The sequence below is a fragment of the Amycolatopsis sp. NPDC003676 genome (assembly GCF_053587275.1).
The window spans coordinates 1-57117 of sequence record NZ_JBSFNS010000028.1; the positions used below are offsets into that span (position 1 = coordinate 1).

The 57117-nt window shown below is 69.4% G+C and carries 52 protein-coding genes (1 of these 52 only partly in view); 30 read left to right on the forward strand and 22 right to left on the reverse strand.

Annotated features, from left to right (window positions below):
• Positions 1-607: 607 nt before the first annotated feature.
• Complete coding sequence (locus tag ACWDNU_RS18645; protein WP_449669767.1) at positions 608-1666, reverse strand: NAD(P)H-dependent flavin oxidoreductase; 1059 nt, start codon at positions 1664-1666, stop codon at positions 608-610.
• Positions 1667-1679: 13 nt separating this feature from the next.
• Entirely contained in the window at positions 1680-2438 is a 759-nt protein-coding gene (locus ACWDNU_RS18650) for an enoyl-CoA hydratase family protein (protein ID WP_449669768.1), read from the reverse strand.
• A 91-nt stretch (positions 2439-2529) separates the two neighbouring features.
• Here ACWDNU_RS18650 and ACWDNU_RS18655 point away from each other — a divergent pair, with 91 nt between their 5' ends.
• From ACWDNU_RS18655 to ACWDNU_RS18665, 3 genes are read left to right on the forward strand one after another with little or no spacing between them, the layout of a single operon-like run.
• Positions 2530-3438: an SDR family oxidoreductase gene (locus tag ACWDNU_RS18655; RefSeq protein ID WP_370936067.1), complete on the forward strand. Its 909-nt coding sequence runs from the start codon at positions 2530-2532 to the stop codon at positions 3436-3438.
• Entirely contained in the window at positions 3435-4220 is a 786-nt protein-coding gene (locus ACWDNU_RS18660; protein WP_449669769.1) for a MaoC/PaaZ C-terminal domain-containing protein, read from the forward strand. Before ACWDNU_RS18655 ends, ACWDNU_RS18660 begins: the two co-directional genes overlap by 4 nt.
• Positions 4221-4231: 11 nt before the next feature.
• Positions 4232-5134 (forward strand): NAD-dependent epimerase/dehydratase family protein, encoded by a 903-nt coding sequence (locus ACWDNU_RS18665; RefSeq protein ID WP_449669770.1) that lies wholly within the window; start codon positions 4232-4234, stop codon positions 5132-5134.
• Positions 5135-5173: 39 nt separating this feature from the next.
• On the opposite strand, the gene ACWDNU_RS18670 is transcribed toward ACWDNU_RS18665, so the two are convergent.
• On the reverse strand, positions 5174-6094 hold the full coding sequence (locus ACWDNU_RS18670) for a 3-oxoacyl-ACP reductase (RefSeq protein ID WP_449669771.1): 921 nt from the start codon (positions 6092-6094) through the stop codon (positions 5174-5176).
• A 284-nt stretch (positions 6095-6378) separates the two neighbouring features.
• Between ACWDNU_RS18670 and ACWDNU_RS18675 the strand changes: the two genes are divergently transcribed.
• From ACWDNU_RS18675 to ACWDNU_RS18735, 13 genes are all read left to right on the forward strand, one after another.
• Positions 6379-7515 (forward strand): steroid 3-ketoacyl-CoA thiolase, encoded by a 1137-nt coding sequence (locus tag ACWDNU_RS18675; RefSeq protein ID WP_449669772.1) that lies wholly within the window; start codon positions 6379-6381, stop codon positions 7513-7515.
• A 3-nt stretch (positions 7516-7518) separates the two neighbouring features.
• Positions 7519-9603, forward strand: a complete 2085-nt coding sequence (locus ACWDNU_RS18680) for an acyl-CoA dehydrogenase family protein (protein ID WP_449669773.1) — start codon at positions 7519-7521, stop codon at positions 9601-9603.
• A gap of 22 nt (positions 9604-9625) precedes the next feature.
• Positions 9626-10825 (forward strand): acyl-CoA dehydrogenase family protein, encoded by a 1200-nt coding sequence (locus tag ACWDNU_RS18685; RefSeq protein ID WP_449669774.1) that lies wholly within the window; start codon positions 9626-9628, stop codon positions 10823-10825.
• A gap of 1 nt (position 10826) precedes the next feature.
• Positions 10827-11930, forward strand: a complete 1104-nt coding sequence (locus ACWDNU_RS18690) for an acyl-CoA dehydrogenase family protein (protein ID WP_449669775.1) — start codon at positions 10827-10829, stop codon at positions 11928-11930.
• A gap of 9 nt (positions 11931-11939) precedes the next feature.
• The gene (locus ACWDNU_RS18695) at positions 11940-12803 is read left to right on the forward strand and encodes a MaoC/PaaZ C-terminal domain-containing protein (RefSeq protein ID WP_449669776.1); all 864 of its coding nucleotides are present in this window, start codon (positions 11940-11942) and stop codon (positions 12801-12803) included.
• Positions 12803-13924, forward strand: a complete 1122-nt coding sequence (locus tag ACWDNU_RS18700) for a steroid 3-ketoacyl-CoA thiolase (RefSeq protein ID WP_449669777.1) — start codon at positions 12803-12805, stop codon at positions 13922-13924. The genes ACWDNU_RS18695 and ACWDNU_RS18700 overlap by 1 nt, the downstream gene beginning before the upstream one ends.
• Before the next feature lies 1 nt (position 13925).
• On the forward strand, positions 13926-14747 hold the full coding sequence (locus ACWDNU_RS18705) for an SDR family NAD(P)-dependent oxidoreductase (RefSeq protein WP_449669778.1): 822 nt from the start codon (positions 13926-13928) through the stop codon (positions 14745-14747).
• Positions 14748-14766: 19 nt separating this feature from the next.
• Positions 14767-16383 (forward strand): class I adenylate-forming enzyme family protein, encoded by a 1617-nt coding sequence (locus ACWDNU_RS18710; RefSeq protein ID WP_449669779.1) that lies wholly within the window; start codon positions 14767-14769, stop codon positions 16381-16383.
• 131 nt (positions 16384-16514) lie between these two features.
• Entirely contained in the window at positions 16515-17063 is a 549-nt protein-coding gene (locus ACWDNU_RS18715) for an FAS1-like dehydratase domain-containing protein (RefSeq protein ID WP_449669780.1), read from the forward strand.
• Positions 17063-17488 carry a Zn-ribbon domain-containing OB-fold protein gene (locus tag ACWDNU_RS18720; RefSeq protein WP_449669781.1) on the forward strand — a complete coding sequence of 142 codons (426 nt, stop codon included), beginning with the start codon at positions 17063-17065 and terminating at the stop codon, positions 17486-17488. The genes ACWDNU_RS18715 and ACWDNU_RS18720 overlap by 1 nt, the downstream gene beginning before the upstream one ends.
• Positions 17485-17868, forward strand: a complete 384-nt coding sequence (locus ACWDNU_RS18725; protein ID WP_449669782.1) for an acyl dehydratase — start codon at positions 17485-17487, stop codon at positions 17866-17868. Before ACWDNU_RS18720 ends, ACWDNU_RS18725 begins: the two co-directional genes overlap by 4 nt.
• Positions 17865-19040: a lipid-transfer protein gene (locus tag ACWDNU_RS18730; RefSeq protein WP_449669783.1), complete on the forward strand. Its 1176-nt coding sequence runs from the start codon at positions 17865-17867 to the stop codon at positions 19038-19040. The genes ACWDNU_RS18725 and ACWDNU_RS18730 overlap by 4 nt, the downstream gene beginning before the upstream one ends.
• On the forward strand, positions 19040-20710 hold the full coding sequence (locus tag ACWDNU_RS18735) for an AMP-binding protein (protein ID WP_449669784.1): 1671 nt from the start codon (positions 19040-19042) through the stop codon (positions 20708-20710). The genes ACWDNU_RS18730 and ACWDNU_RS18735 overlap by 1 nt, the downstream gene beginning before the upstream one ends.
• On the opposite strand, the gene ACWDNU_RS18740 is transcribed toward ACWDNU_RS18735, so the two are convergent.
• Entirely contained in the window at positions 20711-21316 is a 606-nt protein-coding gene (locus ACWDNU_RS18740) for a TetR/AcrR family transcriptional regulator (protein WP_449669785.1), read from the reverse strand. It lies immediately after the preceding gene.
• A gap of 52 nt (positions 21317-21368) precedes the next feature.
• Positions 21369-21965 carry a TetR/AcrR family transcriptional regulator gene (locus tag ACWDNU_RS18745; protein WP_370936085.1) on the reverse strand — a complete coding sequence of 199 codons (597 nt, stop codon included), beginning with the start codon at positions 21963-21965 and terminating at the stop codon, positions 21369-21371.
• Between the two features lie 61 nt (positions 21966-22026).
• Between ACWDNU_RS18745 and ACWDNU_RS18750 the strand changes: the two genes are divergently transcribed.
• On the forward strand, positions 22027-22902 hold the full coding sequence (locus tag ACWDNU_RS18750) for an oxidoreductase (RefSeq protein WP_449669786.1): 876 nt from the start codon (positions 22027-22029) through the stop codon (positions 22900-22902).
• Between the two features lie 28 nt (positions 22903-22930).
• On the opposite strand, the gene ACWDNU_RS18755 is transcribed toward ACWDNU_RS18750, so the two are convergent.
• Positions 22931-23797, reverse strand: coding sequence for an alpha/beta fold hydrolase (locus tag ACWDNU_RS18755; RefSeq protein WP_449669787.1), 867 nt, complete (start codon positions 23795-23797; stop codon positions 22931-22933).
• 257 nt (positions 23798-24054) lie between these two features.
• The gene (locus tag ACWDNU_RS18760; RefSeq protein WP_370936088.1) at positions 24055-24387 is read right to left on the reverse strand and encodes a VOC family protein; all 333 of its coding nucleotides are present in this window, start codon (positions 24385-24387) and stop codon (positions 24055-24057) included.
• A 323-nt stretch (positions 24388-24710) separates the two neighbouring features.
• Between ACWDNU_RS18760 and ACWDNU_RS18765 the strand changes: the two genes are divergently transcribed.
• The 4 genes from ACWDNU_RS18765 (at position 24711) to pntB (ending at position 31125) form a co-directional block, all read left to right on the forward strand.
• Positions 24711-26294, forward strand: a complete 1584-nt coding sequence (locus ACWDNU_RS18765) for an alkaline phosphatase family protein (protein ID WP_449669837.1) — start codon at positions 24711-24713, stop codon at positions 26292-26294.
• An 806-nt stretch (positions 26295-27100) separates the two neighbouring features.
• Complete coding sequence (locus ACWDNU_RS18770) at positions 27101-27733, forward strand: TetR/AcrR family transcriptional regulator (protein WP_449669788.1); 633 nt, start codon at positions 27101-27103, stop codon at positions 27731-27733.
• A gap of 427 nt (positions 27734-28160) precedes the next feature.
• Positions 28161-29687 (forward strand): Re/Si-specific NAD(P)(+) transhydrogenase subunit alpha, encoded by a 1527-nt coding sequence (locus ACWDNU_RS18775; RefSeq protein WP_449669789.1) that lies wholly within the window; start codon positions 28161-28163, stop codon positions 29685-29687.
• A gap of 19 nt (positions 29688-29706) precedes the next feature.
• Positions 29707-31125, forward strand: coding sequence for a Re/Si-specific NAD(P)(+) transhydrogenase subunit beta (gene pntB, locus ACWDNU_RS18780; RefSeq protein ID WP_449669790.1), 1419 nt, complete (start codon positions 29707-29709; stop codon positions 31123-31125).
• 51 nt (positions 31126-31176) lie between these two features.
• On the opposite strand, the gene ACWDNU_RS18785 is transcribed toward pntB, so the two are convergent.
• The 7 genes from ACWDNU_RS18785 to ACWDNU_RS18815 all read right to left on the reverse strand — a co-directional run bounded on the left by ACWDNU_RS18785 (position 31177) and on the right by ACWDNU_RS18815 (position 39031).
• On the reverse strand, positions 31177-32232 hold the full coding sequence (locus tag ACWDNU_RS18785) for an ABC transporter substrate-binding protein (protein ID WP_449669791.1): 1056 nt from the start codon (positions 32230-32232) through the stop codon (positions 31177-31179).
• 95 nt (positions 32233-32327) lie between these two features.
• The gene (locus ACWDNU_RS18790; RefSeq protein ID WP_449669792.1) at positions 32328-33485 is read right to left on the reverse strand and encodes an NAD(P)/FAD-dependent oxidoreductase; all 1158 of its coding nucleotides are present in this window, start codon (positions 33483-33485) and stop codon (positions 32328-32330) included.
• Positions 33486-33489: 4 nt separating this feature from the next.
• Entirely contained in the window at positions 33490-33684 is a 195-nt protein-coding gene (locus ACWDNU_RS18795) for a ferredoxin (RefSeq protein WP_370936094.1), read from the reverse strand.
• A 34-nt stretch (positions 33685-33718) separates the two neighbouring features.
• Positions 33719-33940, reverse strand: coding sequence for a biotin/lipoyl-binding carrier protein (locus ACWDNU_RS18800; protein WP_370936095.1), 222 nt, complete (start codon positions 33938-33940; stop codon positions 33719-33721).
• Positions 33941-33944: 4 nt separating this feature from the next.
• Positions 33945-35318, reverse strand: coding sequence for an acetyl-CoA carboxylase biotin carboxylase subunit (locus tag ACWDNU_RS18805; RefSeq protein ID WP_449669793.1), 1374 nt, complete (start codon positions 35316-35318; stop codon positions 33945-33947).
• Between the two features lie 9 nt (positions 35319-35327).
• Positions 35328-36857 (reverse strand): acyl-CoA carboxylase subunit beta, encoded by a 1530-nt coding sequence (locus tag ACWDNU_RS18810; protein ID WP_449669794.1) that lies wholly within the window; start codon positions 36855-36857, stop codon positions 35328-35330.
• Entirely contained in the window at positions 36854-39031 is a 2178-nt protein-coding gene (locus tag ACWDNU_RS18815; protein ID WP_449669795.1) for an acetate--CoA ligase family protein, read from the reverse strand. The genes ACWDNU_RS18810 and ACWDNU_RS18815 overlap by 4 nt, the downstream gene beginning before the upstream one ends.
• Before the next feature lie 251 nt (positions 39032-39282).
• Here ACWDNU_RS18815 and ACWDNU_RS18820 point away from each other — a divergent pair, with 251 nt between their 5' ends.
• Complete coding sequence (locus ACWDNU_RS18820) at positions 39283-40527, forward strand: cytochrome P450 (protein ID WP_449669796.1); 1245 nt, start codon at positions 39283-39285, stop codon at positions 40525-40527.
• 56 nt (positions 40528-40583) lie between these two features.
• On the opposite strand, the gene ACWDNU_RS18825 is transcribed toward ACWDNU_RS18820, so the two are convergent.
• From ACWDNU_RS18825 to ACWDNU_RS18835, 3 genes are read right to left on the reverse strand one after another with little or no spacing between them, the layout of a single operon-like run.
• Positions 40584-41258, reverse strand: a complete 675-nt coding sequence (locus tag ACWDNU_RS18825; protein WP_449669797.1) for an SDR family NAD(P)-dependent oxidoreductase — start codon at positions 41256-41258, stop codon at positions 40584-40586.
• Complete coding sequence (locus ACWDNU_RS18830) at positions 41255-42082, reverse strand: ABC transporter permease (protein ID WP_370936101.1); 828 nt, start codon at positions 42080-42082, stop codon at positions 41255-41257. Before ACWDNU_RS18830 ends, ACWDNU_RS18825 begins: the two co-directional genes overlap by 4 nt.
• The gene (locus ACWDNU_RS18835) at positions 42079-42921 is read right to left on the reverse strand and encodes an SDR family NAD(P)-dependent oxidoreductase (RefSeq protein ID WP_449669798.1); all 843 of its coding nucleotides are present in this window, start codon (positions 42919-42921) and stop codon (positions 42079-42081) included. The genes ACWDNU_RS18830 and ACWDNU_RS18835 overlap by 4 nt, the downstream gene beginning before the upstream one ends.
• A 166-nt stretch (positions 42922-43087) precedes the next feature.
• On the opposite strand from ACWDNU_RS18835, the gene ACWDNU_RS18840 reads away from it, so the two are divergent.
• The 7 genes from ACWDNU_RS18840 (at position 43088) to ACWDNU_RS18870 (ending at position 50308) form a co-directional block, all read left to right on the forward strand.
• Positions 43088-43960: an ABC transporter ATP-binding protein gene (locus ACWDNU_RS18840; protein ID WP_370936103.1), complete on the forward strand. Its 873-nt coding sequence runs from the start codon at positions 43088-43090 to the stop codon at positions 43958-43960.
• Complete coding sequence (locus ACWDNU_RS18845) at positions 43957-44727, forward strand: alpha/beta fold hydrolase (RefSeq protein ID WP_449669799.1); 771 nt, start codon at positions 43957-43959, stop codon at positions 44725-44727. The genes ACWDNU_RS18840 and ACWDNU_RS18845 overlap by 4 nt, the downstream gene beginning before the upstream one ends.
• Positions 44720-46618 (forward strand): NAD(P)-binding protein, encoded by a 1899-nt coding sequence (locus tag ACWDNU_RS18850; protein ID WP_449669800.1) that lies wholly within the window; start codon positions 44720-44722, stop codon positions 46616-46618. The genes ACWDNU_RS18845 and ACWDNU_RS18850 overlap by 8 nt, the downstream gene beginning before the upstream one ends.
• A 34-nt stretch (positions 46619-46652) precedes the next feature.
• The gene (locus tag ACWDNU_RS18855) at positions 46653-47480 is read left to right on the forward strand and encodes an alpha/beta fold hydrolase (protein ID WP_449669801.1); all 828 of its coding nucleotides are present in this window, start codon (positions 46653-46655) and stop codon (positions 47478-47480) included.
• A gap of 4 nt (positions 47481-47484) precedes the next feature.
• On the forward strand, positions 47485-48297 hold the full coding sequence (locus ACWDNU_RS18860) for an SDR family NAD(P)-dependent oxidoreductase (protein WP_370936107.1): 813 nt from the start codon (positions 47485-47487) through the stop codon (positions 48295-48297).
• 82 nt (positions 48298-48379) lie between these two features.
• Positions 48380-49285 carry a LysR family transcriptional regulator gene (locus ACWDNU_RS18865; protein WP_449669802.1) on the forward strand — a complete coding sequence of 302 codons (906 nt, stop codon included), beginning with the start codon at positions 48380-48382 and terminating at the stop codon, positions 49283-49285.
• Between the two features lie 48 nt (positions 49286-49333).
• Positions 49334-50308: an NADPH:quinone oxidoreductase family protein gene (locus ACWDNU_RS18870; protein WP_449669803.1), complete on the forward strand. Its 975-nt coding sequence runs from the start codon at positions 49334-49336 to the stop codon at positions 50306-50308.
• A 54-nt stretch (positions 50309-50362) separates the two neighbouring features.
• Here ACWDNU_RS18870 and ACWDNU_RS18875 read toward each other — a convergent pair whose 3' ends face one another.
• Positions 50363-50920, reverse strand: a complete 558-nt coding sequence (locus ACWDNU_RS18875) for a GNAT family N-acetyltransferase (protein WP_449669838.1) — start codon at positions 50918-50920, stop codon at positions 50363-50365.
• Positions 50921-50925: 5 nt separating this feature from the next.
• Positions 50926-53931 carry a BTAD domain-containing putative transcriptional regulator gene (locus ACWDNU_RS18880; RefSeq protein ID WP_449669804.1) on the reverse strand — a complete coding sequence of 1002 codons (3006 nt, stop codon included), beginning with the start codon at positions 53929-53931 and terminating at the stop codon, positions 50926-50928.
• Between the two features lie 80 nt (positions 53932-54011).
• Between ACWDNU_RS18880 and ACWDNU_RS18885 the strand changes: the two genes are divergently transcribed.
• Positions 54012-55229 carry an MFS transporter gene (locus ACWDNU_RS18885; protein WP_449669805.1) on the forward strand — a complete coding sequence of 406 codons (1218 nt, stop codon included), beginning with the start codon at positions 54012-54014 and terminating at the stop codon, positions 55227-55229.
• Positions 55230-55404: 175 nt separating this feature from the next.
• Here ACWDNU_RS18885 and ACWDNU_RS18890 read toward each other — a convergent pair whose 3' ends face one another.
• The 3 genes in view from ACWDNU_RS18890 to ACWDNU_RS18900 are tightly spaced (each overlapping or abutting the next) and all read right to left on the reverse strand, a layout consistent with a single transcriptional unit that may run on beyond the window.
• Entirely contained in the window at positions 55405-55902 is a 498-nt protein-coding gene (locus tag ACWDNU_RS18890) for a GNAT family N-acetyltransferase (RefSeq protein WP_449669806.1), read from the reverse strand.
• A complete protein-coding gene (locus ACWDNU_RS18895) occupies positions 55899-57092 on the reverse strand; it encodes a M20 metallopeptidase family protein (protein WP_449669807.1) in 1194 nt (397 codons plus the stop codon). The genes ACWDNU_RS18890 and ACWDNU_RS18895 overlap by 4 nt, the downstream gene beginning before the upstream one ends.
• Positions 57089-57117 carry the end of an LLM class flavin-dependent oxidoreductase gene (locus ACWDNU_RS18900; RefSeq protein ID WP_344286327.1) on the reverse strand. It continues 1039 nt past the right edge of the window, so the window shows 29 of its 1068 coding nt (coding positions 1040-1068); the start codon falls outside the window, past its right edge; it ends in the stop codon at positions 57089-57091. Before ACWDNU_RS18900 ends, ACWDNU_RS18895 begins: the two co-directional genes overlap by 4 nt.

The window sequence follows — 57117 nt, forward strand, 5'->3', positions numbered from 1 at the left end:
CCAGCTCGGCTTCCTGGCGCTCCGGGTCGGTCACGAAGTAACCGGACACGTAGCCCTTGTCCAAGCACCCCCGCGCCGTGTTTTTGGCTTCGTATCGGGGTGCGGGGGGTGTGGGTGCCTTAGTCGGGTGCATCGGCTGCGGTTCGTTAGGGGCGGGGGCTAGCGCCCCAATGTGGCGTTGGGTGCATGTTTCGCTACGAATGCCACATTGGGTGCGTGGGATGCACCGAATGCCACATTGGGACGCGCATCGCGGCGGCGAGCGGGAGGGCTGTGAAGGGCTCCTTGAGGGAATCAGATTCCCTCAAGGAGTCCCTCACAGACTTGAAGAAACGATCATCCTGGCATTAATCGGGCATTTCACCGAACCGAGTGTCCTTTATGGATGGTCGGCAGGCTGAGGCCGCCCGGCTTAAGTCCCTGGCATTGGAATCTAAGTCCGTGAAGGGGCCCCTCACGACCAACGGCTGTCCGTGCGGGGAGCCAAGGGCCAGCGGGCCACTCGGCTGTCCGTGCGGGGGTGAGCGGCCTGCGCGGCGCGCGGCGGGTCGTGAGGGGAACCCTGAGGGAATCAGAGTTCCTCAGGGTTCCCCTCACGTACTTCGGCTCAGTCCGCCAGCGCGGCGGTGGCCTTCAGTCGTTCCTGTGCGCTCTCCACAATCCGAGTCACCAGTTCCGCGCAACTCGGCAGGTCCTCGATCACCCCGACCACCTGCCCGGCCGCCAGCATCCCGGCGCGCGTGTCGCCTTCCACCAGACCGGCCTTGAGCAGCATGGGGGTGTTCGCGGCCAGCATCGTCTGCGTCCACGAACGGTCGCTGCCGCGTTTCATGCGCAGGCCATCGGCGACCAAGCTCGGCCAGGATTGCCCGCTCAACCGCTTGAAATCCTTGGTCCGGCGCAGGGTTCGGGCCATTCGCTGGACGAAGCCTTCCTTCGTGAGGCCCTCGATGAACGGCGTGCGCAGCAGGCGGTGCGGCATGCCGTCGGCCTTGGTGGTGACGACGGTGCCGTCCAGGCCGAAGCCCAGGTACGTGCGCTTGATTTCGTCCGGAACCGCGCTGTCGCTGGTGAGCAGGAAGCGCGTGCCCATGCCGATGCCAGCCGCACCATAGGACAGCGCGGCGGCTAGGCCGCGGCCGTCGAAGAAGCCTCCGGCGGCGACTACTGGGATGTCAACTGCGTCCAGTACGGATGGCAGCAGCAGGGTGGTGGCAGTCGGGCCGGTGTGGCCGCCGCCTTCGCCGCCTTGCATCATTACCAGGTCTGCGCCCCACGAGGCGACCTTTTCGGCGTGGCGGGCGGCGCCGACGGTGGGCATGACGACCAGGCCGTGGTCCTTCAACCGGGCGATCAGGTCTTTTTTCGGGGCCAGGGCGAAAGATGCCACTTTGACGCCGTGCTGTATCAGCAGTTCCGCGCGTTCGGTGGCATCGCCCGCGTCGGCGCGCAGGTTGACGCCGAAGGGTTTGTCCGTGCGCTGTTTGACTTCTTTGATGGCGTGGTCGAGCTCGTCGTAGGTCATCGTCGCGGAGGCGAGGATGCCCAGGGCACCGGCGTTGGCGGTCGCGGACACCAGCCGTGGGCCGGCGACCCAGCCCATGCCGGTTTGCACGATCGGGTGGGTTACGCCGGTCAGCTCGGTGAGCGGGGTGCGGAGAGGCACGGGTCTCCTCGAGTCAGTCGTTCGTCGGGCGGCCGGTGGCGACGAAGGCGTCGCGGTGTTCGTCGGCGGCTCCGATGAGGTTGAGTTCGAAGGTGTAGCCCTGTTCGTAACGGTAGCTGCGGTTGACGTCGATCGGGTCGATGCCGTTCAGTGCGGCTTTCGCGGCCCGGATGACGCGCGGGTCCTTCTCGGCCACCTCGGCGGCCAGGGCGAGTGCGGCGTCGTGCAGGTCGGCGGCTGGCACGGTTTCCAGTACCGAACCGTGCTGTACCAGGTCTTTCGCCGCGATAGTGCGGCTGGTGAAGTACAGCGTGCGCATCAGGTGCTGCGGGACCAGGCGGGCGAGGTGGGTCGCCGCGCCGAGGGCACCGCGGTCTACCTCGGGGACGCCGAAGTACGCGTCGTCGGCGGCGATGATCGTGTCGCAGTTGCCGACCAGCCCGACGCCGCCGCCGAGGCAGAAGCCGTTCACCGCGGCGATCACCGGCACGGCGCATTCGTAGATCGCCTTGAATGCCAGGTAACAGCCGCGGTTCGCGCCGACCAGGGCGTCGAAACCGGTGGTGCGCTGCATTTCCTTGATGTCGACGCCGGCGTTGAAGCCGCGGCCCTCGGCGCGGAGCAGGACGACGTGCACCGCCGGGTCCTCGCCCGCCTCCCGCACGGTTTCGGCGAGGCGGAACCATCCGGCGACCGGCAGGGCGTTCACCGGCGGGTAGTCCATGGTGACCACGAAGGTGCCGTTGTCGTGGAGCTGCGTGGAAATCGTCACGTGCGTTCCTAACCTAGCGATTGCTTGGTAGCCTAACACTTGCTTGGTTTACGGGGAACCGCCTCGCCTGCCGAAGACGAACGGAGATGATGTGAGCGGGATCTTGGAGGGCCGGGTCGCGATCGTGACCGGGGCCGGCCGCGGACTCGGCCGCGAGCACGCACTGGAACTCGCCCGCCAGGGCGCGCGCGTCGTGGTGAACGACCTCGGCACGTCGGGTGCGGGCGAGGGGGCGTCCGACGGTCCGGCCGGTGAGGTGGTCGAGGCGATCCGTGCGCTGGGCGGCGAAGCGGTGGCCAACGGTGCCGACGTCGCGAACTTCGCGGCGACGGAAGCGTTGGTGCGGCAGGCGGTCGATACGTTCGGCGGGCTGGACATCGTCGTCAACAACGCCGGCTTCGTGCGCGACCGGATGATCGTGACCACCAGCGAACAGGAGTGGGACGCGGTCGTCGCGGTCCACCTGAAGGGGCATTTCGCGCTGATGCACCACGCCGCGGGCTACTGGCGCGCGGAGGCGAAAGCCGGGCGTACGCGGGCGGCGCGGATCATCAACACCACCTCCGGTGCGGGGCTGCAGGGCAGCATCGGCCAGGGCAGCTACAGCGCCGCCAAGGCCGGGATCGCCGCGTTGACCCTGGTCGGAGCCGCGGAACTCGGCCGGTACGGCATCACCGTGAACGCGCTGGCCCCGGCCGCGCGCACCCGGATGACCGAGGGTCCGTTCGCCGCCCAGATGGCCGCGCCGGACGACGGGTTCGACGCGATGCACCCGGGCAACGTGTCGCCGATCGTCGCTTGGCTCGCCAGCGAGGACGCCGCGGACGTCACCGGCCGCGTGATCGAGGTCGAAGGCGGCCGGATCTGCCTGGAGAACGGCTGGAGCCACGGCCCGTCCCGCGAACTGGATCGGCGCTGGACCGCCGCTGAAGCTGGTCCGGCCGTGCGCGAACTGCTGAAGGAAGCGCCCGCGCCCGAACCGGTTTACGGGGCACAGTGAGCAGCCCCGCGGACTGGAAAGGCCGGGTCCTCGGCGAGCGCGCCGTCGCCTACACCGACCGCGACCCGATCCTCTACGCGCTCGCCATCGGCGCCCGGCCGGACGAACTCGACTTGGTCTTCGAGGACCGGCTTCGGGTGCTGCCGCCTTTCGCGCTGACACTAGCCCAATGGGCTCCGGACGTCCTCGGCTCGGCCGGAGCGTTCGAGGTCGGCAACGCGGTGCATGGTTCGCAACGGCTGGAAGTCTTGAAGCCGCTGCCGCACGCGGGGGAGATTTCCATGCAGGCCCGCGTTCCGGAGGTATGGGACAAAGGCAGTGCGGCGGTTTATGACGTTGCCGTCGAATCGGACTACTTCGTCGCGACCTGGTCGTTGTTCTGTCCCGGCATCGGCGGTTTCGGCGGCGAACGCGGCCCCGGCCGTCCGCCTGCTTTGGACAGTCCGGATTGGACTGCGCCACTGTCCACTACGGACAATCAGGCCTTGCTCTACCGGCTGCTGGGGGACCGGCACCACATCCACGTCGACCCCGCGGCAGCAGCGGGAATCGGCCAGCCGCGCCCGATCCTGCACGGTTTGGCGACCCTCGGCGCGGGCGCTTTGGTCGCGGCCCGCCAGGTCGGCGCACACCCAGCGGACCTGACGTCCCTGGAAGGCCGCTTCGCCGCACCGGTGTTCCCTGGCGAGCAACTGCAGGTAGAAGGCTGGTCCGACGGCGGCCTGCGGATCACATCGGAACGCGGCCCGGTCGTCGACGGCGGACGCGTCCACTTCGGATAGAGGAATTGCGCATGAAGGTCTTGGTCATCGGCGGCACCGGCATGATCGGCTCGAACACCGCCGCACATTTGAGCGGTGCCGGTCATTCCGTGACGGTCGCCGGACGACACGAACCCGACGCCGATTCCCTGGTCGCGGGCCTGCCGGTGCTGCTGGGCGACTACGCCCACGACGGTTTCGACGAGGCCGCACTGGCCCCGTTCGATGCTGTCGTTTTCGCCGCCGGACAAGACATCCGGCATGTATCCGGCTGGGGCGACGAGGAATTCTGGCGGACGTACCAAATCGACGGCGTGACCGCGATCGCCGCACGCGCGAAACGGGCGGGCGTCGGCCGATTCGTCCAGATCGGCAGCTATTACCACCAGATCCGGCCGGATCTCGCGGAAACGAACCCGTACGTCGACGCCCGCCGCCTGGCCGACGAAGGAGCGCGCGCCCTCGCCGGGGACGGCTTCGCGGTGTGCACGCTGAACCCGCCGTCGATCGTCGGAATGGCCCCCGGCCGGTCGACGCGGCAGTTCGCGAAAATGCTGGCCTGGGCTGATGGGGAGTTAGTCGGGAAGGTGCCGGACTTCGCGCCGGTCGGCGGCACGAACTACCTGTCCGTGCGGAGCCTGGCCGAGGCCGTCGAGGGTGCGCTGCTGCGCGGCGAATCCGGCGCGGCGTACCTGGTCGGGGACGAAAACCTCAGCTTCCGGGACTACTTCCAGCTGGTTTTCGACGTCTCCGGCTCCGGCCGGACGCTGGAAGAACGCGACGAGGAGCACCCGTTTTTGCCGGCCCGGGTGCTGGTTCCCGGTCGCGGCGCGACGATCTCGTACGAACCGGACGCCCGTGAGACGGAGCTGCTGGGGTATCGCCGTCGGGATGTGCGGCCGATGCTGGAGGAGATGGCTGCGGCGGTGCGGTGAGTCGTGAGTGGCGATCACGGTTCTAACCGGGATCGCCACTCACGAGGTTGTCTCGGTGTCGTCGAGTCGCACGATGTCGCTGGCCGCAAACGTTTTCTGCGGGTCGCGCCCAGCGAAGTAAGGCGTGACAGTTCGCTCCAGCTCAGCCGGGTCGAACGCGCCCTGCTCGGAGACGAACCGATGCTCGACCGTCGGCGGGGCGAGCAGCGCGACCATGTCTCCGTACACCACGAACACCTGTCCGTTCACCGCGTCCGCCGCCGGGGAGCCGAGGTACGCGACGAATGCCGCGACCCGTTCCGGCGCGAGGATGTCTAATCCGCCCGCGCTGCGTCCCGCGGCGAAGATTCCGTCGGTCATCGCCGTCCGGGCGCGCGGGCAGATCGCGTTCGCGCGGACGCCGTAGCGGCTCAAGCCTCGCGCGCAGGACAACGTCAGCGCGGCGATCCCCGCCTTCGCCGCCGCGTAGTTCGGCTGTCCCGCGCCGCCGAGGAGGAATGCTTCCGACGACGTGTTGATCAGGCGTCCATAGGTGGGCTCACCAGTGCTTTTGCTGAGCTGCCGCCAGTGCCGCGCCGCCGCGCGGGACAGTGCCGCGTGGCCCTTGAGGTGGACGCGGATGACGTCGTCCCAGGCCTTCTCGTCGAGGTTGAAGAGCATCGCGTCGCGGGTGATGCCGGCGTTGTTGACGACGATGTCGAGTGACCCGAAGTGATCAGTCGCGGCGGTGACGAGGTCTTCGGCGTACTGCCAGTCGCCGATGTCGCCCGGAACGGCCAGCGCCCGGCCGCCGCTCGCTTCGATTTCGGCGACGACCTTGTCCCCGGCGTCGCTCACATCGTTGACGACGACGTTCGCCCCCTCCGCGGCGAGCGCGAGCGCTTCGGCCCGGCCGAGTCCGGCGCCGGCCCCGGTGACGATGGCGGTGCGGCCGGACAGGGCGGTGCTGGGGTGGGACACGGGGCCTCCAATGCCGGGAAGGGATGCCGTCATGGTGCCGATCGCGGGCCGGTGACGTGCGGCTGCTCCCGGTGAGTGGCATCGGCGGCTCGCGGCGGGGGAGAAGTGCCGCAGGCTGACCGGGCGACTCTTCGACGTCGCACGCGGGCTGGCCACTCCCGCTCACCAGTACGCGCGCTTGTCCCGCCCACCGGGCCGAAGCTAACCTCCAACCAAACGCTTGCTCGATTACCTCGACGACCAAGGGGCCGGTCCGGCCTTCCCCGCGAGAAGGAGATCCGGGCTTGAAAGACACGACGCCAGTCCTCGTTGACGCGGTCCGCACGCCGTTCGGCAAACGCGACGGCTGGGTTTCCGCCCTGCACGCCGTCCAGTTGCTCAGCCGCGTCCAGCAGGGCGTCCTCGGCCGCACCGGTCTCGACCCGCACGCGGTCGACCAGGTGATCGGCGGCTGCGTCACGCCGCTGGGCGAGCAGTACGGCCACGTCGTCCGCACCGCCTGGCTCTACGGCGGCCTCCCGACCGCGACCGGTGCCACCACCATCGACGCCCAGTGCAGTACGTCGATGCAGGCGTCCTTCCTGCTCGCCGGGCAGATCGCGAACGGGACCGTCGACGCGGGAGTCGCGTGCGGCGTCGAGCTGATGTCGCGCGTGCCGCTCACCCCGAAGCAGGGGACCGGCGCTGGTACGCCGAGGCCCGCCGACTGGCATCTCAACACCCCCGACCAGTACACCGCGGCGGATCGCATCGCCCGGAAGCGCGGACTGACTCGGACGGACCTCGACGCGTTCGGACTCCGGTCCCAGCACAACGCGCGAAAGGCTTGGGACGCCGGGCTTTTCGACCGCCAAGTCCTCCCGCTGGAACTGCCGGACGGTCAACCGATCACCCGCGACCAGGGGCTCCGCGAAACCTCGACGGAAGCGCTCGCCGGACTCCGCACCACCGTCCCGGACGGCCTGCACACCGCGGGCACCTCGTCCCAGGTCTCCGACGGTGCGAGCGCCGCGCTGTTCCTGTCCCGAAGCCGCGCCGACGAACTCGGTCTCCGCCCACGAGCGCGGCTACTCGCACAGTGCGTCATCGGCGGCGACCTCGAGTACCTCCTCGACGGGCCGGTCGCCGCGGCGCGAAAACTTCTCGATCGCACCGGCCTGACGATCGGCGACATCGATCTTTTCGAGGTCAACGAGGCCTTCGCCGCCGTCCCGCTGTCTTTTGCGCAAGCGCACGGCGTCCCGGAGGACAAGCTCAACGTCCTCGGCGGCGCGATCGCGCTCGGCCACCCGGCGGGCGCGACCGGAATCCGCCTCCTCGCGACGGCTGTCGAGGAACTCGAACGCCGCGACGCCAGCCTCGCGATGATCGCGATCTGCGCCGCGGCCGCCACCAGCTGCGTGCTCGTCGAACGGATCTGAACCATGCCGATTGCCCTGTCCGAGGAACACCGCGACCTGGCCGCCTCCGCCGCCGGGTGGGCCGCCCGGCACGCGCCGATCGCCGAGACCCGCGCCGAACCCGGGCGGCCGGGCCTCTGGAAGGTAGTGACCGAACAAGGCTGGCACTCCCCGCACCTGCCGGAATCCGTGGGCGGCCAAGGCGCTGGCCTGCTCGAACTCGCCGTGGTGGCTGAACAATTCGGCCGTCACCTGGTGCCTGGTCCGTTCCTGCCGACCGTCACCGCCAGTGCTGTCCTCGCCGCGGCCGAGCCGACGGAAGAGCTTGCCGCGTTCGCCGGAGGCGCGACCGGCGCTGTTGTGCTCGACGGCCTCAGCGCTGCGAGCACCGCCGACGGCTGGCGGATCAACGGCACCAGCAGCCCGGCGCTCGGGCTCGCGGACGCGGAGATCGCCGTGGTCCGCGCTGAACGGATCTGGTTCGTGTTCCGGCCGGAGCCCGGCCAGCTGATCCCCGTCGAAGCCGTTGATCTGACCAGATCCGCAGCCCGGCTCAAGCTGGAGAACTTCCTGGTATCTCACGACAACCTCATTGAGATCCAGCCGGAACGCGCCGAGCTGGCCCTCGCGGTCCCAGCGGCGGCGGAGGCAGCAGGACTGTGCAGCTGGGCCCTGGACTGCGCCGTCGACCACGTCCGTACCCGCGTCCAGTTCGGCCGTCCGATCGGCTCGTTCCAAGCGGTCCAACATCAAGCCGCAGGCATCCTTCTGCAACGGGAGATCGCGACGGCCGCCGCCTGGGACGCGGCTCGCGCCGAGCAGCATTCCCTCGCGCAGCAAGCACTTTCGGCCGCGCAGGCCAGACACGCCGCGCTCCCTGCCGCAGTGGATGCGTCTGTCAGCTGCGTCCGTCTCCTCGGCGCGATCGGCTTCACCTGGGAACACGACGCGCACCTGTACTGGCGACGTGCCGTCGCGCTGTCCGGCTCCCTCGGCCGCTCAGCCGCCCGCACCCTCGGCGAGCGCGCCCAGACCACGACTCGCGACCTGACCCTCGCCACCCCACAAGACTGCCCCGAACTGCGCAGCCAGGTCGCGTCCGTCCTCGACCAAGCCGAGCCGTCCGTCCGGTTGCTCGCCGACGCAGGTCTCGCCGCACCGCACTACCCGAAGCCGTACGGACTGGACGCCGGACCGCTCGAACAAGCCGTCATCGCCGAGGAGTTCGACCGTCGCGGAATTCCCCAGCCCACCACGGTGATCGGCGAATGGGTGTTGCCGACCCTGCTCGTGCACGGCACTCCGGAACAGCGCGACCGGTTCGTCCTGCCGACTCTGCGCGGTGAGATCCGCTGGTGCCAGCTGTTCAGCGAACCGGGCGCGGGTTCCGACCTCGCCTCGCTCAGCACCCGCGCGACCAAAGTGGACGGTGGCTGGCGGATCTCCGGCCAGAAGGTCTGGACGTCGCTGGCCCACGAAGCGCACTGGGGCGTCTGCCTCGCCCGGACCGACCCGGACGCACCACGGCACCGGGGCATCTCGTACTTCCTCGTCGACCTGGCTGCGGAAGGCGTCACTATTCGGCCGATCAGGCAGGCCACCGGACGCGCGGAGTTCAACGAGGTCTTTCTGGACGACGTCTTCGTCCCGGACCGCGATCTCGTCGGCGAACCGAACAGCGGCTGGCGGCTCGCCACCACCACGCTCGCCAACGAACGGCACAACATGGGCGCGACGCTCGCGCACGGTTCGTCGGACCGGATCCGCCAGTTGCTCCGCGACAATCCGGATGATTCCGACGCATTGGCAGCGTTCGGCCGCTGCGTGTCGCGGGAACTGACGCTCGCCACGCTCGGCCTCCGCAGCGTGCTGGCGCGACTCGCGGGGATGGATCTCGGGGCCGAGGTCAGCGTGCAGAAGGTGTTCAGCGCGCTCGCCCAGCAGGAGGGTTCGCGCGAGGTGATCGCCCTGCTCGGCCCCGCTTCGTCGAGCGCGGAGGACGGGCACGTCATCGACCATCTCGGCTTGCCCGCTGTGTTGTTCGGCGGCGGCACGGTCGAAATCCAGCTCAATGTCATTGCTCAACGCGTCCTCGGCTTGCCCCGCTGACCCGACTAATAGGAGAAAACGCATGCATCCGGAGCTGTCGGAGCGCTCGCGAAGGCTCCGCGCGCAGTTGCGCGAGTACTTCGCCCGCATCATCGACGAGGACGACCGCCGCGCGCTGGTCGAGCAGACCGAGGGCGGCCCGGTGTTCGACCGGATCCTGCGCCGGATGGGCGCGGACGGCTGGCTCGGCCTCGGCTGGCCGGAGGAATACGGCGGCCGCGGCGAGGACCCGGAAGCGCTTTTCGTGTTCTACGACGAGGTCTTGCGCGCCGGGGCTCCGCTGTCGCTGGTCACGTTGAACACCGTCGCGCCGGCATTGATGCATCACGGCACCGAAGAACAGAAGAAGTTCTTCCTCCCGCCGATCCTGCGCGGCGAGCTGATGTTCGCCATCGGCTACACCGAACCCGGCGCGGGCACCGACCTGGCGTCGCTGCAGACGCGGGCGAAGATCGACGGCGACGAGCTCGTCATCAACGGCAGCAAGATCTTCACCAGCGCCGGCATCTTCGCCGACTGGATCTGGCTGGCAGTCCGGACCGATCCGGAAGCGCCCCCGCATCGCGGCATCTCCGTCGTGCTCGTACCGACCGACACCCCGGGCTTCTCCGCCACCGAAATCCATACGGTGGGCGGGATCAGTACCTCGGCGACGTACTATGAAGACGTCCGGATTCCACTGTCCAATGTGGTCGGCGAACTCAACAACGGCTGGCGGCTCATCACCAGCCAGCTCAACCACGAGCGCGTCGCCCTCGCCGCGCGCGGCGGCATCGCGAACCAGATGTACGACGCGGTACTCAAGTGGGCACAGGAGGAACCGTTCGGTCCGGGAACGGTGTACGACCTGCCGTGGGTCCGGCACACGCTGGCCGAGGTGTACGCGCTGCTCAGCGCCACTGACCTGATCAACCTGCGGCTGGTCGCGGACGTCGCCGCGGGCACCCTCGGCGGCGGGGATTCCGCTGCCGCCAAGGTGTTCGGCACCGAAGCGGTGGTGACCGTGTACAGCAGGCTCCAGGAAGTGCTCGGCGCTCGCGGCCTGCTGCGGCCCGACTCGCCCGGCGCGGCGGTCAACGGACGCGTCGAGACGCTCGCCCGGCGTGCGCAGAACAACACGTTCGGCGGCGGTACCAACGAGGTGCTGCGCGAGATCGTCGCCGCGAAAACCCTCGGCATGACGCTGTCCGCACGCCGTCGTCCGGAAAAGGCCAGGAGCTGACATGGATTTCGACCTCAACGACGATCTGGGCGCGGTCCGCGAGCTGGCCGCCAAGATCTTCGCCGACCGCGCGAGCATCGACCGGGTGGTGGCCGTCGAGAAGCAGGGCGGCTTCGACGCCGACCTCTGGCGAGTGCTCGCCGAAGCGGACCTCCTCGGGATCTGTCTCTCCGAAAGGGACGGTGGGGCCGGGCTGGGGATGTCCGGCTTGGCGGTGCTGCTCGAAGAAGCGGGCAGGCACGTCGCGCCGGTTCCTTTGTGGAACGTGATCGCGGGCGGTGTGCTGCCGGTTGCCCAGTTCGGCTCCGAGGATCAGCGGAACCGGATCCTGCCGCGCGTGCTGGACGGTTCGACGCTGCTGGTCGGTGCGTTCGACGACACAGTTTCGGTCACCGCGACCCGGCGCGGCGACGAACTCGAACTCACCGGCGAAGTCGCGTCGGTTCCCGCCGGTGCGCAGGCCGACCTGGTCTTGGTGCCGGTCAAGGAAGAGGATCAAGTCCACTTAGTACTCGTCTCGACGGTAAACCTCAGTGTTACTCCGGTCGAAGTCACCAGCCGGGAAAGCCACGCGTCAATCGTCTTCAGCAAAGCAAGGGTCACTGCACAGGACATCCTGGTCTCCGGCGAAGACGCTCTGCAGTGGACGCTTCGCCGACTCCGGGTCGCGCTGGCGGCGGTCAGCGTCGGCGTGTGTGCCCAGGCGTTGGCGACCACCGCGAAGTACACCTCGGAGCGAGTCCAATTCGGACGTCCACTGTCGACAAATCAAGCTGTCGCCGTGCGGGCAGCTGATGCCTATCTCGACACCGAGGCGATCCGCGTCTGCACTCAACGCGCTGCCTGGCTGCTGGACGAAGGCCGCGAGGACGAAGCGGAAATCGCCGCGCTGGTCGCTAAGTGGTGGGCGTCGCGCGGGGGACTGCGGGTAGTGCACGCGACCCAGCACCTGCACGGCGGCATCGGCGCGGACGTCGACTATCCGATCCACCGCTACTTCCTCTGGGGCCGCCAGGTCGCCTTCACCCTCGGCACCGCCGACGCGCTCGCCGCCGAACTCGGGGACCGGCTCCCGTCCGCACCCCCGATCGGCGCCCCGGCCTAGGAGACTCACGTGCCCATCGATCTCGACAAGGCGCTCAACGCCCCGCCGCGCACCCAGCAGCTCACCTGGACCACCAGGGACGTGCTGCTGTACCACCTTTCCCTTGGCTCCGGCACCACGCTCCGGTACGGCTACGAACGCGACCTGGAAGTCCTCCCGACCTTCGCTCTCGTTGCCGGACAAGGCATTTCTTCCGGAGACAGTCCTGCGGAAGGCTTGGCGCTGCCCGGCGTGGACGTCGATCTCAAGAGGCTGCTGCACGCCGGACAGGTCGTCACGCTCCACCGCGACCGGTTGCCGACGTCCGGCTCGGCGGAACGAACCACGCGGATCGCGGAAATCCAGGACAAGGGCCGGGCCGCGGTCATCGTGCTGGCCCACGAGGTCGCGGACGCCGATGGTCCACTGTGGACCTCGAAAATGTCCATCTGGGCTCGCGGCGAGGGCGGTTTCGGCGGCGACCAAGGCACCGCTCCTGGGCCGAAGAAGCCGGAAGGCGATCCGGCACACGTGCTGGACGTCGCCACTACCGCCGACCAGGCCCTGCTCTACCGGTTGAACGGCGACCTCAACCCGCTCCACGCAGACCCGGAGTTCGCCGCGGCAGCGGGCTTCAAAGCGCCGATCCTGCACGGACTAGCGTCCTACGGCCTGGTCGCCAAAGCCGTCGTCGACCACTTCCTCGACGGCCATCCGTCGAGGCTCCGTGAACTCGGAGCACGCTTCGCAGGGCCGGTAATCCCCGGCGAGACGCTGAGGATTTCGGTGTGGCAACAAGAAAATGAGCTGGCCTTACGCGTGACCTGCCCCGAACGCGACGACGCGGCAGTCCTCACCGACGCCTGGGCCCGCACGACTTCAGGAGGTGCGTGATGGGCACTCCGGTCATCGTGGACGCGATCCGGACCCCGTTCGGAAAGCGCCGCGGCGCACTGTCCGGGATCCACGCGGTCGAACTCCTCGGCCACGTGCAGCGCGGAATCCTCGAACGCACTGGCATCGACCCCGCGCTGGTCACCGATGTCGTCGCCGGATGCGTCACGCAGGCCGGGGAGCAGTCGAACAACGTCGGCCGCTTCGCCTGGCTGCACGCCGGGCTCCCGGACGAGACCGCGACCACCACCATCGACGCGCAATGCGGCTCCGCGCAACAGGCCGTGCACCTCATCGCCGCGCAGATCGCGGCCGGGCTGGTGGACGTCGGCATGGCGTGCGGGGTCGAGTCGATGAGCCGGGTGCCGCTGCTGAGCAACCTCGGCGACGCGGGCCGTCCGCGGCCGGAGTCCTGGAAGGTCGACCTCCCTGCCCAGTACGAGGCCGCTGACCGGATCGCTGCCCGGCGCGGGCTCACCCGCGCGGACCTGGACGCGTTCGGCCTCCGCTCCCAGCAACGTGCCCGCCGCGCCTGGGACGAGGGCCGATTCGGCCGGTCGATCCTGCCGGTCCCGCTCGACGACGGCGTGTTCGACCGCGACCAAGGCCTGCGCGACACCAGTACCGAAGCACTAGCCGGGCTGGCCCCGATCAAGGAAGAAGGCCTGCACACCGCAGGCACGGCGTCTCAGATCTCAGACGGCGCTTCTGCCGCATTGCTGGTCGACGCCGACCAGACCTTCGGACTGCGCCCGCGCGCGCGGCTGGTCGCGCAGACGATCGTCGGCGCCGAGCCGAAGTACCTGCTGGACGGACCGATCCGTGCCGCCGAACGCGTCCTGGGCCGGGCCGGAATGACCGTGGCGGACATCGATCTGTTCGAGGTCAACGAGGCATTCGCGTCGGTGCCGCTGTCGTTCGCCCGGACGCTCGGCGTCGACGAGGACCGGCTGAACGTCAACGGCGGCGCCATCGCGATCGGTCATCCGGTCGGCGCGACCGGGATCCGGCTGCTGGCGGAGATCGTGGACGAGCTGGAACGCCGGGACCAAACGCTTGGCCTGGTGGCGATCTGCGCTGGCGGAGCACAGGCGACGGCAGCGATTGTGGAGCGGCTCTGAGATGTATCCGCTGAGCGGTTTCGACGGCAAGGTCGCGGCGGTGACCGGGGCGGGCCGGATGCGGTCGATCGGCCGGTCCATCGCGGTCGAGCTGGCACGGGCCGGGTGCGCGGTCGTGGTGACTGGCAGCGGCCGCGCGCCCGACCGATTCCCGCCCGAAGAGCAGGCGGCGGGCTGGCAGGACATCCAGTCCGTGGCCGACGAGATCCGTCAGCTCGGCGGCCAGGCGTTGCCGGTGGTGAGCGACGTAGCCGACCCAACGCAGGTTGACCGTCTGCTAGCCACCGTCCTCGACGCGTTCGGCCGCGTGGACATCGTCGTCAACAACGCCGCGGCCGCGCGCGGACCGGATCGCGTTCCGGTGCTGGACCTCGACGTCGAGACCTGGGACCGGGTCATCGAGGTCAACCTGCGCGGGCCGTTCCTGATGACCCGCGCGTTCGGCCGGCACCTGGTCGAGCAAGGCGACGGCGGGGTGTTCGTGAACATCTCGTCGATCGGCGGGAAGCTGTCCGGGGCCGGATCGGCGGCCTATTCCGCGTCGAAGGCCGCGTTGCAGTCGCTGACTGCTTCGACCGCCAAAGAGCTGGGCCAGCACGGGATCCGGGTGAACGCGCTGTGCCCCGGCGTCGTCGGCACGAGCAGACTGGATGACGTGGACCCGGATTCGTGGGCCGAGTACGTTCGCGCGCAGGTGCCGTTGCGCCGGGCAGGCGAGCCGGCCGACATCGCGGCGGCCGCGGTGTTCCTGGCCAGTGCCGAGGCGGGCTGGGTGACCGGGCAGTGCTGGAACGTCGACGGCGGGCAGTTGACGATCCGATGATCACTACGGGAGGCGACCGATGACTGATCGGGACGACATCGTCGCGCGGCTGACCGCGCCGGGCGCGGAGTTCGAGATCCGGCCGGAACCGGTGGCGGGCCGTCCGGCGCGGGTGTTCGCGCGGCGGCATCGGAGCCTGACCGAATTGCTGGAGGCTTCGCGCGAGTTCGGCGACCGCGAGTATCTGGTCACGGTGGACAGTCGGCTCACCTTTTCCCAGCACTATGAACAGGTTTCCGCGCTGGCCGCGGTGCTGCGGACCGAATTCGGCGTTGGCCGCGGGGACCGGGTCGCGTTGTGCGCGGCGAACTGTCCGGAGTGGATAGTCGGATTCTGGGCGGCGGTGTCGCTCGGTGCGATCGCGGTCGGGATGAACTCGATGTGGGCCGCGCCGGAGGTCGCGCACGGCCTCGACCTGACCACGCCGAAGGTCGTGCTGACCGACGCGGCCCGGAAACCGCTGGTCGCGGACGGATATCCGGTGCTGGAACTCGGCAGCCCGCAGTACCGGGAACTCCTCGGCCGCCACGAAGGCGCCGCGCTGAAACCGGAGCCGGTCGAAGAGGACGACCCGGCCGTCATCCTCTTCACCAGCGGCACTTCCGGGCATCCGAAGGGCGCGACGCATTCGCACCGCAACGTCCTCGCCGCGGTCTGGTTCCACCTGTTCAACGACGCGCTCGCGGCGGAATTCGGCCGTCCGGCGCGGGACCGCCGGTTTCTGCTGGCCACGCCGCTGTTCCACATCGCCGCCCTGCACAACCTCGCCGTCGTACGGCTCGCCGTGGGCGACACTGCCGTGCTGTACCAAGGGAAATTCGACATTCACCGGGTGCTGGACCTCGTGCAGACCGAACGGATCACCAACTGGGGTGCCGTCCCGACGATGCTCTCGCGCCTGGTCGAAGCCGATCTGTCCGGCTACGACCTAAGCACGCTCAAGACAGTCTCGGTCAGCAGCGCGCCGTCGACCGCCGAGCTGAAAGACCAGCTACGGGACGCGCTGCCCGGCGCGGCCTCTTCGCTGAGCACCAACTACGGCCTCACCGAATCGTCCACCGCGGCCACCCTCGCGACTCCCGCCGAACTTCTCGCCGACCCGGACACGGCGGGCCGTCCCGTGCCGAACATGGAAGTGCAGATCCGCGACACCGAAGGCCGCCCGGTCCCGGACGGCACTGACGGTGAGATCCACCTTCGCGGCCCGCAGGTGATGCTCGGCTATTTCAACGACCCGGCAGCGACGGCAGCAGCGTTCACCGAGGACGGCTGGTTCCGCACCGGTGATCTCGGCCAGCTGCGCAACGGTGCGCTGACTGTGCTGAGCAGACGCAGCGACCTGATCCTGCGCGGGGCGGAGAACATCTACCCGGCGGAGGTGGAAGAACAGCTCGCCGGGCATCCCGGTGTCGCCGAGTGCATTGTCGCGGGTCTGCCGGATCCGGATTACGGTCAGATCGTCGCGGCGAAGGTCGTGCTTCGCGCTGAGTCCGAAGTGGACGCTGACGGCCTGCGCGGCTATCTCGCTGACCGGTTGGCCCGGTACAAGGTCCCGACGGCCTGGTTCTTGACCCGGGATCCGTTGCCGCGCAACGCGACCGGGAAGGTGGTCCGGCGGCTGGTGCGGTGGGAGTAGGGCCTCGTGAGTGGCTATGCCGGTTAGAACCGGCATCGCCACTCACGACCCGTCCGCCCACCGGGACTCTCGCTTGCCCGCCCTCCCGCGCGCTCCTAACGTCCTGCCAAACGCTTGCTCAAGGAGGGGTGATGACCGGTCTCCGGACGGACTTCGCCGAGTTCACCGGCCAGCAGGCCGAGCCGCCGCGGGTGGCCCGGTACGCGGTGAACGAGGCGATGATCCGCAACTGGGTCGAGGCGGTCGACGACCGCAACCCGGTGTACGTCGACGACGCCGCGGCGAAGGCGACCGGCCGCCCCGGCGTGATCGCGCCGCCCGCGATGTGCTCGACCTGGGTCATGGCCGGCTACCGGCGCTACCGCGAGATCCAGGAGCTGCGCCGCGAGGGCGCGGTGGAGGATTTCGCGTACTCGCGGCTGATGAGCGTGCTCGACGCGGCCGGCTACACCTCGGTGGTGGCCACCGACGTCGAGCAGGAGTACGTCCGCGAGATCACCCCGGGCACGCACGTGACCTGCCATTTCACCATCGAAGCCGTCTCGGAGGCCAAGCGCACCGCGCTCGGCTACGGGCATTTCGTCACGCTGCGCAAGCACTATGTGGACGAAGCGGGCGAGCTGCTGGTCGACGAACGCTTCCGCATCCTGCGGTTCCGCCCGGCCGAGCGGAGCGCGTGATGGGGGAGCACACCGCGGTCCCGCGGCTCACGATCACCCAGGACAACCAGTTCTTCTTCGCCGCCGCCCGCGAGGGACGGCTGGAGATCCAGCGCTGTGCCGACTGCGAGACCCTCCGGCATCCGCCCGGCCCGGCGTGTCCGGTGTGCCGGAGCTTCGCGTGGGACACGGTCGTCGCCAGCGGGCGCGCGGTATTGCACAGCTGGACGGTGCTGTACCACCCGAAGGACCCCGCGTTCGATTACCCGCTCGCCGTCGGCCTCGCCGATCTGGAGGAAGGCGTCCGGCTGATCGCGGACATCGCCGGAGTCGACCACGACCAGCTGGAAGTGGACCTGCCGCTGCAGGTGGGCTTCAGCGAGCACGCGCACGGCGAGATCCTCCCACAGCTGTGGCCGCGAGACCCGAAGGAGCACACCCGATGACCCTGGCGCTTGGGGACCGGCTGCCGGAGCTGGCGATCCCGTTCGACCGCACCACGATCGTCGCGACCGCGATCGCGTCGCAGGATTTCGAGGACGTGCACCACGATCCGGGCAAGGCGGCCGAACGCGGGATGCCGGACGTCTTCATCAGCATCAACGCCACCAACGGGTTCATCGACCGCTACGTCACCGACGTCCGCGGCCCGGCGACCCGGATCCGCAAAGTCTCGCTGCGGCTCGGGCTGCCGCTGTTTCCCGGTGACACGCTCACTTTCGTCGGCGAGGTCATCGAGGTGGCTCAGGACGCGACGACGATCAAGGTCACCGGAAGTCATGAACGCGGCGTGCACGTGTCGGCGCGAGTGACGGTGGCAGCATGAGTTTCGCGAGGCAGGCGGCGATCGCCGGGATCGGCGCGACCGAGTTCAGCAAGAATTCCGGCCGCAGCGAATGGCAACTCGCTTGCGAATGCGTCCTCGCGGCGCTCGCCGACGCGCAGATCCCGGTCGAGGAAGTCGACGGATTCGCTCTGTTCACCATGGAAACCAACCCGGAGATCGCGGTCGCCCGCGCGTTGGGGATTCCGCAGCTGAAGTTCTTCAGCCGCATCCCGCACGGCGGCGGCGGGGCGTGCGCACCGGTGCAGCAGGCCGCGCTCGCGGTCAGCTCCGGGGTCGCGGACGTCGTCGTGGTGTACCGGGCGTTCAACGAACGCTCCGGGCACCGGTTCGGGGCTGGTCCGCCGCCGTTCGCCTACACCGCGAATACCGATCAGGAATACCGGAACTGGATCAATCCGTACGGCCTGCTCACTCCCGCGCAGCAGGAGGCCTTTCTGGCGCGGCGGTACATGCACAAATACGGAGCGACGAGCGAGGACTTCGGCCGCGTTTCGGTGCTCTCGCGCAAACACGCGGCAGTGAATCCGAAGGCTTGGTTCCACGAACGGCCGATCACGCTTGAAGATCATCAGTCGTCGCGGATGATCGCGGATCCGTTGCGATTGCTCGACTGCTGTCAGGAAAGCGATGGCGGGCAAGCGCTGGTGATCGTGAGCGCGGAACGGGCGCGTGATCTCCCGCATCCGCCCGCGGTGATCGCCGGGGCGGCGCAAGGCGTTGGGCCGCAACAGATTTCGATGAGCAGCTATTACCGGGAGGACATCGACGAAATGCCCGAGGTGCAGCTGGTCGCCGAGCAGTTGTGGGCGCAATCGGGCGTGGGTCCGGAAGGCATCGACGCCGCGATTCTGTACGACGCTTTCACGCCGATGGTGTTGCTGCAGCTGGAGGAATACGGATTTTGCGGCCGCGGCGTAGCGAAGGACTTCATCGCCAGCGGCGCGCTCGAACTCGACGGACGGCTGCCGGTCAACACGCACGGCGGTCAGTTGGGGGAGGGGTATATCCACGGGGTCAACGGGATCGCCGAGGGCGTCCGGCTGATTCGCGGCAGCTCGGTCAATCAGCCCGCGAAATCGGTGGAGCACGTGCTCGTGACTGGCGGGTCTCCGGTGCCGCATTCCGCGATCGTGCTCGCGGCGGACCGCTGATGGAGACGTTCGCGGAAGTCGTCCGGTCCCGGCGCGGGGACACGCACGACGGGCTGCGGTTCGAGGGCCGAAGCTGGACGTGGGACGAGGTCGTCCGCGAGGCGGCGGTGCGGGCTTCGCTGCTGCGCACCTTCGAGCCGGGGCCTGGCCGGACGCAGCGGCACGTCGGGGTGCTGCTGCAGAACCTGCCGGATTTCGTGTTCTGGATCCTCGCCGCCGCGGTGACCGGCGACGTCCTAGTCGGCATCAATTCCACCCGGCGGGGCGCGGAGCTGGCGGCGGACATCAGCCACACGGACGTCGACGTGCTGGTCACCGAACCGCTGTACGGCGAGGAGGTCGCGCGCCTGGAGTTGCCGACTGTCCGGCGCGTCCTCGACGTGGAGTCAGCGGAGTACCAGGACCTGCTGGCCGCGCACGCCGACGCGGACCTGCCCGCGTCGCTGCCGGACCCAGCGGCGATCTTCCTGCTGCTGTTCAGCTCCGGCTCCACCGGCACGCCGAAGGCGGTGATCTGCGGCAACGGCCGCCTCGGCCGGTTGACCGACGCGCTGGCCGAACGCGTCTCGCTGCACCGCGATTCGGTCACCTACCTGTGCCTGCCGATGTTTCACGGCCACGCGATCATGATGAACCTCGCGGCGGCGGCGAAGGTCGGCGCGACGATCGTGCTGGTCCGGAAGTTCTCCGCGTCGCAGTTCATCCCGGACCTCCGCGCGCACGGCGTGACCTACTTCAACTACGTCGGCCGCGTGCTCAGCTACGTCGTCGCGCAGCCGGAGCAGCCGACCGACGCCGACAACCGGCTGGAGGTCGCCTTCGGCTCCGAAGCCGCGCCGGGCGAATCCGCCGAATTCCGCCGTCGATTCGGGTGCGAAGTACGGGAAGGCTACGGTTCCAGCGAAGGCGGGCTTCGCATCGTGCCGGAACCGGACGCGCCACCGAACGCGCTGGGGCGCCCCGCGCCCGGAATGCGCGCGGAAATCCGCGACCAGGACAACCGGGAATGCCCGCTCGCGGAGTTCGACGAGAACGGGCTGCTGCTGAACGCCGAGGAAGCGACCGGCGAGATCGTCGCGGTCGGCCGCGGGAAAACCTTCGAGGGCTACTACAAGCATCCCGCCGCGATGGCCGAACGGCTGAAATTCGGCGGCGAGGACTTCTGGACCGGCGACCTCGGCTACCGTGACCGCGACGGCTACCTGTACTTCGCCGGCCGGGCGGCGGACTGGCTCCGCGTCGACGGCGAGAACTTCGGCACCGCCCCGGTCGAACGGATTCTGGGCCGCTACCCGGCGTTCGCGGTGGCGCACTGCTACGGCGTGCCCGATCCGAAGACCGGAGACCTGCTGATGACGTCGGTCATTCTCGCCGAGGATACCGTGTTCGATCCGGAAGACTTCGACGAATTCCTTGCCGCGCAACCGGATCTCGGTACGAAATGGCGACCCACGTTCGTGCGGATCATCGACGAGGCCCCGGTCACCGGCAGCGGCAAGATCGACAAAGCGCCGTTGCGCGCGCAGGGCTGGGAGGACGACCGGGTCTGGTACGCGCCGAGCCGGACCAGCCCGTACCGGCCGCTCACCGCAGCGGATCGAGATGCACTGCGGGCGGAATTTCGCGCGCACGGCAGGGAAAACTCGCTGCCCGCGGCGTCGCGGCGCTGACTATCGCGGCGGGAGGCCGAGGGAAATCGAGGCGAACGCCTCCCGCAGCGTCGTCGGCACTGTCTTCTCCAGACTCTCGTCCAGGAACCGGTTCAGCACGGTGGTCATCGCCGCGATCGCGATGTCGGACACCAGTTGCGGGTACAGTTCGCCGACCCGCGTCCCGGTGCGTTCGGCGATCGCCCGGACCAGATCGCCGGTCTCGACCCGGGCCAGCGCGGTGCGCATTTCCGGCGTCGCGCTCCACGCTTGCACCGCGCTGAGCTGGTCGGATGCCGGCTGGCCGTACGGGACTCCGTCGGCGCGCAACGGTTCGATGAGCGCTTCGGCGAGCGCGGTCCACAGCGGTTCGTGCGCCGGTCGCTCCCGCAATAGCTGTGCGCTGCGCCGGATCCGGTGCTCTTGCCGGTAGGCGACCGCGTCGTATTTCGTGGCGAAGTAGTTGCTGAAGGTCCGCAGCGACACCCCGGCGCGCTCCGCGATGTCCTCGCGGACAACGTTGTCTGGACCTCTCTCGTACATCAGCGCCACAGCGGCGTCGCTCAGCGCTTTGCGCGTATCGAGCTTCTTGCGTTCTCGCAAGCCGAGCGGTCGTTGGTCAGCCATGCTGCCCACGGTATCCAATCGGGCGCCGCATTCGCTTGGCCGACCGGTTTTGTTATGGACGAGCGCCGCGCAGGAACTGTTCGACGGCGGTGTCGACGAGTCCGTCGAGCAATTCCGGCGGAACGAGGTCGCCGTTGCCGAGGGTCGCGATTCCTTGCAGCGTCGCGAACAACACGACTCCGATCCGCTGCGGCGGCCCGTCCTGCAGGGCGCCTTGCTCCTGGCCCTCGACGATCAGGTCGTTCATCAGCCCGAACGGCGCCTCGGCGGCCTGCACGATCCGCGATGCGCCGGGGCGATGCTTGCTGGTGTACATCAGTTCCAGCAGCGCGGAGTTCTCGGTGGCGAAGCGGGTGTACGCCGTGGCCGCCGCGTGCACGCGCCCCGGAAAGTCGTCTGCGGTCTTCAGTGCGGAGCGCAACGCGTTGTCCAGCCGCGCGAATCCGGCTTCCGCGAGAGCGTCGAGCAAGGCCTGCCGATCCGGAAAATGCCGGCGCGGCGCGGCGTGGCTGACGCCGATCTCCCTGGCGAGGTCGCGCAGCGACAGCTGATCGGCTCCGTGCGCGCGCAACCCGCGTTCGGCCGCGTCCAGCAAGGCGGTGCGGAGGCTGCCGTGGTGATAGGGACGGTCGTCGGACTGGTCGGGCACCCGGTCAGTCTAGCAGCATGTTTCCGTTGACAACATTGTTGCCGGTGCCTACTTTGGGGGCATGGACGTTCTCGCGGAAAACCAGACCGGCCGCACCGCCGTGATCACCGGTGCGAACAGCGGATTAGGCCGCGCGACAGCCGCGGCGCTTGCAGCCAAGGGCGCGCGGGTGGTGCTCGCGGTGCGCAACCTGCGCAGCGGCCGCGAGGCTGCTTCGGAACTGCCCGGCGACGTCGAAGTCCGGCAGCTGGACCTCGCCGACCTGGCGTCGGTCCGCGCGTTCGCCGCGGAGTTCGCCGAGCCGATCGACCTGCTGATCAACAACGCGGGCATCATGATCCCGCCGCTGTCGCGCACCGCGGACGGGTTCGAATCGCAGTTCGGGACCAACCATCTCGGCCATTTCGCGCTCACGAACCTGCTTCTGCCGCGGATCCGGGGCCGGGTGGTGACGGTTTCGTCGAACGGGCACCGGGTCGGTTCTATCGATTTCGCCGACCTGAACTGGGAACGCCGGAGGTACCGGGCGGTGGCGGCGTATGGGCAGTCGAAGCTCGCGAACCTGCTGTTCACTGCCGAGCTTCAGCGGCGGCTGACCGAAGTCGGTTCGCCGGTGCTGGCGATGGCGGCGCATCCTGGGACGGCGGCGACGAACCTGTTGAAGGTTGAGACGCCAGTGTTGTCGTCGCTGGCTAAGGCTGGTGTCCGGCTGGTGGCGCAGACTTCGGAGGAAGGAGCGCGGCCTGCGCTTTACGCGGCGTTGGCGGATGTTCCTGGCAACAGCTTCGCGGGTCCGCGTGGTTTCTTGCAGAACCGCGGTGCGCCGAAACTGGTTGGGCGGTCGGCGAAAGCTCGGGACGAGGAGGCGGCGCGTCGCTTGTGGACGGTGTCGGAGGAGCTGACTGGAGTGCGTTTTCCGTTGACAGTTTCGGCCTGAGGTTTGTTTTCGGGTTGCGGCACGGGTTTCAGGCTGGCGCGGCTCCGGTTTCGGTTTCGGTGAGGAATGCGGTCAGCTCCTTGGCCAGTCGCTCCGGCTGGTCCTCGGGAATCAGCGTGCCGCTGTCGGGGATCTCGACCAACCGGCTGTCCGGGAACAGGTCAGCGAGCCGTCGCCCGTGGTCGGCGGGCATCATCCGGTCCTTGCCCGCCCAGACGACCAGGACCGGCCGGTCGAACGTCCGCAGCCGTTCGGTCCACGCGAGCAGTTCGTGCCGCGGCGGGGTTCCGGTGGCGAATTTGACCAGATCCCGGCGGATGTCCTTGTCCTGCAACGCCGGAGTGAACCAGTCGTCGAGGATGTCGTCCGGGATGCGGCTTTCGCACATCCCGCCGTACGCGGATTTGGCGTGCCGGTAGAACGACGTCCGGGTGGCTTGGGCGTGCAGCCACGGCCCGCCGGGGAGCCGGAGCAGCTTGACGGCCGGGCGCGCGGGCTTGGGCGGGAAGTTGTCGAAGGCCTCGCAGGCGACGAGCGCGAGCCGTCCTACCCGGGCGACGTGCTCGGCCGGCGCCATCCCGTCGGCGACGAGGAATTGGCCGCCGCCCCAGTCGTTGAGCACGATCGTCGCGTCGTGGAGGTCGAGCGCGTCGAGGAATTCGCCGAGCAGCCGGGCGACGCCGAACTGCGTGAGATCAGCGCCGGGCCGCATCGGCGCGCGGTGGGCGCCGAGCGGCAGAGTCGGCAGGACGCAGCGGTAGCCGGTCAGCAGCGGGACGACCTTGCGCCACTGCGTGCCGGACATCGGAAACCCGTGCCCGAAGACCAGCGCCGGACCGGTCCCGCCGGTGTCGTCGTAGTCGATCGGCCCGGCGGACAGTTCCACGCGCGGCATCGGACCTCCCTCGGATCTCGCGACTAGAGTGATCGCTCTAATCGCGAGACTAGGCCGGTGCGGGCCCGTCGGTCAACCGGTCTCCGGCGCGGCTTTCCCGGCGGGTGCGCTCCCGGCCAAGGTCCGTGAAGGGCTCCTTGAAGGAATTAGGTTCCCTCGAGGAGTCCTTCACGGACCTCGGCAACGCGCGCCGGGTCCATCGGCAGGAGAGAACCTCGGCGCTGCTGAGAAATCGCAGCGGGAATCGCCTGCCTGGCTCACTTCCCGGTGAAAACCACGCGGTTCCCGTCCGGATCGGTGAGCGGCAGGATGCGCGCGCCGCCACCAGGTTGCGGGCCGTCGTGGGGCGCTCCGGCCGTTGTCGCGTGGGCGGCGGCCGCGTCGAGGTCTGTTTCCTCCAGGACGACTGTCGACCGTCCGGCTCGGTCGGGTTCGGACCACACCTGCAGTCCGAAAGTGTCGCCGAGGTGCCATTCGAGCAGGCCGGGCATCGGGCGGGCGTCCGGGGCGCGGTCGAACAGGGCCGCGTACCAAGCCTCGGCCCGCGCGAGGTCGGAGACGGTGCACTGGGCGAGCACTCGACGGATCATGACCGGTCCATTCGTGGTGGTTTCGATCTGCAAGCACTTTCAGTGGACCACAAGTGCTGGCAAGGTGCAAGCACTCTGCCGGGCGTCCGCCGGGTATCCGTCCCGATGAACGAATCAGGCGAATTGCGTCCGCTGCGTCTGAAAACGGTTTCCTTCCCGGTACGGAAATCTGTGCCTCGGCCCGGCGAGAGCGTTCATCTTCTGTTTCTCCGGCGGTTTTCCCTTGTCTTTGTGCGCGGCCTGGAATACGCCGGTCGCCGTGTCGGGCGGCAGGGACTAGGAGGACTCCTGTGTCGAGAATTCGTTGGCGTGCCGTGGCGGCGATGGCCGCGGCCGGTACTGTCGCGGCGGCCGTGCCCGCGCTGGCCGCGCCGGTGCGCACCGAGCATGTGCTGCTGCTTTCGGTCGACGGTCTCCACCAGTCTGACCTGGACTGGTACACGCGCACCCACCCCGGGTCCGCGCTGGCCGCGCTCGCGGTGCACGGCACCGAATACGCGCACGCGAACACGCCGGTGCCGTCGGATTCGTTCCCCGGCATGGTCGCGCAGGCGACCGGCGGCAACCCCGCGAGCACCGGGATCTACTACGACGCCACCTACAACCGGGATTTGCTCCCGGCGGGCACGACGTCCTGTGCCGGTGTCAAACCCGGGTCCACAGTGGACTACACCGAGGACTTGGACCGCGACCAAGGCGCCATCGACGCCGGACAAGGCCTGCCGAACCTGCCCGACGGCGTGCTCGCGATGACCGGCAACCCGCGTTCGCTGATCAACCCGGCCGCGTTGCCCGTCGACCCGAAGACGTGCAAACCCGTTTACCCGCACCAATATCTGCGGGTGAACACCGTGTTCGAGGTCGCGCGGCAGGCCGGGCTGCGCACCGCTTGGTCGGACAAGCATCCGGCGTACGAAATGCTCAACGGCCCGTCGGGCAGCGGCATCGACGACCTGTTCACTCCGGAGATCAACAGCAAGGCTCCCGGTTCCAGCGACTGGACGAAGGACAACTCCGCGACCCAGCGTTATGACGGCTACAAAGCCAAAGCCGTCCTGAACGAGATCGACGGCTTCGACCACAGTGGACAGACCCGCGCCGGTACGCCCGGGGTGTTCGGCATGAACTTCCAGTCCGTCTCGACCGCGCAGAAGCTCCCGCTTTCCGGCGGCCAGCCCGGCGGATACCGGCCGGACGGAACCCCGGGCCCGGTGCTGCAGTCCGCTTTGGACTTCGTCGACCGGCAGGTCGGCGCGTTCACCGCGGAACTGCGGAACCGGCACCTCGACCGCTCGACGACCGTGATCCTCTCCGCGAAACACGGCCAGTCGCCGATCGACCCGAACGCGCTGACTCGCATCGACGACGCGCCGCTGCTCGCCGGTCTGAACTCCGCTTGGCGGGCCGCGCATCCCGGCGCGCCTGACCTGGTCGCCCAGTCGACCGACGACGACGCGATGCTGCTGTGGTTCACCGACCACTCGCCGTCGGCGGCGGCGTTCGCCCGGCAGTACCTGCTGGCCCAGTCCGGCACCGGAAACGACAGCACCGGCGCGCCGAAACCGTTCACACACGCGGGCCTGACGACCGCCTACGCCGGAGCCGACGCCGCCCGCTACTTCCAGGTGCGCCCGGGCGACCCGAGGGTGCCGGACCTGGTCGGCATCGCCCAGCACGGCGTCGTGTACACCGGCGGCCACTCGAAAATCGCCGAACACGGCGGCGCGGCTGCCGACGACCGCGCGGTTCCGCTGGTGGTCAGCGGCGGGCACGGGGTGCGGATCCCGGCGGCGGTCGAGACGACCCAGATCGCGCCGACGATCCTGCGGCTGCTGAACCTGGACCCGCGCGCGCTGGACGCGGTGCGCGAGGAAGGAACGGCCCCACTGCCCGGCCTCGGGCGCTGACCGGACCTCGGCCCGCCTCTCGCTCCGGGCCGGGCCGGGGTTGGCGGGGTGGCGATACGACCTCATGTCGAGGCACGGGCCGAGGGCGGTGGGGGTGGCGATGCGACCTCATGCCGAGGCACGGGCCGAGGGCGGTGGGGGTGGCGATGCGACCTCACGCCGAGAGGCGGGCCGAGGGCGGGGGCGGCGATGCGACCTCATTTCGAGGGGCGGGCCGAGGGCGGGGGCGGCGATGCGACCTCACGCCGAGAGGCGGGCCGAGATTGGTGCGGAGTGGCGATTCGGCGAGGTGGGCGAAGTGGCTGGAGGTGCCGGGGTTTGCTCGGCGAGGTGGGCGAAGCGGCTGGAGGAGCCGGGGTGGGCGAGGCGGGCGAAGCGGCCGGATGCGTCGGAAGGTCTGCCCGACTGGGGGAGGCGGGCCTGGTTTGCCGGAACGTGTCGCTCGAGTGGGCTGGGCAGCCGGACCCGTCCGTGGATTCATCTGGGCCGTGAGCCGTGAGCCGTGAGCCGTGAGCCGTGAGCCGTGAGCCGTGACGCGTGAGGCGTGAGGCGGAATCTGGCCGATTTGTCCATGCGGCGGGTATTCGCGTGCGCGGCGAGCCACCCGGCGGATCCGAGTCCGCGCGAGGAGTCCGGCCCTCGTCGGCGCAGGGAAGCCGTAACTCAGCCGGACGCGGCAGCAACGCGAGACAGCCGCAATCCGCCCACGAGCCGTCCCATCCCTCGGGAACCGCGCCAATCCCGGCATCAGCCCTGCTCACCGGCCTATTATGAGCAAAAGCTCACCCCCGGAGGAGGCCGCGGAGATGCCCGGAAAGCGCCTGCAACCGCGCAAGGAGCCGCGGCAGGTGCGCGGCGAGTTGACCCGCAAGCGGATCCTCGCCGCAGCCGCGCGGGTTTTCACTGAGATGGGCTACGCCGCGGGCACCACGAACCGCATTGCGGAGCGGGCGCGGGTGTCGATCGGGGCGCTGTATCGGTACTACCCGAACAAAGATGCCATCCTCGTCGCGTTGGCATCTCAGCATCTCGACGCCGGCGCGGAAACCCTGCGCCGCCACCGGGAAACCGCCGGGCCGCCGGACTCGCTGGACGGTGCGCTCCGCGAACTCGTGCGCGTCGCGATCCGGAATCACCTCGACGATCCGCAGCTGTTGCGCGTGCTGGCCGAACAAGCCCCGCGCTCAGCGGAGTTGCTGGAGCAGGTCGCGCGGTACGAGGAGGAGCGAGTCGCGTACGTGCGCGGTCTGCTCGGGCCGGAAGTGTCCAATGTGGACATGGCGGCGCGGATCATCGTGCACACGGTGGAACTGCTCGTGCACAAGATGATCGCCGGGCCGGAGCCGCTCGATCTTCCCGTGTTCGAGGACGAGCTGGTGGCCATGCTGACCCGGTACGCGGCAGCCGGCTCCGAGCGGAGCAGCGGGTTGCGCCGTTGAGTCGCCGAGCCGGAAACGGCGGTTGTCAAGTGGCGGACATCACTGTGGACGTCGTGATCGATCAGGCGATCGATTCCGCGATCCCGGCGGGGACGCGGCGGCGGGCGGCGAAGGCGGGAACCGGCGTGGCGGGCGGCGCGCGGTTCAAGCGGGTAGTCGGCGGTTTCCGGCTCGGCCGCGTCCGGAGGTTCCCGCGGCGCGGGGGAGCGGCTCGGCCGGCGGGTGTTGCGATAGCCCAGGGCTATGACTGTGATCTCGTCGCACTTGCCGTCGAAAAAGGGCCTCCGGTTGGCTGCCGGAGGCTGGACGGCATGGGAGTATCCAGCGCATCTGTACCTGAAGCGGGCGAAGTCGGACCAGGTGGCGACCCAAAACGCCGTCAGGCCCGGCCGGCGGATCTTCCGCGAACGAGCGGGAAGGAGACAGCATGCTGATCGGGGTGCTCAAGGAGGCACAACCGGGGGAGACGCGCGTCGCGGCGACTCCGGAGACGGTGGGCAAGCTGCGCGGGCTGGGCTATGACGTGACGGTGGAGCCAGGGGCGGGGCTGGCGTCGGGGTTCTTCGACGAGGCCTATGCGGACGCGGGCGCGACGTCCGGGTCGATCGCGGACGCGGACGTCGTGTTCGGGGTGAACGCTCCCTCTTCCGAGCAGTTGGACGCGGTGAAGCCGGGCGCGACGGTGGTGAGCCTGCTGGCCCCTGCGTTGAAGCCGGAGCTGGTGGAGGATCTGGCGAAGCGGCCGATCACGGCCTTGGCGATGGACGCGGTGCCGCGGATCAGCCGGGCGCAGTCGCTGGACGTGCTGTCCTCGATGGCGAACATCGCGGGGTACCGCGCGGTAGTGGAGGCGGCGCACACGTTCGGGCGGTTCTTCACCGGACAGGTGACCGCGGCGGGGAAGGTGAACCCGGCGAAGGTCCTGGTCGTAGGCGCCGGTGTCGCCGGGCTGGCGGCGATCGGCGCGGCGGGCAGCCTCGGGGCGATCGTGCGGGCGACGGACCCGCGCCCGGAGGTCGCGGACCAGGTGAAGAGCCTCGGCGGGGAGTATCTGTCCATCGAGGACCCGAACGCTGAAGTCTCCGCGACGGGTTACGCCAAGGAAATGGGCGACGACTACAAGGCCCGCGAGAAAGAACTCTACGCAGCGCAGTGCCGCGAGGTGGACATCATTGTGACGACGGCGTTGATCCCGGGCCGTCCGGCGCCGCGGATCATCACCGGCGAGATGGTGGCGTCGATGAAGGCCGGTTCGGTCATTGTGGACATGGCCGCGGCGAACGGCGGGAACGTCGAGGGTTCGGTCGCGGGCGAAAAAGTCGTCACCGACAACGGGGTGACGATTCTCGGCTACACCGACCTCGCGGGCCGGCTTCCGGCGCAGGCGTCGCAGCTCTACGGAACCAACCTGGTCAACCTGATGAAGCTGATGACGCCGGAGAAGGACGGCCAACTGGTCGTGGACTTCGAGGACGTGGTGGTCCGGTCGATCACGGTGGTGAAGAACGGCGAGCTGACGTGGCCGCCACCGCCGGTGCAAGTCTCGGCTGCTCCGCAGAAACCCGCGGCGGCGCCGGAGAAGAAGGAAGAGCCGAAGAAGGAGCCGATGTCCTCGGGCCGACGGCTCGGGCTCGTTTTGGGCGTGGCGGCGGTGTTCCTGCTGCTGGCGGCGCTGGCCCCGGCGGCGTTGCTGCCGCATCTGACGGTGTTCGCGCTGGCGATCGTGATCGGGTATTACGTGATCGGGCACGTGCATCACGCGCTGCACACGCCGTTGATGTCGGTGACGAACGCGATTTCCGGGATCATCGTCGTGGGCGCTCTGCTGAATCTGGTCAGCGGAAACACGGTGGTCGTCGTGCTGGCGGCGGTGGCGACATTGCTGGCGACGATCAACATTTTCGGCGGCTTCGCGGTAACGCGCCGGATGCTCGCCATGTTCTCCCGCAGCTGACCCGAGAGGCCTTCTTCAGATGACTGTGCACACTGCGAGCCAGGCCGCCTACATCGTGGCCGGGCTGTTGTTCATTCTCGCGCTGGCCGGGCTTTCCCGGCACGAAACCGCGCGAGTCGGAAACTATTTCGGCATCGCCGGGATGATCGTCGCGCTGATCGCGACCATCGCCCAAGCGGTGTCCGGGGAAATCACCGGCACTTCCATCGCGTTGATGATCATCGCGATGGTGATCGGCGCCGGAATCGGGCTGCGCCGGGCGGCGGTGGTCGAGATGACCGGGATGCCCGAGCTGATCGCCCTGCTGCATTCGTTCGTCGGTCTCGCCGCCGTTCTGGTGGGCTGGAACGGGTATCTCCAGGTGGAATGCGACCCTTCCGGCGCTGAATCGCGGCATCTGGAAGCGTTGGGGACGTTGGGGATTCACCACGCCGAGGTGTTCATCGGCGTGTTCATCGGGGCGGTGACGTTCACCGGGTCGATCGTGGCGAACCTGAAGCTGTCGGCGAAGATGAAGTCCGCGCCGTTGATGCTGCCGGGCAAGAACTTCCTGAACCTCGGTGCGCTGGTGTTGTTCGTGGCGTTCACCGCCTGGTTCGTCGTCAGCCCGGCGTTGTGGCTGCTGGTCGTGGTCACTGTCCTGGCCCTGGCGCTCGGGTGGCATCTGGTCGCCTCCATCGGCGGCGGCGACATGCCGGTGGTCGTGTCGATGCTGAACAGCTATTCCGGCTGGGCCGCGGCGGCGTCGGGGTTCCTGCTGGAAAACGACCTGCTGATCATCACCGGCGCCCTGGTCGGTTCCTCCGGTGCGTACCTGTCCTACATCATGTGCAAGGCGATGAACCGGTCGTTCATCTCCGTGATCGCGGGCGGTTTCGGCATCGAGGCCGGACCGAGCGGGGACAAGGATTACGGCGAGCACCGGGAAATCACCGCGGAAGGCGCGGCGGAACTGCTCACCGGAGCGTCGCGGGTGATCATCACCCCGGGCTACGGAATGGCGGTCGCACAAGCCCAGTACGGGGTCGCGGAGCTGACGCGGAAACTGCGCGACAAGGGCATCGAGGTCCGCTTCGGCATCCACCCCGTCGCCGGACGCCTGCCCGGACACATGAACGTCCTCCTCGCCGAAGCCAAGGTCCCGTACGACATCGTGCTGGAACTGGACGAGATCAACGACGATTTCTCCGACACCGACGTGGTGCTGGTGATCGGCGCGAACGACACCGTGAACCCGGCCGCGGCCGAGGACCCGGGCAGCCCGATCGCGGGCATGCCGGTCCTCACCGTGTGGGAAGCCGAGAACGTGATCGTTTTCAAGCGTTCCATGGCTTCCGGCTACGCGGGTGTGCAGAACCCGCTGTTCTTCCGGGAGAACTCGGCGATGCTCTTCGGCGACGCCAAGGACCGGGTCAGCGACATCCTCTCCGCACTGTGACGAAAGGGCGCCTTGAGGGAATTGCCTCAAGGCGCCCTTTCGCGTACGGAGTCAGGCCCGGGCGAAGTCCGCGACCACCGTCTCGTAGGCGACCTGCCCGGCGGACACCGCACCGGTCTGGACCGCGACCTTGATCATCAGGTCGATCGCCTCCTTCGTCACCTTCCACTGCGGCTGCAGCTTCGGCACGACGACCTCGGCGAAGTGCTGGATGTACTGCTTCGAGACGGCCAGGCCCTTCCCGTCGAAGCTGTCGGTGTTGAGCAGGTCCGCGGCCTGGTCCCGGTTGGCCAGGATCCAGTCCTTGGCCGCCCATTGCGCCGCCAGCCAGGCTTTGCAGGCGTCCGCGTGGGATTTCGCGTAATCCTCGCGGGCGATGAGCACGTCGACCTGCTGTTTGCTCAACAGGTCCGGCACTCCGGCCGCGGCGAAGTCGATCAGGACCCGGCCGCCGGTCTGCTCGGCCATCAGCCGCGCGGTGGCGAAGGTGATGCCGACGTACGCGTCGATCTTGCCCGCGTTCATCTGCGCGATCGCGGGCGTGGTCTGGCCGACGGCGAGCGGGGTGACGTCGCCGTCGGACAGGCCGCCTTGGCGCAGCGCGAGCCGCAGCTGCTTGTCCGCGCCCGCGCCGATCGCGGTGACGCCGATCGTTTTGCCTTTCAGCGCGGCCATTTTGTCCGCGAAGCTCGCCGAGGCGGACGGCCAGGAACCCTTCCCGACGACGATCGAGTACGTCGTTTCCGGGATGCGCATCCCGATGATCACCGGCCGCTCGCCCGGCCGCGAGTTGGCGAACGTCGCCATCGTGAGCAGCGTGTCCTGCATCTGCCCGTCGATCTGCCCGGCCGTCTGCAACTGCATGCCCTGCACGCCGCTGGACGGGTGCAGGAACTTCGGGACCTGGAGGTTGTACTTGCCGAACTGCTTCTGGTCGAGGTTGACCGCGTCGATGAAGTAGTTGTCGCCGGGAGCGGTGGCGACGCGGAACGGAGTCGGCCGGGCGGCCGCGCCCTTGGCGTCGCCGGTGGTGGCCGACGAGGGGCCGTCGCCGCAGGCGGCGAGCAGACCGCCGGCGCCGGCGGCGAGCAGGGAAGCCCCGGCCATTCGGAGCACGGTGCGACGGCTGGCGGGAGCCGATTCTGGGAAACGCATGGCGGGGGTTTTCCTTTCTCTGGCAACGCGGGGCTGCGACGGACGGGTCAGAGGGCGGCTAGTTCGCGCCGCATGGCCAGGTGTTCGCGGGGCATCCCGACCGTCACGCCGCCGACGAACCGGTCGCCGAGGAAGGACCGGACAGCGAACGCCTCGGCAGAGGGGCCCGGCGCGAGTTCGGTGCGGTCGTGTTCGGCGCGGGGTGCGCCGGCCATCTGCACCTTCACCCCGGCTTGGTCGGTCCAGAACCAGGGCACCGGGCGGTACGGGGCGTCGTGGCCGGTGATCTGCTTGGCCACGTGCAGCGCCGAGTCCATGGCGTGCTGGACGGACGTGAGCCGCACCGGGCGGCCGTCCAAGGGGAACCGGACGCAGTCGCCGATGGCGCTGATGTGCGGGTCCGAGGTGCGCAGCCGGGGGTCGGCGACGATGCCGTCGTCCGCTTTCAGCCCGGCGCGTGCGGCCAAATCGGTGCACGGGGCCGAACCGATGCCGACGACTACGACGTCCGCGGCGAGCTCAGATCCGTCATCCGTGGTCACGGAGGCGAGCCGGTCGCCGTCGATCGTGAACGCGACCACGGAGCGGCCGAGCCGGAACTGGACGCCGCGGGCGCGGTGCCGGTCCAGCAGGAAGTCGCTGACCTGCGTCGGGACCGCGTGCGCGAGGATCGACGGCAGTTGCTCCACGATGGTGACCGCGCACCCCAGTTCGACGGCGGCACTCGCGATCTCCAAGCCGATGAAACCGCCGCCTGCCAGCAGCATCGACCGGCCTTCGCGCAGTTGTTCGCCCAACGCTGCCGAGGAGTCCCGGTCGTGCAGATGGAAGACGTTGCGCAGGTGCGCCAGGTCGGTGATCCGGCGCGGCCGGGAGCCGGTGGCCAGCACGAGATGGTCGTAAGGCACAGTTTCGCCGGAGCGCAGGCTGAGTGTCTGGTTCGGACAGTCCACAGTGATCACCGGATCGCCGAGGACGAGTCGGGTGTCCAGAGCGGAATAATGCGCGGCGTCGTGGAAATCGATGTGCGCCGGATCCGGGTCCCGGAGGAACGTTTTCGACAGCGGCGGCCGTTGGTATGGCAGCGACGGCTCGGCGCTGACGAGGGTCAGGTCGCCGTCGTAGCCGAGGCGGCGCAGGGAGGCGGCGGTGTGCACGCCGCCCTGCCCGGCTCCGGCGATCACGACGCGGCGGATCGGGGGCACGGTCTCAGCGCCCGACGATCTCGATGGCCGCGGTGGGGCAGGAGAACACTGCCTCCTCGACGTCCCCGGCCGCGTCGTCGGCGGCCTCGTCGGCCAGCAGGACCACGATGCCGTCGTCGTCCTGGTCGAAGTAGTCCGGCGCGGCCAGGACACACTGTCCGGAACCACAGCATTTGCCCGCGTCCACGGTGAGCTTCATTGCCCGCCCTTTCCCTGCGATGGTGGGGTTTTCCTTACGGTTCTTCGATGTCCACGAGCGGATCGCCCGCCTGCACCGTCGCCCCCTCCGCGACGTGCACGGCGGTCACCGATCCGGCGTATTCGGCCAGTACCGGGATTTCCATTTTCATCGATTCGAGCACCACCACCGTGGTGTCGGGCTCGACCGCGTCGCCCGCGGCGACCAGGACTTTCCAGACGCTGGCGCCCATGTCGGCGTTGATGGTTTCGGGCACAGTGCTACCTCCGTGTCGACGCCGCGGGACGGCTGGTGACGGCCGCGACGATGCCGGTGTCGTATCCGCCGCCGGTGAATTCCGGCCGGTCCACCAGGTCGCGCAGAAACGGCAGATTGGTGCGCAGCGGCCCGACGGCGAATCCGTCGAGTGCTTCCCGCGCGCGTTCGAGCGCGGCCTCGCGGTTGTCGCCGAAGACGCAGATCTTGGCGATCAGCGAGTCGAAATGCGGGGTGACCGCGAGTCCGGCCCGGTAGCCGGAATCGACGCGGATGCCGTCGCCGTGCGGTTCTTCCCAGTCTTCGATGGGGCCGGGGCTCGGGAAGAACCGGACCGGATCCTCGGCGCAGAGCCGGAATTCGATCGCGTGCCCGTGCTGGCGCGGCGCGAACCCGGGCGCGACGGTTCCGGTCGCGGCAATGCTCAGCTGCTGCTCGACCAGGTCGATGCCGTGGATCAGCTCGGTCACCGGGTGCTCGACCTGGATCCGGGTGTTCATCTCCAGGAAGACGAACTCCTGCGTCCTAGCGTCCACTAAGAACTCGACCGTGCCCGCGTTGCGGTAGCCGACCGCGCTGGCCGCGTTGACCGCCGCGTCGTGTAGCCGTTGCCGCACAGCGGGATCGAGGCCGATCGCGGGTGCTTCCTCGACCAGTTTCTGGTTGCGGCGCTGCACCGAACAGTCGCGCTCGCCGAGGGTGAGGATCGTGCCGTCGGCGAGCCCGAGCACCTGGACCTCGATGTGCCGAGCTGATTCGACGAACCGTTCGAGGAACACCCGGTCGGAGCCGAAGCTGCGGGCCGCGATCGCTTGCGTGCGCTCGAATTCCTTGCGCACGGCATCGGCGTCGCGGGCGATGGTCATGCCGATGCCGCCTCCGCCGCCGGAAGCCTTGACCATGACCGGGTAGCCGATCCGTTCGGCCTCGCGGACCGCTTCGTCCACATCGGACAACGCCGCCCCCGCGCCGCCGCTGACTGGAACTCCGGCCGCCGCGACCCGATTGCGTGCTTCGACCTTGTCGCCCATGGCGGTGATGGCGTCCGGGGAGGGGCCGACCCAAATCAGTCCGGCCGCTTCGACAGCGCGGGCGAAGTCGGCGTTCTCGGCGAGGAAACCGTAACCGGGGTGGACCGCGTCGGCACCGGTTTCCGTTGCCACGCGGACGATCTGCTCGATGTCGAGGTAAGCCGCGACTGGCGGTTCGCCGGTGATTTCCCGAGCGAAATCGGCCTCGGCGACGCCAGGAAGCCCGGCGTCGACCTGGTGATGGACGGCGACAGTTTCCACGCCGAGCCGCCGCGCGGTGGCGATGATCCGGCGGGCGATTTCGCCGCGGTTGGCGACGAGAAGCCGCCGGGGGAAGGGCTGGTTCATCCGATCCTCCTAGTAGCTCGTGGGCCAGGTGCTGAGGAGGTGTTCTCCGACCCCGCCGGTGCGGGTCAGCGCGTTGTCTTCGAGCGCGCCGAGGATGAACTCGCGGGTGTCGGCCGGATCGATGACGTCCTGCACGCCGTACACGCGGGCGACGTCGTACCCGGTCGAATCCTTGGCCATTTCGGCCAGCCGGCGTTCGTAGAGTTCCGGGTCGGTCGCCTGGTCGATCCCGTGCACCACGCCGACCGCCGAGCGCGGGTCCATGAAGCTGACTTCGGCGGTCCACCACGCGGCCATCGCGTCGGTCGTCCACGCGCCGCCCATGTTCACGTAGCCCTGGCCGTAGTTCTTGCGCAGCATCACCGTCACCTTCGGCACGGTCGCCAGCGACAAGGCGTTCATCCAGTTGATGACCTTGCCGACGATGCCGCTCCGCTCCCCGTCCAGTCCGATGAGGAAGCCGGGCTGATCGACCAGGAACACCAGCGGGATGTTGTAGGAATCGCACAGCACGATGAAGCTCGTCGCCTTGGCGCACGCCGCCGCGTCGATCGCGCCGCCCTTGAACATCGGGTTGTTCGCGATGATCCCGACCGAGTGGCCGTTGATCCGGCACAGCGAGGTGACCAGCGACTTCCCGTAGCGTTCCTTGATCGGGAACACGCTGCCGAGGTCCGCGACGACCTCGATGACCTTGCGCACGTCGTAGACCTTCGTGCGCTCCGGCGGGACGATCGAGTGCAGTTGCGCGCCTCGTCCGGCCGAGCCCGCGGGCACCGGCGCGACCGGTGGCGCTTCGCGGTTGTGCGCGGGCAGGTAGCTCAGGAACCGGCGGAGCAGGTCGATCGCTTCCTCGTCGGTGTCGGCGACCGCGTCGGCGAACCCGGTGATCTCCGAATGGAGTTTCCAGCCGCCGAGGTCCTGGCCGTCGACCTGCTGACCGGTCGCGCGGCTCACGAGCTGCGGGCTCGACACCGCCATGACCGCGCCCTTGCGCAGCACCGCGAAGTCCGAACTCACCGTGTGCCACGCGGCCGAGCCGAACGAGTACCCGAAGGCGGCCGACACCCACGGATTGGTGCGGCGGCGGAGAAACCGCGTGCGGTCGTTGGCGTTGCCGAGGCCAGTGCCGCCCATGACGTCGGGCATCCGCACGCCGGTGGATTCGGCGAGGTAGACCAGCGGGATCCCGGTGCGGGCGGTGAGATCCTTGAGGTGGCCCATTTTCTTGTTGCTGACCGCGCCGGACGACGCGCCCTTCACAGTGAAGTCGTAAGCGATGACTCCGGCGCGGCGGCCGTCGACGCGACCGGTGCCGGTGACCTTGCCGTCGGCGGGGGTCGCGTGCTGGTCGGCATCCACATTGGACGTGGCGAAGAGTCCCGTTTCGCGGAAGGAGTTCTCGTCGAAGAGCCGGGCGACGCGTTCGCGCGCGTTCAGTTCGCCGCGTTCGGCCCGGGCGGCGAGTTTGCGTTCCCCGCCCATGCCGAGGGCGTGCGCGCGCCGTTCTTTGTGGCGGAGTTCGTGGTCGATGGTCATGGCTGGCCTTTCGTTCGGACGGCGGCGCGGCGTTGCTGGAAGTCGAGCAGCGAGCGGGCGACTCGTCCGGCTTCCTCGACGGTGCCGAATACGGGCAGGCCGAGCCGGTGCGCTTGGCGGGCGTAGGCGGCGATCGCGTCGGCCATGTCCGCGCGGCCGTCGCCCTTGAGGACGAGGAATTGCTGCGTGCCAGCACCGGCGCGGGCGTGCGCGTCGGCGATGCCGCGGATGATCGTGCCGGTGACGTCGCCGTGGGTGTCCGCGAGATTTCGCTGGATGATGCCGACGTTCAGGTGCGTGATGAGGACCGCGGGCGGGGCCGATTCCAGGACGAGGGACAGCAGGTCTCCGGCGATCGTTCCGCCGCCGACCGCGAGCGTGCCCGCCGGGGTGTCGATCGGGTTTGCCAGTCCGTTGCCGGGCGGGAGTCCGAGAGCTTCGATCTGCGCGACGGTGCGGTCCGGCAACGGCGGGACCGTGAATCCATAGTGCGCCAACGCATCCGTCGCGAGCACGCTCGCGCCGCCTCCGTTGCCGAACAGGACCGCGTCGCGCGTGGCGGGCGGCGGTCCGTCCAGCCGGGCGGTGTCGAAAGCCAGCAGTACGTCGAGGAATTCTTCCAGGGAGTCGGTCAGCGCGATCCCGGCTTGACGGCACAACGCGGGCCACAGCCGGTGATTCCCGGTGAGCGCGCCGGTGTGGCTGGTCGCCGCGCGCGAGCCCGCCGCGGTGCGGCCGCCGGCGAGCAGCACGATCGGCTTGCTGATTCCGCGCCCGGCCAGCAGATCCAGGACTTCCCGGCCTGCCGCGAGCGATTCCAGGTACAGTCCGACGACCTCGACGTCCGGTTCGGCCAGCAGGTGCTCGACCAGTTCCGCGGCGTCCACATCGGACGAATTGCCGATGCTGGTGACGCTGTGGAACGCGAGGTCGCGCGTCGCGCCGAGGCGGAGGATGTCGACGCTCAGTCCGCCGCTCTGCGACACCACCGCGATCCCGCCCGGGGACAGCGGCGGTTCCGGGATGAAGCTGACCCGCGCGGCGGAACTGTGCATGCCGAGGCAGTTCGGGCCGAGCAGCCGGGTGCCCTGGGCGGACATCCGGGCGACGAGGTCGCGTTCTAGTTCGACGCCTTCGGAGACCTCGCCGAAACCGCTGCTGACGACCTGGGCGAACGCGAGCGTCCCGGGTTCGGCGGCCAGTGCGTCGGGGACGATCTTCGCGGGGAGGGCGACGAAGGCGTAGTCGACGGGCTGGCCGGTTTCCCGCAGCGACGCGTAGGCGGGCAGGCCCTCGATCTCGGTGGCGGAGGGGTGGATCGGCAGGACAGTGCCGTCGAAGCCGGAACGCCGGAGGCCGGTCAGGTACCGGTTGGCGAGGTTCGAGCCGGTCGCGCTCGCGCCCAGCACGGCGATCGTGCGTGGCCGGAACAGGCGTCCGAAGTCGGTGCGGGCGGGGCGAGCTTCAACGGCGGACGTTTCGTCCATTTCGGACAGGATCAGCCGGGCATCGACGGCGACGGCCTGGTCGGCGGTGACGATGACCGGGTTCAGATCGACCTCGACGACCTCCGGCGGCAGCGAGCCGAGCAAGCCGTTGACCCGCAGGACCAGGTCCACCAGCGCGTCGAGGTCGGCGGCGGTTCCGCCACGTGCACCGCGAAGCAGCGCCGCGCCCTTCAGCTCGGACAGCATCGCCTGGACGTCCGCGGCGGTCAGCGGGGCGATGCCGAAGGCGACGTCGGCGAACACCTCGACGAAGATGCCGCCGAGGCCGAGCATCACCACCCAGCCGACGCCGGGCGTCCGTACCGCGCCCACGATCACCTCATGTCCAGCAGCGGCCTTTTCCTCGACCAGGAACCGGTCGATCCGGTGGCCGTGCGCGGCGAGCGCGGCGGTCATCGCGGCGGCTTCGGCGGGCAGGTCGGCGCGGGAGAGTCCGATTCGGACACCGCCCGCGTCGGACTTGTGCACCAGCGTCGGCGACACCGCTTTGAGGACCAGGTCTCCGTCAAGGCCCTCCGCGGCGATCAGCGGATCGGCGTGGGCGTTGCCGCGCGGCACGGTGATTCCGGCACCGCGCAGCAGATCCTTGGCTTCGGGCTCAGGGACGACCGGGGCGCCGGCGGCGGCCAGCCCGGCGATCGCGGTCCGGGTCGCGTTCTCGGTCAAGCGTCTTCCCTTCGTCGGTGCCCGGCGGCCGGGTCGGAAGCACGGCTCGTGGTGCGGCGAGTGTGGCCGGTCACGACGGGTCCCGGGAATGCCGCGAACCGTGGACCGGTGATGGCGGATCGCTATCGCGCCTGCCCGGGTGCGATAGCCGGTCCCGATCGGTGCGCCAGCGCGCGACGCCTTCCGCGGGCGCGATCGCGCGGCGATGATGGCCGGAAGCCGCGCCTGCCCCTCAGCCGCAAGGAGATCCCGTGGAAGAGCGCACCACCGCCGTATCGCAGGAGGGCTGCCCGCACCTGCGGGAGCTGTCGCTGGACCCGGCCCCGGAGCGGCCTCTGGACGATCCGCCGTACTTCGGCGACCTGCGGTCGGGTTGCCCGATCAGCGAGGTAGACCTCGGCGGCGGGAAGACGTCGTGGCTCGCGACGAGGTTCGACGACGTGAAGGCGATCCTCTCCGACACCCGGTTCAGCGCGAACCCGCACACGCCGGGCTTCCCGGTGCGCGGCCTGCCCGGCTCGGACCATCCGCTGGTGGCCGACAGCATGATCCGCCAGGATCCGCCGCTGCACACGACGCTGCGCCGATGCGTGGTCAAGTACTTCACGCCGCGCGCGGTTGAGAGCTACCGCCCGCAGGTCGAGGAGATCGTGGACCGCCACCTTGACGCGCTCGCCGCCGGCTCCGGCCAGGCGGATCTGGTGTCGCAGTTCGCGCTGGCCATCCCGACCACGGTAATCACGCAGATGCTGGGCATCCCGATCGAGGACGCGCCGCGGTTCTTCGACCTGACCGAGCGGCAGACGACGCTGTCGCTGTCGCAGGAGGAGATGTACCGGACGGTCGAGGAATTCCGCGCGCTCGGGCTGGAATACGCGGCGCTGAAGGAGGCGAACCCGGCCGACGACCTGCTCAGCCACATCATCCGCGAGCAGTACGAAGCGGGCGGGATCACCCGCGACCAGCTCGCCGCGCTGATCACGATCCTGATCATCGGCGGCCACGACACGACCGCCGGGATGATCGGCCTGTCGATCTACACGCTGCTCCGCCGCCCGGACCAGCTCGCGCTGCTGCGGTCCGGCGAACGCTCGTGGGACGTCGCGATCGAGGAACTGCTGCGCGTGCACTCGGTGGCCAGGATGGGCCCGCGCCGCGCGGCGACCGAGGACATCACGATCGGCTCGCACACCTTCCGCAAGGGCGAGGGCGTGGTCGCGTCGATTTGGTCGGCGAACCACGACGAGAGCAAATACGCGCGCACGACGTGGGAGGAGTTCGAAATCCCGGTCGAGCGGCCGCAACATCTGGCGTTCAGTTTCGGGCCGCACCAGTGCGTCGGGCAGAACCTGGCGAGGATGGAACTGCGGGTCGTGCTGCCGCGGATCTTCGCGCGGTTCCCGGCGATGAAGCTGGTGGATCCGGAGGTGACGCATCTGTCCTATCGGGACGATCGGGCGTTCTTCAGCTTGAAGGAATTGAACGTGACGTTGTGAGCGCGGGAAGCCCGCTCCCTCGGTTTTGGCCGGGGGAGCGGGCTTTTCGTGTCGGGTTAGTGTTTGTACGCGCCGCCGTCGACCACGAGGGTTTGGCCGGTTACGAAGGCCGCTCCGGCGGACAGCAGGAAGCGCACCGGCTCGACGTAATCGTCCACAGTGGACGCGCGCTGGATCGCCCTGGCGGCGATGGTGGCCGGTTCGGCGGGCAGCAGGTCTTCGGACAACCCGGTGGCGACCAGTCCGGGGGCGATGACGTTCACGGTGATGCCGCGCTCGCCGAGTTCGGCGGCCATGGACCGGGCGAAGCCGATGACTCCGGCCTTGGCGGCCGCGTAGGCCGCCAATCCGGCCGGGCCTTTGAACGCGGTGCCGGAGGAGAAGAGCACGATCCGTCCGCCGTCGGTGATCGACGGCGCGCAGGCTTGCACGACGGCGAGCGTGCCGTGGAGGTTCACTTCGAGGACCCGGGCCCAGTCGCGGGCGGGCATGTCCAGGAACGGTCCGGTGCGGCAGATCCCGGCGCAGTGCACGAGCCCCGCCAGCGGCGTGGGGAGGCAGGTCAGGCTGGCGTGGTCGGTGATGTCGGCGGCGAGGTAGCGCACGCCCGGCACGGGTGCGGCGGGCGCGGCCCGGTCGAGGACGACGACCGGCCGGTCCGCCGCGAGCGACGAGACCAGCCGGGCGCCGATCCCGGCCGAACCCCCGGTGACCAGCAGCGGCGCACTCACCGCGACCGGCTCGCGACCAGGTGCTCCAGCCCCTTGATCGCGTAATCGAGCACCATCGACATGACCCCCATGAACAGCAGCACCGCGAACGATTCGGCGACCTTGAAGTTGCCGGTGAGCACCACGAGCCGCTGGCCGAGGCCGTAGTACGCGCCGACCATCTCCGACAGCACCGCGCCGAGCACCGCGTACACCGCGCCGAGGCGCAGCGCGCCCACGATGCTCGGCAGCGCGGACGGCAGTTCGATCTTCAGGAACCGCTGGACCGGCGACATCGACAGCGACCGGGTCAGCTGCAGCACGTCGTGGTCGATTCCGCGCAGGGCGGCGAGCGTCGAGGTGAGCAGGACGAAGTACACGACGCTGCCGGCGACGAGCGCTTTCGGCGCGAAGCCGAGGCCGAACCACAGGATGAAGATCGGCGCGAGCGCGGGCCGGGGCAGGCTGTTGGCGAGCGTCAGGAACGGCGTCGCCGCGCGTTCGAGGACCTCCGACCGCGAGAACACCACCCCGGTCACGATGCCGAGCAGTCCGCCCGCCGCCAGACCGACGAGCGCGCCGCTGAAGGTGGCAGACACGTCGGTCCAGAACGCGCCTTCGCCGAGCTGGGTCACGAGTCCTTTCGCGACCTCGTCGGGCGAGGACACGAACAGCGGGTTGACCAGGCCCTGGCGCGCGGCGAAGTACCAGCCGCCGACGATCACGACCGCGACGGCGATCCGGATCGTCCACACCCGCAGCCAGACCCGCGAGCGGCGTTTGCGCCGTTCGGCGAAGACGGCCTGTTCCATCGCCGAGTAGTCCGCGACGATCGATTGGCTCATTGTTCCTCCCGGAAGTCGAGCGGGGCGCGCACCAGGTCGATGTCGGCGGGGGTGGCGGTGTGCGGGCCGCCGTTCACGGTCACGGTCTGGCCGGTCAGGTACGCCGCGCCCGCCGAGCACAGGAACAGGCACACCGACGCGATGTCCTCGGGGCATCCGAGCCGGTTCATCGCGACGAACCGGGCGACCCGGGCTTCGACGTCCCCGTCCGCGAACCGGGAGGCGGCAGTGACGACCGCGCCGGGTTCGAGGCAGTTGACGCGGACGTTCGCGTCGGCCCATTCCCACGCCATCGTGCGGGTGAGCGACGCGAGACCGGCTTTCGCTGCCGCGTACGGTCCGCGCAGCGGATGCGCGTGCCCGGCCGATGCCGAACCGACGTTGACCACCGCGCCGCCACCCTGGCGTCGGAACGCGGGGAAGCAAGCCTTCGCGAGGTGGAACGCTCCGCTGAGATTTGCTTCCAGCATCGCGTTCCAGGCGTTGACCGACAGTTCTTCGAGCCGGGCGCCGAAGTTGCCGCCCGCGTTGTTGACCAGAATGTCCACCCGGCCGAAGCGTTCTTCGGCCGCGGCGGCGATTTCGGCGGCGGTCTGCGGGTCGCGGATGTTGCCGGTGACCGCGACCGCATCACGGCCCTGTTCGCGGATACGAGCCACGACGTCGTCGAGCACGTCCGCGCGTCGCCCGTGCACCACCAGGTTCGCGCCTGCTTCGGCGAACCGGCTTGCGATCGCGCCGCCGATCCCGCCGGTGGCTCCGGTGACGACCGCGACCCGGCCGTGAAAGTCGAATTGCACGCCGCCGAACGGCGAAACCTCTTGCTGGGCCGGTGTCATCGCACTCCTCCGAAGGTCCGGTTCGGACTCAGGCTCGCCACCGGCCGCCGCCGTGGCAACGGTTCGCGGGCTATCGGCGCGATAGCCCGCGGCGGCGGCAGTTTGTATTGACACCCGCAGCCGGGGTCGCGGAGCATCACGGTTCTCTCGACCAAGCGGAGTTGCAATGAGGCAGACCAGCATGGTGCGTCCGGGACCGGAATCCGCGCGGCGCAAGGACGAGCGCCCCGGCCGGGCGGGCGCGCCGATCAGTTTCGGCCACGTCAGCCACAACTTCATCCACGGCGAGCGCGCGGTGCTCGTCCTGGAGGATTTCGACCTGGAGATCGCGGCGTCGGAGTTCGTGAGCATCGTCGGCCCGTCCGGCTGCGGCAAGACCACGGCGCTGTCCATGGCGGGCGGGCTGGAGCGGCCCCGCGCCGGGAGCGTCCTGCTCGACGGCGAACCGGTCGACGGCACGTCGGACGACGTCGCGTTCATGTTCGCGCGCGACGCGCTGCTGCCGTGGCGGCGGGTGCGGCGCAACGTCGAACTGGGCATGGAGGTCCGCCGCGTCCCGGCCGCGGAACGCAGGCGGCGGGCGGACGAATGGCTGCGCCGCGTCCGGCTGGAGGAATTCGCCGATTCGGACGTGCTGCACCTGTCGCAAGGCATGCGGCAGCGCGTGGCGATCGCGCGCACTCTCGTGCAAAGCCCGCGCGTGGTGCTGATGGACGAGCCGTTCGCCGCGCTCGACGCGCAGACCCGGGCGAACCAGCAGCAGGAGTTCGTCCGGCTCTGGGAGGCCGAACGACCCACCGTCGTGTTCGTGACGCACGACCTGGAGGAGGCGATCCTGCTGAGCGACCGCGTCGTGCTGATGGCCGCCCGGCCCGGCCGGATCGTCGCCGACCTGCGGATCGACCTGCCGCGCCCGCGCACGCAGGAGATGCGGACGTCCTCGCCGGAATTCGCGAAACACCTGGAAACCCTGTCCGCCCGGCTGCGCGAGGAAGTCGTGGCCGCCGAGGAACGCCGCCAGGCGGAGGAACGGGCATGACCGGCTCCGGGCTGTCCTGTCGGGTCGTCGGCCAAGGCCCGCGAGCGGTGGTGCTGGTGCATTCGCTGGCGCTCGACGGTTCGTGGTTCGAGCCGCTCGCTGCCGAACTGGGCGAGAGTTTCCGTTGCGTGCTCCCGGATCTTCGCGGCCACGGAAACAGCGGCGGGGACGAGATTTCCTTGGCTGCGCTGGCTGACGACCTCGCGCTCCTCGCCCAGCACCTGCGCATCGATCGGTTCGTCGCCGTCGGCATTTCTCTCGGCGGGATGGTCGTGCAGGCCTTGGCGCACCGGCATCCGGCCCTTCTCGACGCTGCCGTGCTCATCGCGACCACCGGCCGTTACGACGACGCTGCCCGGGCCGGCGCGCACAACCGCGCGGAGGCGGCCCGCGCGCCGGGCGGGCTGGCCGCGCTCGCCGACCCGACGATGACGCGTTGGTTCGGCGACCGCCCGGACCCGCTGCGTGCCCGAGCCCGGGAACAGTTCCTGAGCGGCGATCCCGAGATCCACGCCGCTTACCTCGAAGCCATGACCGCCGTCGGCGACTTTTCGGTGCCGCCGTCGGTGCCGACGCTGGTCATCGGCGGCGAGGACGACGTCAGCACGCCGCGTCCGGTGCTCGAGAACCTGCACGCGTCGATCCCGCACTCTCAGCTGCGCTTCGCGCCGGGCGGGCATCTGGCCGCGTTCACTCACCCCGCGCCGGTGGCCGCCCTGCTGACCGAATTCCTCGCCGAGACCCCGAAGGGTGCCCGAGTTGTCTGAAGTCCAGCTGTCCCCGGAGGAGGTGCGCGACCGGCTGCGGGCCGCGGAGACTCCCGCGTTGCTGATGCTCGTCGCGCACCTGACCGACGACCCGGCCGTGCTGCGCCCGCAGTGGCGGCCGAACCCGGATCTGCTGCCCGCCACCGGCCTCGACGCCTCGACGGATGCCGAGGCTCGGGAGTTCTGCTTCGCGACGCTGGAGCCGTATCTGGCCAGCGTCGCCGACTGGCCGGGTTCGCCGTCCGAGGCGGTTCTAGAAGCGATCGCGGCTTGGGCGCTCGACCGTTCCGCAGGGGAGGACGCCGATCTGCTGCGCGTCGCGTTCGTCCCGCCGGGCACCGATCCGCGCGCTCCTAAGTGGACGAAGGACGACCTCGACTCGGCGCGGCCGATGCGGGTGGCGATCGTCGGGGCGGGGCTGTCCGGGCTGATGGCCGGGCTGCGGATGAAACAGGCCGGGGTGGACTTCACGATCTTCGAGAAGAACGCCGACGTCGGCGGGACCTGGTACGAGAACAGCTACCCGGACTGCCGGATCGACGTGCACAGCCACATTTACACGTATTCGTTCTTCCCGCACGACTGGCCGTCGTACTTCTGCCGCCAGGACGTCATCCATTCCTATCTGCGCGGGTTCGCCGAGGAAAACGGGCTGCTGGACCACATTCGCTTCGGCACCGAAGTCGTTTCGGCGGCCTGGGACGACGAGCGGCAGCATTGGGCGGTCGCTTCGACCGGGCCGGACGAACCCGAGCGGACCGAGGAATTCTCCGTCCTCGTGTCCGCGGTCGGCCAGTTGAACCGGCCGATGATCCCGCGCATCGACGGCCTCGACACCTTCGACGGCCCGGTGTTCCACACCGCGCAGTGGGACCACAGCGTCGACCTCGCCGGGAAGCGCGTGGCGATCATCGGGACCGGCGCGACCGGCGTCCAGGTGGCCCCGGCGATCGCCCGGGAAGCGGAGTCCCTGACGGTTTTCCAGCGCAGCGCGCCGTATTTGCAGCCGACCCCGGAACTGCGCCAGGAAATCTCGGCACCGGAACGGGCGCTGTTGCGCGATATTCCGTTGTACCGCGCCTATTACCGGTTCTCGATCTTCCTCCCGCGCGCGATCGGACGGCTTGCCGCCGCGACGGTCGACCCGGCTTATCCGCCCACCGAGCAGGCAGTGTCGGCGGCCAACGAACAATTGCGGCAGCTGCTCACCGACTATCTGCTGAACCAGGTGCGGGACCGGCCGGACCTCGCCGCGAAAATCGTCCCGGACTATCCGCCGGGCGCGAAACGGATCGTCCGCGACGACGGGACCTGGATCGCCACGCTCAAACAGGAGCACGTCGAACTCGTCACCGAACGCATCGCCCGCGTGGACGGCAGCGGGATCCACACCGAGGACGGCCATTACGTTCCGGCGGACATCATCGTCTTCGGCACCGGCTTCAACGCCTCGGATTTCCTGATGCCGATGAAGGTCACCGGCGCCGGCGGGGCGGATCTGCACGAGACGTGGGGTGTCGACGCCTGTGCGTATCTCGGGCTGACTGTCCCGGACTTCCCGAATCTGTTCTGCATGTACGGCCCGAACACGAACCTGTTGCTGCACGGCAATCTCGTGCTGTTCATCGAATGCCAGTCGGTGTATTTGCTGAGCGCGGTGGAGCAGTTGCTGTCCACCGGCAAGTCCTCGCTTTCGCTGCGCCGCGACGTTTTCGCCAAGTACCGCGACGAGGTCGGCGAGGCGAGCGCGCTGCGCGTGTGGGGCTGGTCCAAGACACACAGCTGGTACCAGAACGCGGAAGGCCGCTCGACCATCATGTGGCCGCTGTCCGCGCACCGCTACATCAGCGCCACTCAGGCCGTCGATCCCGAGCAGTACGAGTTCCGGTGACCGACCCGTCCGTCCTAAGGAGACAGTTTCCGCTGTGACCACCGAACACACGACGGTCGTCAACGACCTCGAAACCCGTTATCTCGCCGGGGGAGAAGGCCACGAGTCCACTGTGGTCTTCCTCCACGACGGTGCCTGGGGCGCGTCCTCGGACGTCACGTGGGGTGCGGTGACCGCTCTGGCGGGCCGCACGCACCGCGTCGTCGCGCCGGATCTGCTCGGCTTCGGCGGTTCGGCCAAGGCCGTCCGGCTGGACCAGTCGCCGTTCGGGTTCCGGCTGCGCCACGTCTACGCGCTGCTCGACCAGCTCGGCATCGACGGTCCGGTTCACCTGGTCGGCAACTCCTTCGGCGGTTCGATCGCGTTGCGTGCCCTGCTGGACCCGGCGCTGCGCGGCCGGATCGCCTCAGTCACCTCGATCAGCGGCACCGGCGGCCCGTGGCGCAGCGCGACGAGCGCCGAACTGGCCGGCTACGACGGCACCCGCGAGGACATGACCCGGCTGGTGCGCCTGTTGTGCGACGACTATCCCGGCATCGAAGACCAAATCGACGCCCGCATGCGGTGGGCGGCCACGCCCGGGCACTACGCCGGAATGCTCGCCCCGCACGCGACTCCGCCGGAACCGCTGCGATTCGCCCGGCCCGCCGATCCGTACCCGGCGCCGTTCGCCGACGTCACGACGCCGGTCCTGCTGTTCGACTGCGCGGGCGATCCGCTGGTCGAACGGGGCTGGGTGAAACACCTGGCCGATCTCACCCCGGCGGTGACCGTGGCTCCGGTGCCGCACCGGCACGCCCCGAACATCAGCCATCCCGAGCAGACTTGGCGGATCATCGCCGACTTCGTGAACGGAGCCTGAAACCGTGTTCGACGATCCTCACGACGCCGTCGCCGCCCCGGACGTCCGGCACGAAAAGCTGTTCCGGCTCGACGGCAAGCGCTTCGCCGTCCTGGGCGGCGCGGCCGGCATCGGTGAGCACGTCGCCCGCACCCTTGACTCGCTCGGCGCGGAGCTGCTCCTGGTCGACGTGGACGAGGCCGCGCTGGAGAAACTGGCTGCGGAACTCGGCGCGGACCGGTTCGCCGCCGATGTGTCCACCGAGGACGGTGCGCGTTCGCTGGCCAAATACGCCGCCGGGCCGCCGTTGCACGGGTTCGTGGACGTCATCGGCCAGATGACGCGCAAACCGTTGCCGGACTTCACTCTCGCCGAGTGGGAAAAGGACTTCCGGGTCAACCTGACGCACGCGTTCCTCGCCGCCCAGCACCTGGTGCCGCTGCTGGCCAGGCCGGATTCCGCGGTCGTGTACGTCTCCAGCATCAACGGCAGCCGCGCCGGGAGCTACGCGGCGGGATACGGCCCGGCGAAGGCGGCGCTCGAAGGCTGGGTGCGGCAGCTGGCCGACGAATACGGTCCGGAGGGCATCCGGGTCAACGCCGTGGCGCCCGGATTGTTCCTGTCGCCCCGGTTCCTCGCCGGCGCGCACGCCCGCACGATGATCGAGCAGTTCAGCGGCAAGACGATGCTGCGACGGCTCGGCCAGCCCTACGAGGTCGCCGCGGCCATCGCGTTCCTGCTGACCCCAGCCGCGGGCTACGTCACCGGCGCGACGCTCGCGATCGACGGCGGAGCGCGCGCGGTCGACGCGACCGGCCTCGACGCCCTCGCGCGCTGAGCGTTCGGGGGTGCTCGACCATACGATGGCCGGGAGACAGGCGGCAGCGGCGCCGCCTGCCCGGCGTGACTAGGGGCCGAGCGTGAGATTCGAGCAGTTGCGCTACCTCGAGGCGGCCCTGCGCACCGGTTCCTTCCGGCAGGCGGCGCACGAACTGGGCGTGTCCCAGCCGACGATCACCAACCAGGTGCAGCGGCTCGAAGAGGACCTCGGCGTCGTGCTGGTCATGCGCGGCGCGCACGGCGTGCGGCCGACGGACGCGGCGGAGCGGATCCTGCCGCACGTGAAGTCCGCGATCCGGGCCGAGGACCTGCTGCGGCAGGAGGCCAGCGCGATCGACGGCCTCAAGATCGGCACGGTGAGCATGGGCACCGTCGCGATCGGCAGCATGCGCGTGCTGCCGCATCTGGTGCGCGAAATGCACGAAGGGCACCCGAACATCCGGTTCGAGGTGACCGAGGGCGGCACCTACATCGTGCGCGACGGCGTGCTCGACGGGACGTTCGACCTCGGCCTGATCACCCGCGTCCCGCTGCCCGGCGAGCCGCCGGACGACGAGCGGCTGCACTACGTCGACCTGATGACCGGCCGGCTGGTGCTGTGCGTGCCCGACAGCCATCCGCTGGCCCGCGCGGAGACGTTCGACCTCGACGACCTGTCCGGCGAGCCGCTGATCTTCTTCCGCGAGGGCAGCATCCTGCGCCGCGCGTTCGAGGAGCTGACCAGCGGCATCGACGCGCGGATCGTGTACACGACCGATGGCGCCGAGACCGCGCAGCGGATGGTGCGGGCCGGGGTCGGGATCGCCATCGCGAACACCCTCGCGCCCTCGACGACCAGCGGAAACGGGGTCACGCTGATCCCCATCAACAAGCCGTGGGCGCAGACGACGCTGTCGGCGATCGTGCGGACCGGGGAGCTGCGCGGCCGGATCGTCGAGACCCTGCTGCGGCAGATCCGGTCTTCCAAGACCGTGCCGGGGCGATAGCCGGGGGCTGCTTCACTTGAGCGGCCGCGGACTTTAGAGTCCGGAACCATGGACGCCGTACACATCAAGGATCTCGAAGGCCCGTCGACCGTCTCCGTCGTCGAGGTCGATTCGCCCTCGCGCGCTGCCGACCAGGTGCTGATCGACGTGCACGCGGCCGGGGTGTCGTTCCCGGACGTACTGCAGACGCGCGGGCTGTACCAAGTGAAACCGGAGTTGCCGTTCATCCCGGGCGCGGAGGTCGCCGGGGTGGTCGCGGAGGCTCCGGAGGGCGCGGCGGTCAAAGCCGGGGACCGGGTCGCGGCGCTGCCGTTCCTCGGCGGGTTCGGAGAGCAGGTCGCGTGCGCGGCGGACGCGGTGTTCCCGATTCCGGACGATCTGGGCTTCGAACAGGCGGCGGCGATTCCGTTCAACTACCTGACCGCGCATTTCGCACTGTGCCGGCGCGGCCGGATGGCTGCGGGGGAGACGGTCCTGGTGCACGGCGCGGCCGGCGGCGTCGGGACGGCCGTCATCCAGGTCGCGAAGGCGTTCGGCGCGGGCAAGGTGCTCGGGGTGGTGTCGACGCCGGAGAAGGGCGAGGCGGCGGTCGCGGCCGGGGCCGACGCGTACGTGCTGGCGGACGGCTTCAAGGACGCGGTGAAGGCGTCGACCGGCGGCCGCGGGGTCGACGTGATCGCAGACGTCGTCGGCGGGGACCGGTTCACCGATTCGCTGCGCTGCCTGGCCGCGGACGGCCGGATGCTGGTCATCGGATTCACCGGCGGGTCGATTCCGGAGGTGAAGGTGAACCGGTTGCTGCTCAACAACTTGGACGTCGTGGGCGTCGGGTGGGGCGCTTATGCGCTGCCGCGGCCGGGGTATCTGCAGGGGCAGTGGGCGGAGCTGCTGCCGAAACTGGCGGCCGGGGCGATCGTGCCGCCGTTGGGCGGGAGTTATCCGCTGGCGGAGGTTCGGGAGGCGTTGGAGGCTATCGAGAACCGGAAGGCTATGGGGAAGCTGGTTCTTGCGGTTCGTCCATAGTGGGCTGTTTGGGCAGGAGGTCCCGGGTGCCAGCGGTGGCCCGGGGCCTTCCGTTCAAAGAGTCCTATGTAGACACGCGTGCAGGCTGACGGCGGCGAGAGTCTGGTCGGCGTTGTACTGACGGAAGGTGCGGACCGGCTCGAAACCCAGCCGGGCGGCAAGGTTCAGGGAGCGTTTGTTGGCGGTCTGGGTCACGACGAGCACTGGCTGATCGGGAAGCTCTTCTGCGGCGGCGCGCAATATCGCGGCGGCGGCTTCGAAGGCCAGCCCGGTGCCCCAGGTGTCGCGATGCATCAGGTAGCTGAGTTCCAGTTCCTCGCCGGTTTCGGTGACATGGCCGGGCTCCTCGGCGGAGCGGCGATCGAGTTCGATGGTGCCGAGGAGACGGTCGGTGGCCCGGTCGGCGATGACGAAAGTCCCCGGTCGGCGGGTTGCTTGCGCTGCGCCGCCGATGTCGTCGAGTCGCTGTTCGACAGCCTCCCGCTGCTGCGGCCCGCCGAGGTACCGCCAGACGTCCGGGTCGGTTCGCAGTTCGATGAGTCGCTCGCGATCGCCGTGATGTGCTTTGCGCAGCGTCACCCTCGAAGCTTCAACCCGGACCGCAGACAACATCTCGCTCACGAGACCATCCTTACCGCATCCTCGACAGACAACCGCGCACCACGCTCGAACTCGATGGCAAAGCCGGAACCGAGAACCGCTTGTGCCGCTTCGGTAATCCGGTCCACATCACCCCTCTCGGCGGCCGGAAGCGGTGCGTCGACAGTCCGTCGCGCGGCATCGGCGGCGCCGAGCAGCAATGCGGCGGACTCCGGCGCGCAAGTGCCCGCCAAACCCTCCAGCGACAGCGCGAAAGCACGCGGTTCATCAAGCACCCGCGCGTATTCCAAGCCCCGCAGGTGATACTGCCGAGCCTGCGCCAGATCACCCCGGAGTTCGGCGATGAAACCAAGTTCCGCGTACAGCAGGTGGTCGCCCGCCGTTGAGGACACGTCGCGGTATTCGTCGCGGATATGGGTCAGGTGGCGTTCGGCGGCGTCGAGGTCGCCGGAGCGGCGGGCACCCAGTGCGAGGCCCATTTCAGCGTGGATCCGGCCGTAGGCGTAGCCGTGGTCGGACGCGCTGCGCAGGGCCTGTTCGTGCAGGTCGCGGGCTCGCGGCCAGTCGCGTTCGAGCAGGGCCAGGCGGCCGAGGCCGGACAGTCTCGCGGAGACTTCCGCTTGCAGGTCCAGTTCGCGCGCGATGGTGAGTCCGTCGTGCTGACGGCGCGCGGCTTCGGCGTAGTCGCCCTTGATTTCGGCTAGTGCGGCCAGCGGCGGGATGGTCTGCATCTCGCCCCATCGGTCGCCGAGGCGGCGGAAGAGTTCGGCGCTGCGCAGACCGTCTCGGCCGAGTGCGGCGAGATCTCCGCGGACCAGGCTGAGCATGGCGCGCAGGCCGAGCGCGGCGGCGACGCCCCACTCGTCGTCTCCGGCAGCCGCGAGGGCGCGCTCGTTCACCTCGCAGCTGGCGGTGATGTCGCCGACGCTGAACAAGCTGTAGGCACGCAACCACAACGCGCGAACGCCGTCCGGGGAATCGGGCGGGGCTTGTTCGCCGGTCAGCAGGGCGAACGATCCATTGAGGACAGTGAGCTCCGGATCCGTTGCCGCAACCCGTAAAACGGCTGACAGCATTCGTCGGCCTTCGGTGAGTCTGCCTCGCAGCAGCCACCACCAGGACAATGCTTTCGCGAGCCGTACCGCTTCGATGGATGCTTGGCCGATCGCTTCGTCCAGGGCAGCGCGCAGGTTGCCCGCTTCGACGTCCAGCCGGGTGAGCCAAGTCCGTTGCCCGGAGCCGTGCAATCGCGCGTTCTCGGCGATTTCCAGGTAATGGCGCAGGTGCCGCGCGCGGGTGGCGGCAGGATCCGTCAGGCGTTCGACGGCATAGGCGGCAACGGATTCCAGGAGCCGGTACCGAACCCCGGTCGGTCCATTCAGGACGGTGACCAGCGACCGGTCGACCAGCCGGGGCACGAGGTCGAGCACGTCTCCCGCGCACACGGCTTCGGCGGCGGCGAGATCGAAGCTGTCGCGGTGGACGGCCAGTCTGCTGAGGACAGTCCGCTCGGGCTCGCTGAGCAGTTCCCAGCTCCAGTCGAGCACGGCGCGCAAGGTTTGCTGCCGGGCCGGAGCGCCGCGCGATCCTCGGGTCAGGACGGCGAACCGGTCGTTGAGCCGGGCGGCGAGTTCCTGCACGCCCAGGCCGCGCACGCGAGTCGCCGCGAGTTCCAGTGCGAGGGGAAGACCGTCCAGACGACGGCAGATTTCGGTGATCGCGTCGAGATCGCCCGCGAAATCCGGGGCGGAGGCGGTGGCGCGTTCGGTGAACAGCCGCACGGCGTCCTCGGGCGGCAGTGGTTCCACCGCGAACACGGACTCGCCCGGCAGGCCGAGCGGTTCCTGGCTGGTGGTGAGAATGCGCAGGTCACGGGTGTTGCGCAGGAGCGATTCGACGAGTTCGGCGGCGGCTTCGACGACGTGTTCGCAGTTGTCCAGGACGAGCAGCATCCGCCGGTCGCGCAGGGCCGTGGCGAGTCGTTGCGTCGGGGAGGCGGAGTCGATCGAGTCGCGGATTCCGAGCACCGCGGCGACTGTTTCGGCGAGGTCGGCGGCGGTGCCCCGCACGGCGGCGAGTTCGACCAGCCAGCAGCCGTCGGGAAACTTGGCTCGTGAGTGGCTATGCCGGTTAGAACCGGCATAGCCACTCACGAGCCCCAAGGCCAGCCGGGACTTGCCGACCCCGCCCGGCCCGGTCAACGTCACCATCCGCGCCGACAGCCCGGCGAGCTGCTTGAGCGCCTCCTCCCGGCCGATCAACGGCGTCAGCGGAAGGGGGAGGTTGCCGCGCGGTTCGGCGGCCAGCCCAGGGTCCTGCCGGAGCAGCGACTCGTACAGCGCGCGCAGCTCCGGACTCGGGTCGACGCCCAACTCCTCGGCGAGCCGGGTACGGAGATCCGCGTAGGAAGCAAGGGCCTCGCTCTGCCGTCCGCACAGGTACAGCGCGCGCATCTGTGCTGCCCGCAAGCCTTCCCGGAGCGGATTCCGCGCGATGACGTCCGTCAGATCGTCCGCGGCGGCGTAGTCGCCAGCTTCGACCTGCGCCGCAGCCTGCTCTTCCACTGCGGCCAGCTGGAGTTCGGCCAACCGGTGCGCGGGTGACAGCGCGAACGCCTCGTCGGCGAAGTCGGCGAACGCATCGCCGCGCCACAGACCCAGCGCCTCGGCGAATCGCTCCGCGCGGGCTCGGGGATCCGCGGTCGCGCGAGCCTGGGTGACGAGGTCGCGGAACTGAGCGGCGTCGGAATGCTCGATCCGCAGCCGATAGCCCGCCGGTTGCCGCTCGACGCCGTCCCGGCCGACGATCCGGCGCAGCTGCGACACCTTGGCCTGCAGCGCACCGGCCGGTTTACCGGGCGGGTGGTCGCCCCAGAGGTCCTGAATGAGCCGGTCCGCGGTCACCGGGCCGCCGTCGTGCGCCAGCAGGGTCGCGAGGAGCGCCCGTACTTTCGCCTCGGGCACGGTGACCAGCGCGCCTGCCTCGTCCCACACCGCGAGCGGGCCGAGCACCCCGAACCGCATCGCCTTGCTCCCGTCGCGCCATCAGGTCACCGTCAGTCGATCGTAAGCATTCCCGAAGACCCGGTCCGCACAGTGGGCGCATGAGCCCCACCTCAGCCGCCGTCGCGCCGACTCAGCGGCTTCCGCTTTTCGCGCTGCTGTCCCTCGCCACCGCGGTGTTCATCACCAGCCTCACCGAAACCCTGCCCGCCGGGCTGCTGCCCGCGATGAGCCGCTCGCTCGACGTCAGCGAATCGGCGACCGGCCAGACCGTCACCGGCTACGCGCTGGGCACCGTGCTGACCGCGATCCCGCTGTCCGCCATCACCGCCGGCTGGCGACGCAAACGGTTGCTCCTCGCCGCGATGGGCGGATTCGCCGTGGCCAACACCGTCACGGCCGTGTCGTCGGAGTACAGCCTGACGATGGTGGCGCGGCTCGTCGCGGGCGTCGCGGCTGGTCTCGCGTGGGCGCTGCTGGCCGGTTACGCCCGACGCTTGGTCGCTCCTGCTCAGCAGGGTCGTGCCATTGCAATCGCCATGGCTGGTATCCCAGTCGCGCTGTGCCTCGGCGTGCCGGCGGGGACGTTCGTCGGCCAGCTCGCCGGCTGGCGTACCGCGTTCCTCGCCATGACCGTGCTCACGCTGGTGCTGCTGGCCTGGATCGGCGCGGCGGTGCCCGACTTCCCCGGTCAAGCCGCGGGAGCGCGTCCGAAGATGCTGCCCGCGCTGCGTATCCCCGGAGTCGCGGCGGTCCTGTTCGTCACGCTGGTGTTCGTGCTGGCGCACACTGTGCTGTACGCCTACCTCGCCACCTTCCTCACCGGCCTCGGCATGGGCGGCGAGACCGACCTGGTCCTGCTGACGTTCGGCCTCGCCTCGATCGCGAGCATCTGGATCGTCGGCGCGCAGATCCACCGGCGGCTGCGGTTGCTGACTGTCGTCAGCGCGCTGCTGGTCGCGGTCGCCGCGGCGCTGCTCGCGACCGAACCTGCGCTGGTGTACGTGGCCGCCGCGCTGTGGGGTCTCGGCTGGGGCGGGGTGCCGACCTTGCTGCAGACCGCGGCCGGGGACGCGGGCGGCGAGTCCGCGGACACGGTCCAAGCGATGCTCGTGACGCTGTGGAACGCGGCGATGGCGGGTGGCGGCGTTGTCGGCGGGGTGCTGCTCGACGTCGCTGGCAGCGGTTCGTTCCCCTGGACCGTGCTGGTGCTGATGGCACCGGTGCTGGCGGTCGTCCTGCTCGCACGACGGCGCGGGTTCCCGGCCGCTGAGCGCACGTCGCCGTGGGTCCCGGACCCGGGAGCGGAAGCCGGGTAGTGGTACGTGAGGGGAACCCTGAGGGAATCAGATTCTCAGGGTTCCCCTCACGTACTTCAAGACCCGGCCACATGGCTAACCGCAGCTTGCTGGACGCCATCCGCCTCGCGATCGGGGCGGACGCGATCGCCCTGATCTGCGTGGGAGCGTTCGCGTTGCTCCGCAAAGGAAAGCGCTAGCGGGCTTTCGTCAGGTAAACCGCCCCGTTAATGTGCTTCCCGAGCGTGTTCGCGGGCGGTACGGCGACCTGATAGCCGGCGCGCCGGTACATCGTCAGGTTCCGTTCGCTGCCCGATCCGGTGTAGAGGACCAGGCTGGTCGCCTCCGGCGGGGCCTGCCGCTCGGCGTAGCTCAGCAGCCACCGGCCGACGCCCTGTCCGGCGAGATCGGGCGCGACCATCAGGCGTCCGATTTCCCAGCGGTCCTCCTCGAGATGCGCGCGAACGGCGGCGACGAGCCGTCCGCCGATCCGGACCGTCCACACGCGAGTGGACGCGATCCAGCCGCGCACGGTGTCCAGGTCCTCGTGCAGCGCGGGCACGTCGAAGGTGTCGTTGACGATCGCCTGCGGGACCCAGCAGCACCGTTGCAGCACAAGGAGTTCGGCGGCGTCGGCGGCTTGGGCTTCGGACAGCTGGGCATCGGCGAGCGGCAAAGCGGCGAAATCGGTCACGTCTCTTGATCTTGCGCGCCGCCGCGAGCCCTGTCCAGCGAATATCCGAGCCGCCGTTGCGCGAGTTCGGCCAGGAGCGCCGCGCCGTCGGGGAGAACGGCGTCGTCGAACTCGGCGTCCGGCGCGTGATTTCCCGGTGCGGTCGCCGGATCCCGGCCGGGCGGGCACGCTCCGACGCTGGTCATCACGCCGGGGACGGCGGCCAGGATCCGGCCGATGTCATCCGACACCAGAGCGGGTTTAGCGGTGCGGACGAACCGGTCCGGGCCGAAGACGTCGTGCACGGTGTCGCGCACGAAATCCGCTTCACCGACGTGGTTCACCGTCGCCGGATAGCCAGGCTGATAGGCGGTTTCGGCGCGGATTCCGTGTGTGTGCGCCACCCCTTGCGCAGCGCGGTCCACCGCGGCGGCGAGCCGGTCGAGTGTTGCGTCGGACATCGCCCGGAGCGTCGCGTCCAGCCGGGCCTCAGCAGGGATGATCGTCGCCTGCGTCCCGGCATGGACGCTGCCGACGGTCAGGACCACGGGCTCCTGGACGTCGAACTCCCGGTTGACCACCGCATACAGTGCGGTGATCAGCGCACCGGCCGCCGGCACCGGATCGGCGGCGCGATGCGGCCAGGCCCCGTGCCCGCCCCGGCCGCGCAAGGTGATCGTCACGCTGCCGGACGCGGCCAGCGCTGGACCTGCGGTGTTGCTGAAGGCACCAAGCGGCGACGACGCGGCCGAGTGCAGGGCGTAGGCGGCGATCGGGGTGGAGCCGGTCGCGTCCAGGAGGCCTTCTTCAAGCATGTGGCGCGCTCCGTCGTGGCCCTCCTCGCCGGGCTGGAACATGAGCAGGACGTCGCCGGCCAGCCGGTCCCGGCGGGCGGACAGCAGCTGTGCCGCGCCGACCAGCATCGCCGCGTGCTGGTCGTGGCCGCAGGCATGCCGGGGTCCATCGGGGAACGGCAACGCGTCGAGGTCGGCGCGGAGCAGCACGGTGGGGCCGGGGGTCGCTCCGCGCACGACGCCCACGACTGAACTCAGCGCGCGGCCGGTGTGTATTTCGACGGGCAGGCCGTCGAGGGCGGCGAGGACGGTTTCTTGGGTCCGGGGCAGGTGGAGCCCTGCCTCGGGCGTCGCGTGCAGGCGGGCTCGCAGGCGGGGCAGGTCGAGGTCGCGGGCGGCATCCAGCAGAGCGTTCATCCGCGCAACGCCGGAAGAATCGTTT

Bases quoted from the DNA above. Each gene is read 5' to 3' on its own strand.
- ACWDNU_RS18665 (WP_449669770.1), top strand. From the start codon at position 4,232: ATGAAGGTCTTGGTCATCGGCGGCACCGGCATGATCGGCTCGAACACC.
- ACWDNU_RS18680 (WP_449669773.1), top strand. From the start codon at position 7,519: ATGCCGATTGCCCTGTCCGAGGAACACCGCGACCTGGCCGCCTCCGCC.
- ACWDNU_RS18685 (WP_449669774.1), top strand. From the start codon at position 9,626: ATGCATCCGGAGCTGTCGGAGCGCTCGCGAAGGCTCCGCGCGCAGTTG.
- ACWDNU_RS18690 (WP_449669775.1), top strand. From the start codon at position 10,827: ATGGATTTCGACCTCAACGACGATCTGGGCGCGGTCCGCGAGCTGGCC.
- ACWDNU_RS18700 (WP_449669777.1), top strand. From the start codon at position 12,803: ATGGGCACTCCGGTCATCGTGGACGCGATCCGGACCCCGTTCGGAAAG.
- ACWDNU_RS18705 (WP_449669778.1), top strand. From the start codon at position 13,926: ATGTATCCGCTGAGCGGTTTCGACGGCAAGGTCGCGGCGGTGACCGGG.
- ACWDNU_RS18710 (WP_449669779.1), top strand. From the start codon at position 14,767: ATGACTGATCGGGACGACATCGTCGCGCGGCTGACCGCGCCGGGCGCG.
- ACWDNU_RS18715 (WP_449669780.1), top strand. From the start codon at position 16,515: ATGACCGGTCTCCGGACGGACTTCGCCGAGTTCACCGGCCAGCAGGCC.
- ACWDNU_RS18720 (WP_449669781.1), top strand. From the start codon at position 17,063: ATGGGGGAGCACACCGCGGTCCCGCGGCTCACGATCACCCAGGACAAC.
- ACWDNU_RS18725 (WP_449669782.1), top strand. From the start codon at position 17,485: ATGACCCTGGCGCTTGGGGACCGGCTGCCGGAGCTGGCGATCCCGTTC.
- ACWDNU_RS18730 (WP_449669783.1), top strand. From the start codon at position 17,865: ATGAGTTTCGCGAGGCAGGCGGCGATCGCCGGGATCGGCGCGACCGAG.
- ACWDNU_RS18735 (WP_449669784.1), top strand. From the start codon at position 19,040: ATGGAGACGTTCGCGGAAGTCGTCCGGTCCCGGCGCGGGGACACGCAC.
- ACWDNU_RS18740 (WP_449669785.1), bottom strand. From the start codon at position 21,316: ATGGCTGACCAACGACCGCTCGGCTTGCGAGAACGCAAGAAGCTCGAT.
- ACWDNU_RS18750 (WP_449669786.1), top strand. From the start codon at position 22,027: ATGGACGTTCTCGCGGAAAACCAGACCGGCCGCACCGCCGTGATCACC.
- ACWDNU_RS18755 (WP_449669787.1), bottom strand. From the start codon at position 23,797: ATGCCGCGCGTGGAACTGTCCGCCGGGCCGATCGACTACGACGACACC.
- ACWDNU_RS18760 (WP_370936088.1), bottom strand. From the start codon at position 24,387: ATGATCCGTCGAGTGCTCGCCCAGTGCACCGTCTCCGACCTCGCGCGG.
- ACWDNU_RS18765 (WP_449669837.1), top strand. From the start codon at position 24,711: ATGGCCGCGGCCGGTACTGTCGCGGCGGCCGTGCCCGCGCTGGCCGCG.
- ACWDNU_RS18770 (WP_449669788.1), top strand. From the start codon at position 27,101: ATGCCCGGAAAGCGCCTGCAACCGCGCAAGGAGCCGCGGCAGGTGCGC.
- ACWDNU_RS18775 (WP_449669789.1), top strand. From the start codon at position 28,161: ATGCTGATCGGGGTGCTCAAGGAGGCACAACCGGGGGAGACGCGCGTC.
- pntB (WP_449669790.1), top strand. From the start codon at position 29,707: ATGACTGTGCACACTGCGAGCCAGGCCGCCTACATCGTGGCCGGGCTG.
- ACWDNU_RS18785 (WP_449669791.1), bottom strand. From the start codon at position 32,232: ATGGCCGGGGCTTCCCTGCTCGCCGCCGGCGCCGGCGGTCTGCTCGCC.
- ACWDNU_RS18795 (WP_370936094.1), bottom strand. From the start codon at position 33,684: ATGAAGCTCACCGTGGACGCGGGCAAATGCTGTGGTTCCGGACAGTGT.
- ACWDNU_RS18805 (WP_449669793.1), bottom strand. From the start codon at position 35,318: ATGAACCAGCCCTTCCCCCGGCGGCTTCTCGTCGCCAACCGCGGCGAA.
- ACWDNU_RS18810 (WP_449669794.1), bottom strand. From the start codon at position 36,857: ATGACCATCGACCACGAACTCCGCCACAAAGAACGGCGCGCGCACGCC.
- ACWDNU_RS18830 (WP_370936101.1), bottom strand. From the start codon at position 42,082: ATGAGCCAATCGATCGTCGCGGACTACTCGGCGATGGAACAGGCCGTC.
- ACWDNU_RS18835 (WP_449669798.1), bottom strand. From the start codon at position 42,921: ATGACACCGGCCCAGCAAGAGGTTTCGCCGTTCGGCGGCGTGCAATTC.
- ACWDNU_RS18840 (WP_370936103.1), top strand. From the start codon at position 43,088: ATGAGGCAGACCAGCATGGTGCGTCCGGGACCGGAATCCGCGCGGCGC.
- ACWDNU_RS18845 (WP_449669799.1), top strand. From the start codon at position 43,957: ATGACCGGCTCCGGGCTGTCCTGTCGGGTCGTCGGCCAAGGCCCGCGA.
- ACWDNU_RS18870 (WP_449669803.1), top strand. From the start codon at position 49,334: ATGGACGCCGTACACATCAAGGATCTCGAAGGCCCGTCGACCGTCTCC.
- ACWDNU_RS18875 (WP_449669838.1), bottom strand. From the start codon at position 50,920: ATGTTGTCTGCGGTCCGGGTTGAAGCTTCGAGGGTGACGCTGCGCAAA.
- ACWDNU_RS18880 (WP_449669804.1), bottom strand. From the start codon at position 53,931: ATGCGGTTCGGGGTGCTCGGCCCGCTCGCGGTGTGGGACGAGGCAGGC.
- ACWDNU_RS18885 (WP_449669805.1), top strand. From the start codon at position 54,012: ATGAGCCCCACCTCAGCCGCCGTCGCGCCGACTCAGCGGCTTCCGCTT.
- ACWDNU_RS18895 (WP_449669807.1), bottom strand. From the start codon at position 57,092: ATGAACGCTCTGCTGGATGCCGCCCGCGACCTCGACCTGCCCCGCCTG.